The organism is Arthrobacter bambusae (genome assembly GCF_030812595.1).
In the GTDB taxonomy this organism is placed as follows: domain Bacteria; phylum Actinomycetota; class Actinomycetes; order Actinomycetales; family Micrococcaceae; genus Arthrobacter; species Arthrobacter bambusae_B.
Map to the genome: position 1 here is coordinate 1 of NZ_JAUSSZ010000011.1, position 55,122 is coordinate 55,122.

General features: G+C 64.0%; 57 protein-coding genes. 26 read left to right on the forward strand and 31 right to left on the reverse strand.

Annotation, left to right across the window (positions count from 1 at the left end; all coding sequences use genetic code 11):
• Positions 1 to 156: 156 nt before the first annotated feature.
• Together paaZ and J2S96_RS14785 are read right to left on the reverse strand one after the other, a co-directional pair.
• On the reverse strand, positions 157 to 2,259 hold the full coding sequence (paaZ, locus tag J2S96_RS14780; RefSeq protein ID WP_306865041.1) for a phenylacetic acid degradation bifunctional protein PaaZ: 2,103 nt from the start codon (positions 2,257 to 2,259) through the stop codon (positions 157 to 159).
• A 242-nt stretch (positions 2,260 to 2,501) separates the two neighbouring features.
• Positions 2,502 to 3,227, reverse strand: a complete 726-nt coding sequence (locus tag J2S96_RS14785; RefSeq protein WP_306865043.1) for a tyrosine-protein phosphatase — start codon at positions 3,225 to 3,227, stop codon at positions 2,502 to 2,504.
• A 201-nt stretch (positions 3,228 to 3,428) separates the two neighbouring features.
• Here J2S96_RS14785 and J2S96_RS14790 point away from each other — a divergent pair, with 201 nt between their 5' ends.
• From J2S96_RS14790 to J2S96_RS14820, 7 genes are all read left to right on the forward strand, one after another.
• The gene (locus tag J2S96_RS14790; RefSeq protein ID WP_306865045.1) at positions 3,429 to 4,442 is read left to right on the forward strand and encodes a LacI family DNA-binding transcriptional regulator; all 1,014 of its coding nucleotides are present in this window, start codon (positions 3,429 to 3,431) and stop codon (positions 4,440 to 4,442) included.
• 135 nt (positions 4,443 to 4,577) lie between these two features.
• Positions 4,578 to 5,813, forward strand: a complete 1,236-nt coding sequence (locus tag J2S96_RS14795) for a sugar ABC transporter substrate-binding protein (RefSeq protein WP_306865047.1) — start codon at positions 4,578 to 4,580, stop codon at positions 5,811 to 5,813.
• 10 nt (positions 5,814 to 5,823) lie between these two features.
• Positions 5,824 to 6,822, forward strand: coding sequence for a carbohydrate ABC transporter permease (locus J2S96_RS14800; RefSeq protein WP_306865050.1), 999 nt, complete (start codon positions 5,824 to 5,826; stop codon positions 6,820 to 6,822).
• Between the two features lie 169 nt (positions 6,823 to 6,991).
• Positions 6,992 to 7,744: a carbohydrate ABC transporter permease gene (locus tag J2S96_RS14805; RefSeq protein WP_306865330.1), complete on the forward strand. Its 753-nt coding sequence runs from the start codon at positions 6,992 to 6,994 to the stop codon at positions 7,742 to 7,744.
• Positions 7,745 to 7,778: 34 nt separating this feature from the next.
• Positions 7,779 to 8,552, forward strand: a complete 774-nt coding sequence (locus J2S96_RS14810; RefSeq protein WP_306865053.1) for a ThuA domain-containing protein — start codon at positions 7,779 to 7,781, stop codon at positions 8,550 to 8,552.
• Complete coding sequence (locus tag J2S96_RS14815) at positions 8,549 to 9,703, forward strand: Gfo/Idh/MocA family protein (RefSeq protein ID WP_306865055.1); 1,155 nt, start codon at positions 8,549 to 8,551, stop codon at positions 9,701 to 9,703. Before J2S96_RS14810 ends, J2S96_RS14815 begins: the two co-directional genes overlap by 4 nt.
• Positions 9,700 to 10,917: a Gfo/Idh/MocA family protein gene (locus J2S96_RS14820; protein WP_306865058.1), complete on the forward strand. Its 1,218-nt coding sequence runs from the start codon at positions 9,700 to 9,702 to the stop codon at positions 10,915 to 10,917. Before J2S96_RS14815 ends, J2S96_RS14820 begins: the two co-directional genes overlap by 4 nt.
• A 53-nt stretch (positions 10,918 to 10,970) precedes the next feature.
• Here the strand turns inward: J2S96_RS14820 and J2S96_RS14825 are convergent, their stop codons facing one another.
• Complete coding sequence (locus J2S96_RS14825; protein WP_306865059.1) at positions 10,971 to 11,564, reverse strand: GNAT family N-acetyltransferase; 594 nt, start codon at positions 11,562 to 11,564, stop codon at positions 10,971 to 10,973.
• Between the two features lie 107 nt (positions 11,565 to 11,671).
• On the opposite strand from J2S96_RS14825, the gene J2S96_RS14830 reads away from it, so the two are divergent.
• Positions 11,672 to 12,088 carry a hypothetical protein gene (locus J2S96_RS14830; RefSeq protein ID WP_306865060.1) on the forward strand — a complete coding sequence of 139 codons (417 nt, stop codon included), beginning with the start codon at positions 11,672 to 11,674 and terminating at the stop codon, positions 12,086 to 12,088.
• Positions 12,085 to 12,279: a helix-turn-helix transcriptional regulator gene (locus J2S96_RS14835; protein WP_234758296.1), complete on the forward strand. Its 195-nt coding sequence runs from the start codon at positions 12,085 to 12,087 to the stop codon at positions 12,277 to 12,279. The genes J2S96_RS14830 and J2S96_RS14835 overlap by 4 nt, the downstream gene beginning before the upstream one ends.
• Before the next feature lie 16 nt (positions 12,280 to 12,295).
• Here the strand turns inward: J2S96_RS14835 and J2S96_RS14840 are convergent, their stop codons facing one another.
• The 4 genes from J2S96_RS14840 to J2S96_RS14855 form a co-directional block, all read right to left on the reverse strand.
• Positions 12,296 to 13,159 carry a 3-hydroxyacyl-CoA dehydrogenase family protein gene (locus J2S96_RS14840; protein ID WP_306865064.1) on the reverse strand — a complete coding sequence of 288 codons (864 nt, stop codon included), beginning with the start codon at positions 13,157 to 13,159 and terminating at the stop codon, positions 12,296 to 12,298.
• Position 13,160: 1 nt separating this feature from the next.
• Positions 13,161 to 13,943: an enoyl-CoA hydratase/isomerase family protein gene (locus J2S96_RS14845; protein WP_306865065.1), complete on the reverse strand. Its 783-nt coding sequence runs from the start codon at positions 13,941 to 13,943 to the stop codon at positions 13,161 to 13,163.
• On the reverse strand, positions 13,943 to 15,166 hold the full coding sequence (locus J2S96_RS14850) for a thiolase family protein (protein WP_306865068.1): 1,224 nt from the start codon (positions 15,164 to 15,166) through the stop codon (positions 13,943 to 13,945). The genes J2S96_RS14845 and J2S96_RS14850 overlap by 1 nt, the downstream gene beginning before the upstream one ends.
• Positions 15,167 to 15,263: 97 nt before the next feature.
• Positions 15,264 to 15,923 carry a pentapeptide repeat-containing protein gene (locus tag J2S96_RS14855; protein WP_306865071.1) on the reverse strand — a complete coding sequence of 220 codons (660 nt, stop codon included), beginning with the start codon at positions 15,921 to 15,923 and terminating at the stop codon, positions 15,264 to 15,266.
• 73 nt (positions 15,924 to 15,996) lie between these two features.
• On the opposite strand from J2S96_RS14855, the gene J2S96_RS14860 reads away from it, so the two are divergent.
• Positions 15,997 to 16,722: a dienelactone hydrolase family protein gene (locus J2S96_RS14860; protein ID WP_306865074.1), complete on the forward strand. Its 726-nt coding sequence runs from the start codon at positions 15,997 to 15,999 to the stop codon at positions 16,720 to 16,722.
• Between the two features lie 76 nt (positions 16,723 to 16,798).
• Here J2S96_RS14860 and J2S96_RS14865 read toward each other — a convergent pair whose 3' ends face one another.
• Positions 16,799 to 18,277: an amino acid permease gene (locus J2S96_RS14865; RefSeq protein ID WP_306865075.1), complete on the reverse strand. Its 1,479-nt coding sequence runs from the start codon at positions 18,275 to 18,277 to the stop codon at positions 16,799 to 16,801.
• A gap of 201 nt (positions 18,278 to 18,478) precedes the next feature.
• Between J2S96_RS14865 and J2S96_RS14870 the strand changes: the two genes are divergently transcribed.
• From J2S96_RS14870 to J2S96_RS14890, 5 genes are all read left to right on the forward strand, one after another.
• Positions 18,479 to 19,207, forward strand: a complete 729-nt coding sequence (locus tag J2S96_RS14870; RefSeq protein ID WP_306865077.1) for a CPBP family intramembrane glutamic endopeptidase — start codon at positions 18,479 to 18,481, stop codon at positions 19,205 to 19,207.
• A gap of 67 nt (positions 19,208 to 19,274) precedes the next feature.
• Positions 19,275 to 19,712 carry a VOC family protein gene (locus J2S96_RS14875; RefSeq protein ID WP_306865078.1) on the forward strand — a complete coding sequence of 146 codons (438 nt, stop codon included), beginning with the start codon at positions 19,275 to 19,277 and terminating at the stop codon, positions 19,710 to 19,712.
• A 21-nt stretch (positions 19,713 to 19,733) separates the two neighbouring features.
• A complete protein-coding gene (locus J2S96_RS14880) occupies positions 19,734 to 20,702 on the forward strand; it encodes a 1,4-dihydroxy-2-naphthoyl-CoA synthase (RefSeq protein WP_306865079.1) in 969 nt (322 codons plus the stop codon).
• Positions 20,703 to 20,711: 9 nt separating this feature from the next.
• A complete protein-coding gene (locus tag J2S96_RS14885) occupies positions 20,712 to 21,845 on the forward strand; it encodes an AMP-binding protein (RefSeq protein WP_306865082.1) in 1,134 nt (377 codons plus the stop codon).
• A 61-nt stretch (positions 21,846 to 21,906) separates the two neighbouring features.
• Positions 21,907 to 22,788 carry a 1,4-dihydroxy-2-naphthoate polyprenyltransferase gene (locus J2S96_RS14890; RefSeq protein WP_306865084.1) on the forward strand — a complete coding sequence of 294 codons (882 nt, stop codon included), beginning with the start codon at positions 21,907 to 21,909 and terminating at the stop codon, positions 22,786 to 22,788.
• 124 nt (positions 22,789 to 22,912) lie between these two features.
• Here the strand turns inward: J2S96_RS14890 and J2S96_RS14895 are convergent, their stop codons facing one another.
• Positions 22,913 to 23,221 (reverse strand): DUF4229 domain-containing protein, encoded by a 309-nt coding sequence (locus tag J2S96_RS14895; RefSeq protein ID WP_306865086.1) that lies wholly within the window; start codon positions 23,219 to 23,221, stop codon positions 22,913 to 22,915.
• Positions 23,222 to 23,302: 81 nt separating this feature from the next.
• Here J2S96_RS14895 and J2S96_RS14900 point away from each other — a divergent pair, with 81 nt between their 5' ends.
• A complete protein-coding gene (locus J2S96_RS14900; protein ID WP_306865087.1) occupies positions 23,303 to 23,680 on the forward strand; it encodes a PLD nuclease N-terminal domain-containing protein in 378 nt (125 codons plus the stop codon).
• 153 nt (positions 23,681 to 23,833) lie between these two features.
• Here the strand turns inward: J2S96_RS14900 and ccsB are convergent, their stop codons facing one another.
• Genes ccsB through J2S96_RS14925 form a run of 5 tightly spaced genes read right to left on the reverse strand, consistent with a single transcriptional unit; the run spans position 23,834 to position 28,635 of the window.
• Positions 23,834 to 24,898, reverse strand: coding sequence for a c-type cytochrome biogenesis protein CcsB (gene ccsB, locus J2S96_RS14905; protein WP_306865090.1), 1,065 nt, complete (start codon positions 24,896 to 24,898; stop codon positions 23,834 to 23,836).
• Positions 24,898 to 26,562 (reverse strand): cytochrome c biogenesis protein ResB, encoded by a 1,665-nt coding sequence (gene resB / locus J2S96_RS14910; protein WP_306865092.1) that lies wholly within the window; start codon positions 26,560 to 26,562, stop codon positions 24,898 to 24,900. Before resB ends, ccsB begins: the two co-directional genes overlap by 1 nt.
• Positions 26,562 to 27,317, reverse strand: coding sequence for a cytochrome c biogenesis CcdA family protein (locus tag J2S96_RS14915; protein WP_306865094.1), 756 nt, complete (start codon positions 27,315 to 27,317; stop codon positions 26,562 to 26,564). The genes resB and J2S96_RS14915 overlap by 1 nt, the downstream gene beginning before the upstream one ends.
• Before the next feature lie 14 nt (positions 27,318 to 27,331).
• On the reverse strand, positions 27,332 to 27,976 hold the full coding sequence (locus J2S96_RS14920; protein WP_306865096.1) for a TlpA family protein disulfide reductase: 645 nt from the start codon (positions 27,974 to 27,976) through the stop codon (positions 27,332 to 27,334).
• On the reverse strand, positions 27,973 to 28,635 hold the full coding sequence (locus J2S96_RS14925) for a histidine phosphatase family protein (RefSeq protein WP_306865098.1): 663 nt from the start codon (positions 28,633 to 28,635) through the stop codon (positions 27,973 to 27,975). Before J2S96_RS14925 ends, J2S96_RS14920 begins: the two co-directional genes overlap by 4 nt.
• Before the next feature lie 203 nt (positions 28,636 to 28,838).
• Here J2S96_RS14925 and J2S96_RS14930 point away from each other — a divergent pair, with 203 nt between their 5' ends.
• The 3 genes from J2S96_RS14930 (at position 28,839) to J2S96_RS14940 (ending at position 31,335) form a co-directional block, all read left to right on the forward strand.
• Complete coding sequence (locus tag J2S96_RS14930; protein ID WP_306865100.1) at positions 28,839 to 29,387, forward strand: YceI family protein; 549 nt, start codon at positions 28,839 to 28,841, stop codon at positions 29,385 to 29,387.
• 187 nt (positions 29,388 to 29,574) lie between these two features.
• A complete protein-coding gene (locus J2S96_RS14935; RefSeq protein ID WP_306865102.1) occupies positions 29,575 to 30,228 on the forward strand; it encodes a hypothetical protein in 654 nt (217 codons plus the stop codon).
• Between the two features lie 234 nt (positions 30,229 to 30,462).
• Positions 30,463 to 31,335 carry a hypothetical protein gene (locus tag J2S96_RS14940; protein WP_306865105.1) on the forward strand — a complete coding sequence of 291 codons (873 nt, stop codon included), beginning with the start codon at positions 30,463 to 30,465 and terminating at the stop codon, positions 31,333 to 31,335.
• Positions 31,336 to 31,405: 70 nt separating this feature from the next.
• Here the strand turns inward: J2S96_RS14940 and J2S96_RS14945 are convergent, their stop codons facing one another.
• Entirely contained in the window at positions 31,406 to 32,113 is a 708-nt protein-coding gene (locus J2S96_RS14945) for a redox-sensing transcriptional repressor Rex (RefSeq protein ID WP_306865108.1), read from the reverse strand.
• Between the two features lie 51 nt (positions 32,114 to 32,164).
• Positions 32,165 to 32,419: a glutaredoxin family protein gene (locus tag J2S96_RS14950; protein WP_306865111.1), complete on the reverse strand. Its 255-nt coding sequence runs from the start codon at positions 32,417 to 32,419 to the stop codon at positions 32,165 to 32,167.
• 142 nt (positions 32,420 to 32,561) lie between these two features.
• On the opposite strand from J2S96_RS14950, the gene J2S96_RS14955 reads away from it, so the two are divergent.
• Complete coding sequence (locus J2S96_RS14955; protein WP_306865114.1) at positions 32,562 to 33,380, forward strand: HAD family hydrolase; 819 nt, start codon at positions 32,562 to 32,564, stop codon at positions 33,378 to 33,380.
• Positions 33,381 to 33,614: 234 nt separating this feature from the next.
• Here J2S96_RS14955 and J2S96_RS14960 read toward each other — a convergent pair whose 3' ends face one another.
• The 3 genes from J2S96_RS14960 to J2S96_RS14970 form a co-directional block, all read right to left on the reverse strand.
• Positions 33,615 to 33,713 carry a 30S ribosomal protein bS22 gene (locus tag J2S96_RS14960; RefSeq protein ID WP_003792170.1) on the reverse strand — a complete coding sequence of 33 codons (99 nt, stop codon included), beginning with the start codon at positions 33,711 to 33,713 and terminating at the stop codon, positions 33,615 to 33,617.
• Between the two features lie 172 nt (positions 33,714 to 33,885).
• Entirely contained in the window at positions 33,886 to 34,098 is a 213-nt protein-coding gene (locus tag J2S96_RS14965; protein ID WP_078107672.1) for a helix-turn-helix domain-containing protein, read from the reverse strand.
• A 158-nt stretch (positions 34,099 to 34,256) separates the two neighbouring features.
• Positions 34,257 to 35,411 carry a 3-deoxy-7-phosphoheptulonate synthase gene (locus tag J2S96_RS14970; RefSeq protein ID WP_306865120.1) on the reverse strand — a complete coding sequence of 385 codons (1,155 nt, stop codon included), beginning with the start codon at positions 35,409 to 35,411 and terminating at the stop codon, positions 34,257 to 34,259.
• A gap of 325 nt (positions 35,412 to 35,736) precedes the next feature.
• Between J2S96_RS14970 and J2S96_RS14975 the strand changes: the two genes are divergently transcribed.
• The gene (locus J2S96_RS14975) at positions 35,737 to 36,750 is read left to right on the forward strand and encodes a LacI family DNA-binding transcriptional regulator (RefSeq protein WP_306865122.1); all 1,014 of its coding nucleotides are present in this window, start codon (positions 35,737 to 35,739) and stop codon (positions 36,748 to 36,750) included.
• On the opposite strand, the gene J2S96_RS14980 is transcribed toward J2S96_RS14975, so the two are convergent.
• Entirely contained in the window at positions 36,747 to 37,475 is a 729-nt protein-coding gene (locus tag J2S96_RS14980; RefSeq protein ID WP_306865125.1) for a FadR/GntR family transcriptional regulator, read from the reverse strand. The genes J2S96_RS14975 and J2S96_RS14980 overlap by 4 nt on opposite strands.
• Positions 37,476 to 37,595: 120 nt before the next feature.
• Between J2S96_RS14980 and J2S96_RS14985 the strand changes: the two genes are divergently transcribed.
• Positions 37,596 to 38,858: an alpha-hydroxy acid oxidase gene (locus tag J2S96_RS14985; RefSeq protein ID WP_306865332.1), complete on the forward strand. Its 1,263-nt coding sequence runs from the start codon at positions 37,596 to 37,598 to the stop codon at positions 38,856 to 38,858.
• Positions 38,859 to 38,877: 19 nt separating this feature from the next.
• On the opposite strand, the gene J2S96_RS14990 is transcribed toward J2S96_RS14985, so the two are convergent.
• Both J2S96_RS14990 and J2S96_RS14995 read right to left on the reverse strand, forming a co-directional pair.
• Complete coding sequence (locus J2S96_RS14990) at positions 38,878 to 39,459, reverse strand: ArsR/SmtB family transcription factor (RefSeq protein ID WP_306865127.1); 582 nt, start codon at positions 39,457 to 39,459, stop codon at positions 38,878 to 38,880.
• 98 nt (positions 39,460 to 39,557) lie between these two features.
• Positions 39,558 to 40,769: an acetoin utilization protein AcuC gene (locus J2S96_RS14995; RefSeq protein ID WP_306865131.1), complete on the reverse strand. Its 1,212-nt coding sequence runs from the start codon at positions 40,767 to 40,769 to the stop codon at positions 39,558 to 39,560.
• Between the two features lie 112 nt (positions 40,770 to 40,881).
• Between J2S96_RS14995 and J2S96_RS15000 the strand changes: the two genes are divergently transcribed.
• Both J2S96_RS15000 and J2S96_RS15005 read left to right on the forward strand, forming a co-directional pair.
• Positions 40,882 to 42,315 carry a TrkH family potassium uptake protein gene (locus tag J2S96_RS15000; RefSeq protein ID WP_306865134.1) on the forward strand — a complete coding sequence of 478 codons (1,434 nt, stop codon included), beginning with the start codon at positions 40,882 to 40,884 and terminating at the stop codon, positions 42,313 to 42,315.
• A 40-nt stretch (positions 42,316 to 42,355) separates the two neighbouring features.
• A complete protein-coding gene (locus J2S96_RS15005; protein ID WP_171983496.1) occupies positions 42,356 to 42,994 on the forward strand; it encodes a potassium channel family protein in 639 nt (212 codons plus the stop codon).
• A 13-nt stretch (positions 42,995 to 43,007) separates the two neighbouring features.
• Here J2S96_RS15005 and proC read toward each other — a convergent pair whose 3' ends face one another.
• From proC to J2S96_RS15045, 8 genes are all read right to left on the reverse strand, one after another.
• Positions 43,008 to 43,838 (reverse strand): pyrroline-5-carboxylate reductase, encoded by an 831-nt coding sequence (gene proC / locus J2S96_RS15010; RefSeq protein WP_306865139.1) that lies wholly within the window; start codon positions 43,836 to 43,838, stop codon positions 43,008 to 43,010.
• 256 nt (positions 43,839 to 44,094) lie between these two features.
• Positions 44,095 to 44,931 (reverse strand): sugar phosphate isomerase/epimerase family protein, encoded by an 837-nt coding sequence (locus J2S96_RS15015; RefSeq protein ID WP_306865142.1) that lies wholly within the window; start codon positions 44,929 to 44,931, stop codon positions 44,095 to 44,097.
• Position 44,932: 1 nt separating this feature from the next.
• Positions 44,933 to 45,997, reverse strand: a complete 1,065-nt coding sequence (locus tag J2S96_RS15020; RefSeq protein ID WP_306865146.1) for a Ppx/GppA phosphatase family protein — start codon at positions 45,995 to 45,997, stop codon at positions 44,933 to 44,935.
• An 88-nt stretch (positions 45,998 to 46,085) separates the two neighbouring features.
• Complete coding sequence (locus tag J2S96_RS15025; protein ID WP_306865148.1) at positions 46,086 to 46,589, reverse strand: SseB family protein; 504 nt, start codon at positions 46,587 to 46,589, stop codon at positions 46,086 to 46,088.
• Positions 46,590 to 46,708: 119 nt separating this feature from the next.
• Complete coding sequence (locus tag J2S96_RS15030) at positions 46,709 to 47,596, reverse strand: hypothetical protein (protein WP_306865150.1); 888 nt, start codon at positions 47,594 to 47,596, stop codon at positions 46,709 to 46,711.
• A gap of 229 nt (positions 47,597 to 47,825) precedes the next feature.
• On the reverse strand, positions 47,826 to 50,552 hold the full coding sequence (gene topA, locus J2S96_RS15035; protein WP_306865153.1) for a type I DNA topoisomerase: 2,727 nt from the start codon (positions 50,550 to 50,552) through the stop codon (positions 47,826 to 47,828).
• Positions 50,553 to 50,683: 131 nt separating this feature from the next.
• Positions 50,684 to 51,325: an ArsR/SmtB family transcription factor gene (locus J2S96_RS15040; RefSeq protein ID WP_306865156.1), complete on the reverse strand. Its 642-nt coding sequence runs from the start codon at positions 51,323 to 51,325 to the stop codon at positions 50,684 to 50,686.
• A 37-nt stretch (positions 51,326 to 51,362) separates the two neighbouring features.
• Positions 51,363 to 53,066: a DUF7059 domain-containing protein gene (locus J2S96_RS15045; RefSeq protein ID WP_306865159.1), complete on the reverse strand. Its 1,704-nt coding sequence runs from the start codon at positions 53,064 to 53,066 to the stop codon at positions 51,363 to 51,365.
• A gap of 113 nt (positions 53,067 to 53,179) precedes the next feature.
• Here J2S96_RS15045 and J2S96_RS15050 point away from each other — a divergent pair, with 113 nt between their 5' ends.
• Positions 53,180 to 53,617 carry a hypothetical protein gene (locus J2S96_RS15050; RefSeq protein WP_306865162.1) on the forward strand — a complete coding sequence of 146 codons (438 nt, stop codon included), beginning with the start codon at positions 53,180 to 53,182 and terminating at the stop codon, positions 53,615 to 53,617.
• Positions 53,618 to 53,658: 41 nt separating this feature from the next.
• Positions 53,659 to 54,198 carry a hypothetical protein gene (locus tag J2S96_RS15055; RefSeq protein ID WP_306865165.1) on the forward strand — a complete coding sequence of 180 codons (540 nt, stop codon included), beginning with the start codon at positions 53,659 to 53,661 and terminating at the stop codon, positions 54,196 to 54,198.
• Positions 54,199 to 54,207: 9 nt separating this feature from the next.
• Here J2S96_RS15055 and trhO read toward each other — a convergent pair whose 3' ends face one another.
• Entirely contained in the window at positions 54,208 to 55,101 is an 894-nt protein-coding gene (gene trhO / locus J2S96_RS15060; RefSeq protein WP_306865168.1) for an oxygen-dependent tRNA uridine(34) hydroxylase TrhO, read from the reverse strand.
• Positions 55,102 to 55,122: the final 21 nt, after the last annotated feature.

Sequence of the window (55,122 nt, forward strand, 5' to 3'; positions counted from 1 at the left end):
GAAGGAAACCCGCCACACCTGACCGGGCGTCCGAAGGAAACCCGCCACACCTGACCGGGCGTCCGAAGGAAACCCGCCACACCTGACCGGGCGTCCGAAGGAAACCCGCCACACCTGACCGGGCGTCGGGAGGGAGGGAGGGAGCGAGGGAGGGGGCTACTTCTCCACGAGTGTCAGGACGTCGTAGGTGGCTACGATTTCGTCGTTCTGGTTGGTGAGCACGGCGTCCCAGGCCACTTCGCCATATTCGTCGGTCTCGCGCGGGGTGATCTTCTTGGCCGTGAGCGTGACGCGGATCGAATCCCCCGCGGCCACGGGGGTGATGAAGCGCAGGTTCTCCAAGCCGTAATTGGCCAGGACGGGCCCCGGCGCGGGTTCCACGAACAGCCCGGCAGCCCAGCTGAGCAGCAGGTACCCGTGCGCCACGATTCCCGGGAAGAACGGGTTGGCCTCGGCTGCTTCCTGGTTGGTGTGGGCGTAGAAGGTGTCGCCGGTGGAGTTGGCGAAGGCTGAGATGTCATCGAGGGCGACCTGCCGCAGTTCGGAACGCACGGCGTCGCCGATCCGCAACGAAGCCAGCGATTTCCGGAACGGATGGGTTCCCTCAGTCTCCAGCGTGAAGTTGCGGTCCGCACCAGTGTGCCAAACGCCGGTCACCGCAGTGAGCATGTTCGGCGAGCCCTGGATGGCGGTGCGCTGCATGTGGTGCATGACGGAGCGGATACCACCGAGCTCCTCTCCACCGCCGGCGCGGCCCGGTCCGCCGTGAACCAGGTGTGGCACGGGCGAACCGTGGCCGGTCGAGGACCGCGCGTCCTCGCGGTTGAGCATCAGGACCCGGCCATGGTGCGCCGCGATTCCGGTCACCAATTCCCGGGCAACAGCAGGGTCGTTCGTGCACACGGAAGCCACCAGCGAGCCGCCACCCCGGGCGGCGAGGCGGACGGCGTCGTCGAGGTCCGCGTACCCGATCACCGAAGACACCGGACCGAACGCCTCGAGCGAGTGGACCGCTTCGGCGTCGACATCGTTCCAGCTCAGGACGACCGGCGACATGAACGCTCCGCCCTCCACAACTCCTACCGTGCCGTCCAAAGAGGTGACCGACGGCGAATCGAGCGTTCCGTACGCGAGCTCGCCACCGGCGTCGAGCATAGACTGCACGGCGGCCCGGACGTCGGCGAGCTGTTCGAGGGACGCGAGGGCGCCCATCGTGACACCGTCTGCGCGGGGGTCGCCGAGCACGACGCGTTCGTCAACCCGCGCACCGATGGCGGATACGACGTCGGACACTAGCTCCTGCGGCACGATGGTGCGGCGGATGGAGGTGCACTTCTGGCCGGCCTTGACCGTCATTTCGGTGACGACCGACTTGATGAAAGCGTCGAACTCGGGGGTGCCGGGAACGGCGTCGGGTCCGAGGATCGCCGCGTTGAGCGAGTCGGTTTCGGAAGTGAAGCGGACGCCTCCCTGGACCACGTTCGGGTGGGACTTCAGCGAGTTGGCGGTCGACGCCGAGCCCGTGAACGCGAGCAGGTCCCGGTAGTCAAGGTGGTCCAGCAGGTTGCGGGCCGAGCCCGAGATGAGCTGCAGCGAGCCTTCCGGCAGGATGCCCGACTCGACGATTGCCTTGACCACGACGGCGGCGACGTAGCCCGTGGGGGTGGCGGGCTTGACGATCGTGGGGACGCCGGCGATGAACGCGGGCGCGAACTTCTCGAGCATGCCCCACACGGGGAAGTTGAAGGCGTTGATCTGCGCGGCGACGCCCGGGATGCGGGTGTAGATGTGCTCGCCGGCGAAGGACCCGTCCCTGGACAGGACTTCCATGGGGCCGTCCACCACAACCTGCGAGTTCGGCAGTTCGCGGCGGCCCTTGGAACCGAACGTGAAGAGCACGCCGATGCCGCCGTCGATGTCCACCATCGAGTCGATCTTGGTGGCACCGGTCTTGAAGGAGGAAGCGTAGAACTCCTCGCGGCGGCCATTGAGGTACTGGGCCAATTCCTTGAGCTTGAGGGCGCGCTGGTGGAACGTGAGCTTGCCGAGTTCCCGCTGGCCCACTGTGCGGCCATAGTTCACGACGCCGGCCAGGTCCAGTCCCTCGGTGTTGACCGTTGCGAGGATTTCACCGGTGCTGGCGTCGCGGACGGGCACGCCTGCGGAGGCGTCGGCGCGGGGGGTCCACCACTCGCCCTGGACGAAACTGGGCACGGTTTCAACGGTTGTGGCTTCCGGAGCGACAGCGGTACTGGTCATCGTCGACAGGTCCTTCCAAGGCACGGGCACGAAATGGACTGAACGGCCGCAAATTACTGACCGGCCGTTCGGTAATACAAACCAGAATACATGAGAGGCCCGATCTGCACACTAGATGCCTGCCTGGACTGCGTCCTTCCTGACCTTCTTTGACCCGTTGTGACGCCCGGAAGTTGCGACTCGCCGTGTCGTAAGCGCTTTCCCGATTCGAAGAAGGTCACGACGGCGCGTGCTCGCCCCCGCTAGTCCGCCCGGCACCCGAGTTTGGCACGGACGGCGGCAATTTCAGCCTCGGAGACGCCGTTCGCCCTGAGGAACGCGATCACGTCCAAGGAATGCGCGAATTCGAGCAGGCTCACTCTGCGTGACGCCAACATGGCTTCAAGTGCGTCTTCTTCCAGAAATGCATCATGGGCGTGCGGGGCTCGATGGTGTCGGTGTCGCTCGTTGATTCCCCGCATTCCCTGCTGGTAACCGCGCACGATCTCCTCGTCGCCGGCTCCGGCCAGGTTCTGCAGCATGACGGCGATGATCCCAGCCCGGTCGCGCCCGGCCGCGCAATGCACCACCACCCCGCCACGGGCTGCGGCGATTGCCTTGAAGACCGCGGCAAGGTTCTCTGAGAAGAGGCGCAGATAGTCGGCGTAGTGGGCAGGGTCTTTCAGGTACGGGCCAAAGAGCTCGGTGAACGCCTTGTTCTCCGGGTCCTCGGTGGGGCAATGGACAATGTCAAAGCGTGCCATCGCCTCCGCGGAAACCTCGGGATCGACCTCCCTCGGCTGCTGCTCGCGCAAGGTCCGCAGATCGATCACAGTGCGGATGCCGGCGTCGTACATTTGCTGCCACCCGGCATCGGTGAGCCATTCCCGCCGACCCATCCGATACACGACGCCGGCGATATGCCAGGCATTCACCGCACCGTCCCAGCGGACGCCCGACTGTGTGGAAGTGGTTGTGATCCCATCCATACCGGACAGCTAACCACACTTGCGCTCGGGATATGTGAGAGGGGGTCGGGGGAAAACGGGGAATATGTGATCGAGCGTTGGGTCTTGCGTGCTTTACGTGACCTATGTCATACTCTTTTTCGATACGCATCGACGATGCGTATCGACGGCATATAAAACCATCAGACCATCACCACTGGACCCGGCAAGGAGGCCTGGAACGTGCCCACCAGCAAGGATGTCGCCCAGGCTGCCGGCGTGGCCCAGAGCACCGTTTCCTATGTGCTGAGCGGGAAGCGTCCGATTTCCGAGAAGACCCGGAAAAAGGTGGAGGCCGCCATCGAGCAGCTCACCTACCAGCCCAACGCCGGCGCCCGTGCCTTGGCAGGGCGGCGGACCCATGTGATCGGCCTGGTCATCCCGTTCATCCCAGAGCTGGAAATGGGATCGATCATGGAATTCGTCTCGGTCATCGCGAGCACGGCCCGGCAATTCGACCACGACATTCTCCTCATCACAGACGACGAAGGTGCCGCCGGACTGCACCGGGTGGTCGGCCAGCAGATTTGCGACGGCCTGATCCTCATGCAGATTGAGGACGAGGACGAGCGCCTCCCTGTCGCCCGCAGCCTGAACGTCCCAGTGGTGCTGATCGGCATACCCCGGGACCCCTCCGGCTTGGTCTGCATCGACGCCGACTTCGAAATGGCCGGTGAGCATTGCGTCCGGGACCTTGCGGCGGCCGGCCACTCCGTGATTTCCGTCATTGACTGGCAGCCCGCAGTGACGGAGCGGCATGTGAACTACGTCGACCGGTTCATGCACGGCACGGATGTCGCGGCCCAAGCACTGGGCGTAACCGTGCTCCATCTTCCAGGCGGGACCGACCGCGACACCATTTCCGAATCGGTTGACAAAGCCCTCGCCAGCACCACCGGCAAGCCCGCATTCATCGCCCCCGATCGCACCATCCAAGACATTCTGCGCCGCGACTTGAGCAGCCGAGGCCTGACCCTGGGGCTGGACGTTTCCGTTATCGGAAGCGCCTCCCCCACGCTCGCCGAACTCCAACCCATACCGCTTTCCACCATCGACCTGCGGCCGGCCGAAGTTTCCCGCCAAGCAGTCAAAATCATGTGCCAGCTTCTCGAAGCCGACTCCCACGGACCACACGAATCCTTGGAGTTGGTGCCCACGGTCATCACGCACCGTTCCAGCACGCTCCGCCCAGAGTGAATCGCCACCCCTGATTCACCGCACCAACTCGTTTTTCGTTCCAGCCCCTCCTTTTCGTTTCAGCATCGTCGATACGCATCGATGATTCCCATCAACTATCCACCCATCCCCTCCTCCACAAGTAAGGAACAGACAATGAAGTCAGCTATCAGGACACGCCGCCCGCTCGCCTTGGCCGTCGCCGCGCTGCTCGGCCTACCGCTCGCGGTCTCCGGCTGCGGCACCACTGCCTCCGCCTCTTCCACGGAAGCCGTGAAGGAAATCTCCGTGATGGACTACTACAACAACGAGCCGGACAAGTCCTTCATCGGTGACGCCCTGACCTCCTGTGGCACCAAGGCCGGCGTCACCATCAAGCGTGAAACCGTACCGGGCAAGTCGTTGATTTCGAAGGTCCTCCAGCAGTCCTCGTCCAAGACGCTGCCGGACGTGCTCATGCTCGACAACCCGGACCTGCAGCAGATTGCCGCCACCGGAGCACTGGCCCCGTTGTCCGATTTCAACGTCAGCACCACAGACTTCGCCTCCGGCGTGCTGAGCGCAGGCACATACAAGGACAAGGTCTACGGGCTCGCCCCCACCGTGAACACGATCGCCCTCTTCTACAACAAGGACATCCTGGACAAGGCCGGCGTCACTCCGCCCACCACCTGGGATGAGCTGAAGGCAGCAGCCACCAAATTGACCTCGGGCGAGCAGTACGGGCTGGCATTCAACGCCAACCCCACCTATGAGGGCACCTGGCAGTTCCTTCCGGTCATGTGGTCCAACGGCGGCGACGAGAAGAACATCGACACCCCGCAGACCGCCCAGGCCCTTCAGCTCTGGACCGACCTGGTCAAGGACGGATCCGTGTCCTCCTCCGCGCTGAACTGGACGCAGGCAGACGTCAAAGACCAGTTCATGGCCGGCAAGGCCGCAATGATGGTTAATGGCCCGTGGCAGATCCCGGCCCTCGACAAGAACACGGCGCTGCACTACGGCGTTGTGAAGATCCCGGTACGCGACTCCAGCCAGACGGCCGTTGCCCCGCTTGGCGGCGAGGTGTGGACCGTTCCGCAAACAGGGAACAAGGCCCGCCAAGCCAAGGCCGCTGAAGTGGTCGCTTGCATGAACAGCGACGAAAACCAGCTCGCCATGGCCAAGTCCCGGAACACGATCCCGTCCAAGACCTCGCTTGCCGCGAAGTTCGCCAGCGAGAACCCTAAGCTCGCCACCTTCACGGATCTGATCAAGACGGCCCGGGCCCGGACCGGCGAGCTTGGCGAGGGATGGCCGGCACAAGCGACCAAGATCTACACCGCCATCCAGACTGCACTGACGGGCAAGGCTTCCCCCGCCGACGCCCTGAAGCAAGCCCAAGGCCAGTAAGCAGTTGGACATGTCCCTCACAACGGATGTGTCGCGGGCGAAATCCCGGCCCGGGTCTGAAAGGACCCGGGGCGGGGAGGCCGGACAAGACCCCCAAGCAACCCCGACCCGGGGCAGGCGGAACCGCAAAACCCGCGAGCGCGTCTTCCAGTGGCTGTTCCTGGTTCCTGCGGTGATCTACATGGCCCTGTTCTTCGGCTACCCGGTGGTGAAGAACGTCGTGATGAGCTTCCAGGACTACACGACGGCCACGTTCTTCACCGGCGAGGCCCCCTGGGTGGGGTTGGCGAACTACGCGAAGGTGCTGTCGTCGTCGTTGTTTTCAACGTCCTTGCTCAACACGGCACTCTTCACGATCGGCTCAATAGCAGGCCAGTTCGTGATCGGCTTGGCGCTGGCGGTCTTCTTCAGGCGTAGGTTTCCGCTCAACGGAATCCTCCGCTCTCTGCTCCTGCTCCCCTGGCTGCTGCCGCTCATCGTGTCGAGCGCGGTATGGCGGTGGATCCTGGACAAGGACAGCGGCGCGTTGAACCGGTTCCTGGGGCAGTTGCACATCGTGGACACAGGCATTCCGTGGCTGACCAGCACGTCACTGGCGCTGATCGCGGTGGTCGGGGTGAACATCTGGATCGGCATCCCGTTCAACCTGACCATCCTCTACGGCGGCCTCCAGGAAATCCCCGACGAGCTCTACGAAGCCGGTTCCCTGGACGGCGCCACCGGCTGGAAGTCCTTCCGGCACATCACGTGGCCGATGTTGCGGCCGGTGGTGAACGTGGTCCTGGTGCTCGGCGTCGTATACACCCTGAAGGTGCTGGACATCATCCTCGGCCTGACCAACGGCGGCCCCGCGAATTCGACCCAGACCATCGCCACCCAGTCCTACCGGCTCTCCTTCCAGGAATTCAAGTTTGGCGAAGGCGCCGCGCTGGGCGACGTCCTGGTGATCATTTCCCTGGTCTTCGCGGTCCTGTACCTGCGTGCCAGCCGCCGGTCCATTGATGAATGAGTCGATGAGTGAGGAAACCATGACGACGACGAAAATCACCAGCCGCCGTTCGGCGCCCGGGAGTTCCGCACCGGCGAGCGCCGGGAGCGCTCCCCACAACGCGAAACCAAGCCCCTCGGAAAAGAAGAAATGGGGCTACACCGTCCTGGCCATCTTCTTCCTAGCGGTGATGCTGTTTCCCGTGTACTGGATGATCAACGCTTCGCTGCAGCCCAACGGCACCACGCTGGAAACCTCGTGGCTGCCCCTGAAGCCGAATTTTTCAGGCTATGCGACGGCGATCAGCGAGCAGGGCGGGAACCTCGGAACCAGCCTGATCATCTCGCTGGGAAGCGTAGCGCTCAGCCTGGCCATCGCGGCACCGGCGGCCTATGCCTTGGCCTATTTCAAGGTCCGGGGCGCCGGCGTGGTCCTCTTCGCGATCCTGATCAGCCAAATGATCCCGGGAATCGTGGTGGCCAACGCCCTATACACCGCCTACAACGACCTCGGCCTCCTCAACTCGATCCCGGGGCTGATCTTGGCCGACTCCTCACATGGCATCCCCTTCGCGATCCTCATCATCAGGGCGTTCATGAACGGTATGCCGTCGTCGGTCATCGAGGCGGCAAGGGTGGACGGGGCCGGGCATGTGAGGGCCTTCTGGTCCATCGTGGTGCCGCTGAGCAGGAACTCGCTCATTACCGCTGGCCTCTTCACCTTCCTGTTCACGTGGAGCGACTTCCTCTTCGCCTTGACCCTGACAACCACCGAGGCCGTGCGGCCGGTGACCCTGGGAATCTTCCAGTACATCGGCGCCTACGTGAACGACTGGAGCTCTGTCATGGCCACCGCAGTCCTGGCGTCCATCCCGGCCATCATCCTGCTGGTCGCCGCACAGAAGTACATCGCCGCGGGCACCACCGGCGGCGCGGTCAAATAGACCGCCCTAACCACCAACCTGCCAAGGAGCAATCATGACTGACAGCAAGCCCATCCGCGTCACTGTGTGGAGCGAAAACCGGCACGAAAAGCGTGACGAACTGGTCGCCCGCCTCTACCCCCAGGGGATGCACGGCGCGGTGAAGGCCGGAATCGAGGAGAATCTCGGCGCCGCCGTCGAGGTCCGCACTGCAACCCTCGACGAGCCCGAGCATGGCCTCACCGAAGAAGTCCTCGCAAACACGGATGTCCTGACCTGGTGGGGGCACATGTCCCACGCCGACGTCGACGACAAGATCGTAGAGCGCGTGCACCGGCACGTCCTGTCCGGAATGGGCTTGATCGTGCTGCACTCCGGGCACTGGTCCAAAATCTTCACCAAGCTCATGGGTACTTCCTGCACGCTGCGGTGGCGCTCCGAGCAGGACCGCGAACTGGTCTGGACCGTCGACCCGACCCACCCCATCGCCAAGGGCGTCCCGCACCCCATCGTGATCGACTCGCAGGAAATGTACGGCGAATTCTTCGACATCCCGACCCCCGAGGAACTCGTATTCATCAGTTCCTTCAGCGGCGGCGAAGTGTTCCGTTCCGGATGCACCTTCCGCCGCGGCCACGGCAAGATCTTCTTCTTCAGCCCCGGCGACCAGGACTACCCCGTGTACCACCACAAAGACGTTCGGCGGGTGATCTCGAACGCCGTCGAATGGGCCGTCACCGACCGGCCGGAACGCGCGTACCCGGAACTCCTCCGCTACGAGACCAACGATTTCTTCAACGGCAAGAGCTACCAGGGAGCCAACGCATGACTACCCCTTTCGCTACTATTCCCGACGACGGCACTCCCCTTCGGGTCGTCGTCGTCGGCGCCGGGGGCATGGGCCGCGCCTGGCTCCGGACCGTGCAGGAGTCGCCGCTCGTGGAGCTTGCGGGCATCGTGGACCTGGACCTGGAAGCCGCGCGCGTCGGTGCGGCGTCGATTGGGCGTCCTGAGCTGCCGGTGGGGACCGGGACCGCCCGGTTGGCGTCCGACGTCGGAGCCCAGGCAGTCATCAACGTCACCGTTCCGGTGGCCCACCACCCTGTGACCACCGAGGCGCTGGCGGCAGGCCTGCCCGTATTGGGCGAGAAGCCCGTGGCCTCCACCGCCGCGCAAGGGCTCTCGCTGGCCGCTGCGTCGGAACTGAGTGGCCAGTTGTTCATGGTCAGCCAGTCGCGCAGGTACAACAGCCATTTGTTCGAGGCAAAGCGGCTTGCTTCCAGGCTGGGTTCACTGGGCATCGTGTCAGCCGAGTTCTTCAAGGCGCCACGTTTTGGGGGCTTCCGGGACGCGATGGACCACCCCCTGCTACTGGACATGTCCATTCATCAATTCGACATGGCCCGGTTCCTCCTCGACGCCGATCCCGTCTCGGTATTCTGCGAAGAATACAACCCGTCCTGGAGCTGGTACCGCGGCGACGCCGGAGCGACCGCCGTGTTCGAGATGACCGGTGGCCAGCGTTTCGCGTTCACCGGGAGCTGGTGCAGCCCGGGCCAGGAGACGTCGTGGAACGCGGCATGGCGTATCAGCGGCGAACACGGAACTGTCCTGTGGGACGGCGACGGGGCGCCTTTGTCCTCGCTGGGCGGAGATTTGGGCGCAGCCCCGGACGGAGATTTGGGTGCAGACACCGAAGATCCCGGGCAGGAGATCGCCGGTTCGCTGCGCGATTTCGTGCGGGCCCTGCGCACGGGAAGGACCCCCATGGGCCAGGTGCACCGGAACATCATGAGCCTGGCCATGGTGGAAGCGGCCGTACTCAGCGCCTCCACCGGCATGCGCGTTTCCATAGACGCCCTGCTCGAGGAATCGTACGCCCAGGCCGTCCTGACGGAACGCGCCCCGGGCGTGCTGGAGGTCCTCAAGTCCTGGACGTCGGTCCGCAGCGCCTTGGCCGGCGAAAGCGTGCCGCTATGACAGGGACCCTCAAAGTCGGGCTGGTGGGCTACTCCTTCATGGGGGCCGCCCACTCGCAGGCTTGGCGGACCGCCCCTCGGTTCTTCGACCTTCCGCTCGCCCCGCAGCTGACGGCGTTGGCCGGGCGGAGTGAGTCGGCCGCACGGGCCGCCGCCACGAAACTTGGCTGGGAGTCCGTGCACACGGACTGGCGGGAGCTGATCGAACGGGACGATATCGACGTCGTCGACATTTGCTCTCCGGGAAATACGCACGCCGAAATCGCGATCGCCGCCCTCGAAGCCGGGAAGCACGTGCTGTGCGAAAAGCCGCTGGCCAACACCGTGGCGGAAGCCGAACAGATGACCGAAGTTGCATCCGACGCCGCGGCCCGTGGCGTGTATTCGATGTGCGGCTTCACCTATCGACGCACCCCGGCGCTCGCCCTCGCCAAGCGGATGGTCGACGACGGCCGCCTCGGCTCCATCCGGCACGTCAGGGCCCAATACCTGCAGGACTGGCTAAGCGACGAGAACGCGCCCATGACCTGGCGGCTCGACAAGTCCGCCTCCGGTTCGGGATCCCTCGGCGACATCGGCGCGCACAGCATCGATGCAGCCCAGTGGATCACGGGACGGACCATCAGCGGCGTCTCGGCCATCCTCGAAACATTCGTGAAGGAACGGCCCATCGGCGGCGAGCTGGTCGGCTTGGGCGGGCACGGCGCCATCGGGGATGACGTGCCCCGCGGGAAGGTGACCGTGGACGACGCGGCGATCTTCACCGCGCGCTTCGGCAGCGCGCACGACGGCGGGACTCGCGACGGCGGTGCGGCTCCCGACGGCGGGCCGATCGGCGTGTTCGAAGCCACCCGTTTCGCGCTGGGACGCAAGAACGCCATGCGCCTCGAGCTGAACGGAACCCTCGGTTCGGTGGCGTTCGACTTCGAAGACATGAACGTGCTGCAGTATTACGGCGCGGCGGATGGCCCGGACGCCGGCTTCCGCCGGATCATGGTCACGGAACCGTCCCATCCTTACGTGGGAAACTGGTGGCCCACCGGGCATGGCCTCGGCTACGAGCACGGTTTCACCCATCAAGTGGTGGATTTCGTGTCAGCGATCGCCGAAGGCCGGCAGCCTGAACCTTCCTTCGCCGACGCGCTCCAGGTCCAGAAAGTGCTTGCCGCCGTCGAAGCCAGCGCGGCTGCCGAAAGCCGTTGGCAGAGCGTATGAGCTGAAGGCGAGGCCCGGTCGAAACTCCTTCGACCCGGGCCTCGCCGTCTGAGCTACAGGCGCTTCGCGAGCCGGAATTCGAGGCCGGTACGCACCGCCGGCCATTCGTGTTCGAGGATGGAGAAGACCACGGTGTCGCGGAGCACGCCGTCGGACGTGCGCGAGTGGTTCCGGAGCACGCCGTCCTGCTTGGCGCCCAAGCGGGCGATCGCCTCGCGCGATTGATGGTTGAGCCAATGGGTACGGAATTCGACGGCGGGGCAGCCGAGGGTTTCGAAAGCGTGCCGGAGGAGCAGCAGCTTGGAATCGGGATTGCTGCCGCTGCCGTGTACCGAGGCGGCGTTCCATGTGGAGCCGATCTCCACGCGCGGGGTGGCGGCGTCGATGTTCATGTACGTGGTCATGCCGATGATCTTGCCGTTCGCCTTCAAGCGGGTGGCGAACGGGAGCATGGACCCTTGCTCCTGCAGCCCTAGCCGGCGATCGATTTCCTCCGCCATGCCCTCCGGTGTCGGGACCGAGGTGTACCAAAGCTTCCACAACTCGCCGTCCTTGGCGGCATCCACGAGGCCATCGTGGTGTTCGGGGCTCAATGGTTCGAGGGTTACGAAGCGGCCATCCAGGGTCACAGGTGCGATGCGGGTCATCCCGCCAGCGTAACTGGGCGACTCACTCCCGATCAGAACGACTTGGCCAAGCCGACCCATACAATTTTTTTATTGCATAAGTGGAATGTAAAGTGTACTTTACATTCATGAAGAGCTCCCCCTTGGCCCTGAAATACCTGGCCGTCATCGTCGTCGCTCTTGCGCTTATCGCCGTGCTGGCCGCGTGGAGTGCTTCCGTTCAGGACGGGCCATGGAATGTTGTCCCCCGGGTATTGATGGTTTGTGTAGTTATCTTCACAGGCCCCGCGGTGATGGTCGCCAAGAAACAGAATGCGATGATGGTCCGTTCGGACTCCGCAGAGGGGATCGAACGTGAAGTGGCACTCAGGGCTTCATCGGCTGTCTTTTATGACGCCCTCGTCCTCATCACCGCCTTCGGAGCGTCCTACCTGATCTTTGGTAACTACGCGCACCCGGCATTCATGACGATTGTCCTTTTGGTGACGCTGATCGTGATGTATTTCATCCGGCACGCAGTCATCTTGAACAAGCTCGCTCAATGAAGAACCGGGTAGCCGAACTCCGGTCTTCGAAGAATCTCTCGCAGGAAGAACTCGCCCAGGCAGTGGGCATCTCACGGCAATCAGTCATTGCGATCGAAAAGGGCAGGTTCAATCCGAGCCTTCCCTTGGGCCTGCGCCTGGGCAAGTTCTTCGAGGTCAGCGTCGAAGACATTTTTGAACTGGACGACTAGACGCAGGAACTAAACACTAGTCAGCCCAGTCGAAGAATCCCTTGCCGGTCTTCCGTCCGAGCTCGCCGCGGGCCACTTTGTCGCGCAGGATCTGCGGCGGGGCGAAGCGCTCCCCCAAGGTCGACTGCAGGTACTCGGCAATGCCAAGGCGCACATCAAGGCCCACGATGTCCGTGGTCCTGAGCGGTCCGGTCGGGTGCTTGTAGCCCAGGACCATGGCCGCGTCGATGTCCTCGGCCGAGGCCACGCCTTCCTCCACCATCCGCATCGCTTCAAGCGCGATCGCAACTCCCAGCCGTGACGATGCAAAGCCGGGCGCATCGTTGACGACGACGGCGGTCTTGCCGAGTGCCTCGGTCCAGCTTTTCGCCGAGGCGGCGAGTTCGGGCGAAGTCTCCTTGGCCAGGACCACCTCGATGAGCGTTGAAGCCGGGACAGGGTTGAAGAAGTGCAGGCCCACGAAATTGGCGGGCCTGCGGAGCTGTGAAGCGAGGCCGGTCACGGAGAGCGAGGAGGTGTTCGAGGCTAGGAAGGCGTCGGCGGACAAGTGCTCCTCCACAGCCTTGAGGGCCGAAACCTTGAGCTCATAGTCCTCAGGCACGGCTTCGACGACGAGTCCGCAGTGGACGAAAGAACCATAGTCGGTGGAGGTGCTGAACCTTGCCATCGCCTCTTCCGCCGTCCCGCCCAGGGTGCCCCGGGCAGCGGATTTGGCCACGGCATCGGCAACGCGACCCTGGGCGCCGGCCGCGGATTCGTGGTCCCGTTCGACGACGATCACGGTGGCGCCCTTGATCAGGAAAGCGTGGGCGATTCCGGCGCCCATGCGGCCACCGCCGAGGACACCGACAACATGCGGAATAGCTGGCGTTGTTGTCATTTCAGGTCCTGTCTGGGTTGTTGCTGGATTGCTTGGCGCTCTTCTTGTCCAGGAATGCCTGCATGCGGTCGAACTTGGCTTGCGATTCGAAGAGCATTCCCTGGGCCAGGGTGTCGATCACGGGATGCGCCTCGGCCGGAGCGTGGAACACAGACTTGGTGATCCGTACGGCCAGGGGATCCTGCCGGCTGATCCGGTCGGCGAGGTTGTGCGCCGCTTCCATCAGCACGGGGGCTTCATGGATCTGGGTGATGAGGTTGATGCGCAGGGCTTCTTCCGCGCGGAGCACCGCGCCGGCCAAGAGGATTTCCTTGGCGATCGGCTCCCCCACGAGTTCCTTGAGGCGCCACGTGGCCCCTGCGGCGGCCATGATGCCCAGTCCGGTTTCCGGGTTTCCGATCCGCAGGCTCGGCGTACCGATGCGGAAGTCCGCGGCATAGGCGAGTTCGGCCCCGCCGCCCAGGCAATAACCGTCCAGGGCCGCGATGACGGGCATGGGCAGCTTTGCGATCCGCACGAAGATGGTGGAGTTGATGCCGCGCAAGGCATCGTCGCGGCGGCGTTCCCTCAGCTGAGCGATATCGGCGCCTGACGCAAAGACGCCGTCGACGCCGGCAATGATCAGGATCTTGGGCTCGCGTTCGAGGTAGTCGCACACCCGGTGAAGTTCATCCACCATCTGCTGGTCGATCGCGTTGCGGACCTCGGGCCGGTTCAAGAGGACCGTGACGCGGTCATCCCGCTCCTCGATAAGGAGCGTGGTGAAGTCGCCGTTCAGTGACATCAGACGCCTTCCAGGAGGAGGGCCGCGCCCTGCCCGACGCCGATGCACATGGTCGCGAGGCCGATCTTCCGGTCGGCGGCGCCGAGCTCGCGCTCCATGCGGCCGAGCAGGGTGATCGCAATACGCGAGCCGCTGGAACCCAGCGGGTGCCCCAGGGAGATCGCACCGCCGTCGAGGTTCACGATGTCCGGATCCAGGCCCAAGCGGCGCATGCTCGCGAGCGATTGCGTGGCGAAAGCTTCATTGAGTTCGACGGCGCCAAGGTCACCCACTGTGATGCCGGACCGGCCCAGGATCTTCTGGGAAGCCGGGACGGGGCCGATGCCCATGATTTCCGGTTCGCAGCCGGCCGAACCACCGTCGATGATCCGGGCCCGCGGAGTGAGGCCGAACTTTTCGATGGCTGCCTCCGAAGCGACAATGATGGCGGACGCGCCGTCGTTGAGCGAGGAGGAGTTGCCCGCAGTGACGACGGAGCCCCCGGGAACGACGGGACGGAGCCCGGCGAGGACCTCCATGGTGGTTCCCTCGCGCGGGCCTTCGTCGGTGTCTACCACCGTTTCGCCCTTGCGGGTCTTCACAGTCACCGGCACGATCTCTTCCTTGAAGCGACCGCCCGCGATGGCGGCAAGCGCGCGTTCGTGGGAGCGGACGGCGAAGGCGTCGGCGTCTTCCCGGGAAATGGCGTCCACGCGGGCGACTTCCTCGGCAGTTTCCGGCATGGAATACGTCATCTTGCCGCCGCGGGACAGCTCTCCCTTGCTGAAAAGGGGGTTGGCGAAGCGCCAGCCGATGGAGGTGTCGAAGATCTGGCCAGGCTTGGCGAAGGCCGTGGAGGGCTTCTCCTGCACCCAGGGGGCACGACTCATGGACTCGACGCCGCCCGCCACCACGATGTCCGCTGCTCCGGCCTTGATCATGTGGCTGGCCATGATGATGGCGCTCATTCCGGAGGCGCAGAGGCGATTGACCGTGATGCCGGGGATGTGGAGGGGAAGTCCGGCGAGAAGGGTGGCCATGCGGGCGACATTGCGGTTTTCCTCGCCGGCCCCGTTGGCGTTGCCCAGGATGACTTCATCGATCGAGTCGGGGTCGACGCCGGCGCGGGCCACGGCTTCACGGACCACGAGGGCTGCCAAGTCATCCGGCCGGACCGAAGAAAGCGCGCCGCCGTACCGGCCTACAGGGGTGCGGGCACCGCCAACAAGAAAAGCCTCGACCATGGGAACATCCTTCACGAAGGGAGCGGGGCCGGTGAATAATTTACCGACCGTTCGTTCTATAAAGATTACACGGCGCCGCCCGGTGGTCAACCGGCACTCAGACCACCCGGATACCCAAGTGTCCGGCCAGAAGAGGCGCCAGCAGGCTGAGCTGGTAATCATCGATGACCACGCCGGACAGTCCGCCCATTCCGTTGATCGTCCGGAAGTCCGAGCCCCGCAGGTCCACATCCTTCAGCTTGGCCCCCGTGACATCCAGCGTCCCGATGGTGCAATCCCTGAGTACCATCCGCGTCGCGGTACAGGCCCCGAGGTCGAGTTCGTTGATGATGCAGCCCGTGATCACCACGTCCGTGAGCTTGGATCCACGCAGGTTCAGGAAGTCCAGCTTCCCGCCGTCGATCTTTACCGAATGCCAGGTACCCTCGTACATTTCCGCCGAACCCCAACGCGGGTTGCTGATCTCCACTTCACGCCACGAGGTGCGTGCAGCGGTGAACACCGGCGCGTAAGGCTCATTCAGGATGCAGTCCCGGAAGGTTGCGCCACGCAGCTGTGCCTCGTTCAGGGAAACTTGGTTGAATTCGCAGTCAATGAAGTCCGCTCCACTCAGCTCCGCTCCGTCAGCCACAGCACGGGTGAGGCGCACGCCGTCGTACCGTTCCCCGCGCTGGAAATCCGGGGCCGGGTCGTCGCGGAGCTCGTCAAGCCTGATCGGTGAAATCCGGGGCTGGTTGGGCTTGGTGCTGTGTTCCATGCATCGAGCCTAGCTGCGACCGCTGACAAAGACAGCCGACAAAGACACTTGCGTGCTCTGGCAGGATTGCACCATGGCGCACATCGACTTGAGCACGGAAAGCGCGGCAGCGGGAGGCTCCCGCACCCTGCGGGGTTACTTGGCCGAGCCCGACGGCGAAGGCCCCTTTCCCGGCGTCGTACTTATCCATGAAGCCTTTGGGCTTGACGACGTGATGCGCCGCCACGCGGATCGCCTCGCGGCGGCAGGTTACTTGACGCTCGCCGTCGACCTCTACAGCGACGGGGGCGCGAGGCGCTGCCTCGTGGCGACGATGCGGTCCATCATGTCTGGCACCGGCCGGGCCTTCACGGATATCGCGACGGCGCGGTCCTGGCTCCGCGGCGATGCCCGGTGCTCAGGGAAGGTGGGGGTCATCGGTTTCTGCATGGGAGGCGCCTTCGCCCTGCTTACGGCCAACGACGATTTCGATGCCGCTTCCGTGAACTACGGCCAGTTGCCGCGGGATCTGGAGCACGCTTTGGAAGGGGCATGTCCAGTGGTCGCCAACTACGGCGCCAAGGACCGGACGCTGCGGGGAGCTGCCGCGAAGCTGGACGCCGCGCTGACGAACCTGGGGATCGAGCACGACGTCAAGGAATTCCCGATGGCGGGCCACGCCTTCATGAACGACGTTCCGGTTGGGCCGCGGCCGCTGCGGCCGTTGATGCGGGTGATGGGCATCAAACCCGATCCGGCTGCCGCTCCGGAAGCGTGGCAGCGGATCGAGGACCACTTCGCGAAGTATTTGAGGGACTAGACCGGATTAAAGTGCGACGGCGGCCGCCCCGCTAAGGAGGCGACCGCCGTCGTCGGCCTGCTCAGGAACCGGACGCTTAGCTAAACAGCTCGCTCTTCGGCTCGTTGTTCTTGACCTTCTGCCAGCCAAGCCACAGCACCAGGGCGAAGAACGGAATGGTGGCCAGGGTCCAGAGGCCCAGGAGGAACACCTCGCCCGTGGCCTTGTCCGTCATGGTGTCCATGCCGATCAGCACAGTGATGGCCAGGAGCGCCACGAGGCCCACCCAGCTGGTCCACGGCGAACCCGGCATGGGGAGGCTGGAGACATTGCCCTTCTTCTTGCGCAGCGCGATCTGGCTGGCGAAGATCGAACCCCACGTGAAAATGACGCCGATCGAGGCTGTGTTCAGCGCGAGGTCGAACGCGTGCGAACCGCCCAACCAGATGTTGAGCAGGATGCCCACGAGGTACACGGCGCCGATTGCCAGGATGGCCGCGTACGGCACGTGGCGGGTGGACATCTTGGTGAGCCACTGAGGAGCATGTCCATTGTTGGCCATGGTGCGGAAGATTCGGCCGATCGAGTACAGGCCTGAGTTGCATGAGGACAGCGCAGCGGTGATGACGATCATGTTCATGACGTCGCCCATCCACGGCAGCCCCATCTGGCCGAAGACCGTGACGAACGGGGAGGTGCCTGCGTGGTACTGGTCCGAGGGCAGGAGCATCGCCAGCAGGGTGACGGAGCCAACGTAGAAAACCACGATGCGGATCACGACGGCGCGGATTGCCTTGGGCACTTCGCGCTCCGGGTTCTGCATCTCACCAGCGGTAATGCCGACGAGCTCGATGGCGTTGTAGGCGAAGATCACGGCGTTGAGCACCAGGATCATCACCAAGCCGCCCTTGGGGAACATGCCGCCTTCGGCAGCGAAGAGGTTGGCCGGCGAAGCGTGTCCGGCGCCGACCTGCGCGTTCGTGACCACCATGAAGGTGCCCACGGCGAGAAAGATCAGGATCGCGGCGACCTTGAGGCAGGACGCCCAGAATTCGAACTCACCGAAGGCCTTGACGCTGAACAGGTTCACAGCCACCAGCAGCACCAGCGCGGCGATGGCGGACAGCTCAACGGGGACGTTCGGGAAGAAGAACTGGAAGTAGAGCCCGATGGCAATGAGTTCGGCGATGCCCGTCATGGCCCAGTTGATGAAATACATCCAACCGGAGAGGTAGGCGCCCTTTTTGCCGAACATTTCGCCGGCGTAGCTGACGAACGAGCCGGAGGTCTGGCGGTACATGATCAGTTCGCCGAGGGCCCGCATCAGCAGGTAGGCGATGACGCCGGCGATGGCGTAGGAGAAAATCAGGGCCGGGCCGGTGGAGGCCAGGCGTCCGCCCGCGCCCATGAAGAGTCCGACGCCGATCGCGCCACCCATCGCGATCATCGTGACGTGGCGGCGGCTCAGGGTCTTCTTGTAGCCCTCGGCGCTGAGGTTTTCGGAAGTTGTAGCGATACTCGGCGCAGCCAGGGTTCCCGGCTCACGCTGAAGGTCGGTTGTGGTGTTTTGAGGCACAGCTGTTCCTTGTGGGTTGAGTAGATGCCGGCCCCGGCTTCGCGCGCATTGGCACAGAACAATTCGAGGTTTCGACCAGTGGACGAGTCGAATCAGTGGCGAAAACGCGGAAGCGTCGAAGGTAAATCCGGCAGAACCATCGTACCCGGTGATTTCCACCGAGCGTGACGCGGGCAACAAACGGGGCGCTACGCTGGACACATGGGCACCATTCCGCCAGCCGGCAGGCTATACCGTTTCACGGGCTTGGACGCCGCGGCTTTCGGACTCTATGTGTCATTGGCAGTTGTCCTGAGCCTCGCCACCGCTCCGGTGACAATTTTCGTTCAACACGTCTTCCCCGACCCCGCCACCGCGGTCTTCGCCATCAACCTCGCTTTCTACGCTTCCGTCGGCCTGTTCGCGGTTGCGGCTGCGCGGCGCGTGATAACCCGCGACCTCCTGATCCTGGCCACCCGTCCGTGGTTCACGCTCGCCATGATTCCGCTATCCATCGTGGCGATGCTGGTGATCACCGCCATCCTGGTCACGGTTACCGGCATGGCCAAGCAGTCGCAGAACCAACTCAGCCTCCAGTCCCTGGTCCTGCAACTGCCGCCGTGGTTCGTGGTGCCGTTGCTGGTGGTGTTGGGCCCATTCGTGGAGGAATACCTGTTCCGGCACCTGCTCATCGGCAAACTGTCCCGTCACGTCAATATTTGGCTCTGTTGCACCCTGTCCGTGCTTTGCTTCGCGGCCATCCATGTGGTGGGTCGGGAGGGCCTGGTGGTGCCCGCGTTGGCCCCGTACTTGGGAATGGGCGTTGTCCTGGTGGCCGTGTACGTCTGGACAGGCAAGAACGTGATGTTTTCCTACTTCGTCCACGCCGCCAAGAACCTGTTGGCGGTGGTGCTGATCTACGCGATCCCGCCTCAACTGCTGGGCGGCTAGGAAACCCGGACCGGAACTGTCCGCCAGGCACTTCCCCGGCCACGCGCCGTCGTCGTAGTTTCAGTCCATGGCACTGAACATCCAGATAGTGATCGCCTGCAAGGATCCGCATGCCCTGGCCGATTGGTGGGCCCAGACGCTCGAGTGGATCGTGGAACCCCAGGACGAGGCCTTCATCCGGTCCATGATCGACCAAGGCTTTGCCACCGAGGACCAGACCACCACCCACAACGGCAAGCTGGTGTGGAAGGACGGCGCGGCCATTGGCCCGGAAGAAGACCCGGACAAGAACACCCGCCGCCGCTTCCTGTTCCAGACCGCCCCGGAGGACAAGACCGTCAAGAACCGCGTCCACTGGGATGTGCGCCTCGACGGACAGGACAAGGACGAGGTCCGCGCCGCGTTGGAGGCCCGGGGCGCGAAATACCTGTGGACGGCCAAGCAAGGGCCGCACGAATGGCACACCATGGCGGATCCAGAAGGCAACGAGTTCTGCATCAGCTGAGTGGATTACTAGACTCTGAGGGTGAGCAACGACTTCCCCGCCAAGGTATCCGACGTCTTTGACCCGTCCCGCTGGCGTACAGTGTCCGGTTTCGACGACTTCCAGGACATGACCTACCACCGGCAGGTCGAGCGCGACGCCGGCGGGAAGGTGACGAGGGACCTTCCCACGGTCCGGATCGCCTTCAACCGACCCGAGGTCCGCAACGCCTTCCGCCCGGGCACTGTCGACGAGCTCTACCGCGCCATGGACCACGCCCGGATGACCCCCGACGTCGCCACGGTGCTGCTCACCGGAAACGGCCCCTCCCCCAAGGACGGCGGCCATTCCTTCTGCTCCGGCGGCGACCAGCGGATCCGCGGCCGCGACGGCTACCGGTACGTGGTCCAAGACACCGCCGACGGCGGGACGCAGGAGAAGATCGACCCCGCCCGGGCCGGACGCCTGCACATCCTGGAAGTCCAGCGGCTCATGAGGACCATGCCCAAGGTGGTCATCGCCGTCGTGAACGGCTGGGCTGCCGGTGGCGGGCACTCGCTTCACGTTGTCAGTGACCTCACCATCGCCTCCCGCGAACACGGCAAGTTCAAGCAGACCGACGCCACAGTGGGTAGTTTCGACGCCGGCTACGGCTCGGCACTGCTCGCCCGCCAGATCGGGCAGAAAGCCGCCCGCGAGATCTTTTTCCTGGCCCGCGAATATTCCGCGGAGGACATGGTGCGCATGGGCGCCGTCAACGAAGCCGTGGACCATGAGCGCCTCGAGGAAGTCGCCCTGGAGTATGCCGCGGACATCGCACGCCAGTCCCCACAGGCCATCCGCATGCTCAAGTTCGCCTTCAACCTCGCCGACGACGGCCTGGCCGGCCAGCAGGTCTTTGCCGGAGAGGCCACACGCCTGGCGTACATGACGGACGAAGCGGTGGAGGGCAAGGAAGCCTTCCTCGAGAAGCGCGATCCGGACTGGTCCAACTTTCCTTACTACTTCTAGGACTGGCCCGTGAACATCGATCCTGTCCTCAAGGCCCTGGCCGCCACCCTCCACGACGAGGGACCCGCCGTCGAAATCATCGTCACGGAGGACGGCACCCCCGTGGCGGTTCCGGTTGAAACACCCGGTTTCGAGGACGCGGCGGTAGTTGTCCGCACCTCGGGTTCCACCGGCACGCCCAAGGCCACGGTACTCACGGTCGATGAGCTCGCTGCTTCTTCCATGGCCACGGCCATCGCCCTGCGGGGAGAGGGACAGTGGCTCCTGGCCCTGCCGCTGCAATACGTTGCCGGAGTCCAGGTGCTGGTGCGCTCGCTCTTCGCCGGCACGCGTCCGTGGGTCATGGACCTCTCGAACGGTTTCACTCCAGAGGCCTTCACTGCCGCCGCCGAGGAATTGACCGACACTATCCGTTTCACCTCGTTGGTGCCGACGCAGCTGCAGCGGCTCCTGGACTCGCCGTCGCCGCAGACCCTCGCAGCCCTGCGCCGTTTCAACGCCATCCTCCTGGGCGGCGCTCCCACGCCCGGCCCCCTGCTGGACGCCGCCAGGGAGGCCGGGCTGAAGGTCGTGACTACCTATGGCTCCGCAGAGACGTGCGGCGGTTGCGTGTACGACGGAACACCCCTTGAAGGCGTCCGGGTCATGCTCGACGACGAAGGCCGGGTCCTCCTCGGCGGCGACACTGTGGCGTCCGGTTACCTCGACGCACCCGGGGCGACGACGGAGGCGTTCTTCGAAGCGGAGGGCACCCGCTGGTACCGCACCAACGATCTCGGCGAGCTCGCCGCCGACGGCACGCTCACCGTGCTGGGACGAGCCGACGACGTCATCATCACCGGCGGCATTAAAGCCTCCGCCGCGTTCATCCAGGCAGAGCTTGAAAAGTTCGACGGCGTCACGGCGGCTTTCGTGGCCGGGGTGCCTTCCCGTGAGTGGGGCCAGGCGGTGGCGGCGTATGTCGCCGTCGAGGACAGCTCCCCGGAAAGCATCGCGGACTATAGGGCCCGCTGCCAGGAATTGCTGGGCACCCTCGCTCCCAAAACAGTGCTCACTACGGATGGACTCATCATGCTCCCCAATGGAAAGCCGGACCGGTTGGCCATGATCGAGCTGCTGACCGAGGTGCATCAGGGAGAATAGACAAGTCCTCCCTGACCGTCATTTGCCTTCTCCCAACGCGAAACAACACGAGGTACTGAACGTGGCAACAGCTGCACAATGGATTCAAGGCGCCCGCCTTCGCACCCTGCCGGCCGCGATCGCGCCGGTTCTGATCGGCACGGCGGCGGCCTACGAGCTGCAATCTTTCCGGCCTTTGAATGCCATCCTTGCCGCCCTCGTGGCAGTGCTGCTGCAGATCGGGGTGAACTACGCCAACGACTACTCGGACGGCATCCGTGGGACCGACGAGGACCGTGTGGGACCGCTCCGGCTGGTCGGTTCCGGCGCCGCGCGCCCGGCCCACGTCAAGTGGGCTGCCTTCGGCGCGTTCGGCGTGGCCATGATTTTCGGCTTGGTCCTGGTGATCATCACGCAGAGCTGGTGGCTGATCCTGGTGGGCCTCGGCTGCGTGCTCGCTGCCTGGGGGTACACGGGCGGCAAGAACCCCTACGGCTACATGGGCCTGGGCGATCTGTTCGTGTTTGTCTTCTTCGGCCTCGTTGCAACGCTGGGCACCACCTACACGCAGGCCGGGCAAGTGAGCCTTCCGGCCGTAATCGGCTCCATTGGCACCGGTTTGATCGCGTGCGCCCTGCTGATGGCCAACAATGTGCGGGACATCCCCACGGACATGGCGGCGGGCAAGCGGACCCTGGCAGTGCGCCTGGGCGACCGTCACGCCCGCGAGAGCTACGTCCTGATGCTGGCCCTTGCCATCCTGTTGGTGGTGATACTGGCACCCACGAGGCCGTGGATGTTGATCGTCCTGCTGCTGGTCCCGGCCTGCCTTATGCCGGCTTGGCTCATGGTCAACGGCCGGAAGCGCAAGAGCCTCATCCCCGTGCTCAAGCAGACTGGATTGATCAACCTTGGCTACAGCGTGCTCTTCGCGCTGGGCCTCGTGCTGAGCCACGGATTCTGACCCCCGATCACATCCGGGCCGTTTTTCGAAAACCCTCGGTCACATGATCTGACCGGGCGTCCGCAGGAACCCCACGTGACGTGACCGGGCGTCCTTTGCCCGACGCTCGCTCACATATGAGCGTCTAGGATTCCTTGGGGCGCCGGTCGTTCTCGACCGTTACTGCGGGGTTTTGGTCCACCAGCCGGTCCTCAATCGCGGCATCTTCGATCTCCAAGGCAGAACGGATGGGCTTGGCCTTCCCGGAGAACCGTTCGCGCATCGATGCCGTGGCGGCGTCGCGCTGCTTCCTGAAAAACAGGTAGCTGAGGGCGAACGCGATAAGGCCCGCGAAAATCGCCGACAGCAACAAACCCATCTGCAACAAGGCGAAGAGGACAAAGAGCGGCACGAAGAGCGCCAGGCGGATCAGGGAGTATTTGAGGAAAGCCACGGATCAAGTTTAGCGTCACAGCCTGATTGCACTCTGTGCCCGCAGCTTTCACGGGACCGGGCGGAGACTAGACTTGACGTTATGCTCCGCGTTGTTGCAGTTGTGGCTGTCCTGCTTGTGTTCGTCTATGGGCTGGTGGATGTCATTCGCACCGACCGCCGCTCTACGCGGGGAATTTCCAAAACCGCGTGGATTGTGGTGATGATCCTGTTGCCGGTTCTCGGCGCGGTTCTCTGGTTCCTCATCGGCCGCCCCTACAACATCCGCCCCACCCCGCAGCCCGCGAGCCACCCCACCGCTCCTGACGACGACCCGGACTTTCTCCGCAACCTGGAGGTCCGCCGTCGTAACCAGGCCGAAGCCGAACGGCTAAGGAAGCTCAAGGCCGAGCTCGAAGCCAAGGAACGAAAGCTCAAGGGCGAGTCCAAGGCCGACGACAGCGGCGATCTCAACAACTGACGGCACCCGGCTGGACCGTTGGCACAACCAGGCGCTCCTTCCTGACCTCCTTTAAACAAAGAACGACGGCGACACGCCCGCAAGTGCGGAGTGTCGCCGTCGTCGTTAACTCAAACAGGGTCAGGACGGCGAGGCGCCCATCGGGCGGAAGCCTTACTGCGGGAGCCCCGAGTACGAGTGCAGGCCGTTGAAGAACACGTTGACCACTGTGAAGTTGAAGATCACGCACAGGTAGCCCGCAATCGACAACCAGGCCGCGCGGGTTCCCGTCCAGCCGCGGGTGGCGCGCGCGTGCAGGTAGCCGGCGTAAACCACCCAGATCACGAAGGTCCAGACTTCCTTGGTGTCCCAGCCCCAGAAGCGGCCCCACGCCTTCTCCGCCCAGATCGCGCCGAACATGAGTGTGAAGGTCCAGCCCACGAACCCCACGGTGTTGATGCGGTAGGACAGGTTTTCCAGGCTCAGCGCGTTCGGCACGAGGCGCATGAAGCCCAGCTTGTCGACCCCGCCGGCCGCCAAGGTCCTCTGCCGGTGCGATTGCAGCAGCTGCAGGGCCGACATGGCGAACGTCAACGTGAACAAGGACGCGGACATCACTGCGATGGAGACGTGGATGACCAGCCAGTAGCTCTGGAGTGCCGGAACCAGATGGCCTACCGGGGTCCAGTACGTCACGGACGCCGCAACCATCATGATCACGGCGAGGCCCAGAACGAAGGTGCCCAGGAAGCGCAGGTCGCGGCGGATGAGCGAAAGCAGGAAGACTGCCACTACCAGGAAAGCACCGGTGGTCAGGAACTCGTACATATTGCCCCACGGCACGCGGCCTGCGCCGAACGCACGGGTGATGACCCCGGCACCGTGGACCACCACGCCAATGATCGCCACTGCCACCGCCACCCGGGCCGGAACGCGGCGCTTGGCGGCGTACTTCATGTCACCGCCGGCGGTCTGGCTGACGGAGGTGATCGCCGACGTCGGGCGCTCGGCGCGGCCGGCAGGACCCCCGACGTCGTTTCCACCGGCACGGCCGGCGGCGACCGGAACCTTGACCTCGGCTGCCGCCGCAGACGCCGCTTTCAGGTCCACTGCCTTCAGCATTTTGCTGCTCTTGGCCAGGTCCCACGCGAAAGCGATGAACGCCACCGTGTAGGTGCCGGCCGCGAGCAGCATGAAAAGCTCGCTGTATTGGCCCATGGTTTCGTTGATGGGGAGCATTACTGGTCCTTCGAGGTAGAGGAAGAAACGGTGTCGGTCGGCTGTTCCTTGGTGAGCAGCCATTCTCGTTGCAGCAGTTCGCGGATCGCGGCAGCTTCGCCGGCCAGCCTGTGGTCCTCTCCGCGGGCAAGGAGACCATACTCCACCATTGTGCGCCCGTCGTCGTGGGTTCCGGTGCGGACCCAGACGCGTCGACGGTTCAGGTAGAGCGAGAGAATCAGTCCGGCGACTGCCAGCAGGGCGAACACGAGCGCGCTGGCCTGGCCCGGATTGTGGTGGATGTCGACGCCGACGTACTTCTTGACGCCGTCGAACGTGATGCTGCCCTTGCCGTTCGGAAGCGTGTACGTGCCTCCGGGGGCGATCGCGATCGCCTTGTTGGCCATGCCGCGGCCATTGAGCGGGGTCAGCTTGGCAACGTCGAGCTCGAAGACGTTCTGCGGGGCGCCCTTGTTCAGTCCGAGGTCACCATAGTACGAGTTGAGGTTCAACTGCGGGTTGATGAGTTCGGGATCGCCGCTGTAGGCGACGCCCTTGTCCGTCACCATTGCCGTGGGCAGGAAGAACCCGGCGAAGCCGAGCTGATCGGGCTTGGCATCGGGAACCTTGATGACCACTGAGGAGTAGTAGTTGTCCCCTTGCAGCTTGGCCACGACAGGTCCCTGCATGGCGACGTTGCCGGCGCCGTCCCGGACGGTGACCACGGGAGCATAGCCGTTGCCCGTCAGGTAAATGCTGGTATCGCCGAGCGACACCGGATCGTTGACCTTGAGGACCTGCTTCTTGGCAGGCGCGTCCGGGTTGTCTTTGGTGGTGACGTCAGCTGTGAAGTCGATCGGCTGGCCGAAGTGCGATGGCGATTCCCGGTCGAACTGGACGTCGAACTTGTTCAACTGGATCGAGTACGGCTGCAACCAGCTGCTCTGGAAGTTGGTGCCCGGGCTGAATTGGTCGTAGCCCACCAAGGTGTTCACGAAGGTATCGCCCTCCACCAGGATGCGCTGCCCGCTGTAGCCAAACAGGCCGCCGACCGCCACTGAAATCAACACACCGATCAGCGAAGCGTGGAACACCAGGTTGCCCACTTCCTTGAGGAAGCCGCGTTCGGCACCCAAGGAAGGCATGGCGCCGTCGACGTCGCGCACTTCCACACGGTAGCCGCGCTTCTTCAGCACCGCCGCGGCATCCGAGATAGCCTTCGACGCCGGGATCCCCGCGTCGGCGGGCAGCACCAGCGTGCCGTACTCCGGGAGGCGGGAGAGACGCTTCGGGGTCCGCGGCGGCTGGGAGCGCATTGCCTTGTAGTGGGCTATGGCCCGGGGCGTCACACAGCCGATCAGGGAGATGAACAGAAGAATGTAGATCGCCGAGAACCAGGCAGAGGAGTACACGTCGTAAAGCTGGACGGAGTCCAGGAGCTTGCCGTAGTCCGGGTGGTCGCTGATGTACTGGGTCACGATCGCAGGGTTCGCCGGGCGCTGCGGGAACAGCGAGCCGGGAACCGCGGCGACGGCCAGGAGCAACAGCAGGAACAGCGCTGTGCGCATGCTGGTCAGCTGGGTCCAGGCCCAGCGCAGCATGCCAATGATCCCCAGGACCGGCAGGGCCGCCTCGGCTTTAGCGGATTTATTGGACTTCTTTTTACCTTGCACGGGCTCGCTCATCAGATCGGCAACTTCACATCGGTTTGGAACCAGTACTGCAGCCCGGTCACCCAGGCGCCCCACACTCCCGTGGCCATCAGGAGTCCCAAGAGGATCAGGATGCCCCCGCCCAACCGCTGGATGGCCAGGCGGTGCTTACGGAAGAAGGACATCACGCCCATCCCCCGGCGGACCGCGAGGGCTATCAACAGGAAGGGGATCCCAAGGCCAAGGCTATAGACAAACGCCAGGAGGGCCCCCTTCGCCGCGGACGATCCCCCGGAAAGGCTCAGCAACTGGACTGCGGAATAGGTGGGGCCGATACAGGGCGCCCACCCGAGTCCGAACGTGATGCCCAACAAAGGCGCACCCCACAGCCCGGCGGGCGGTTTCGCATGGATTTTGGCGTCACGCTGCAGCCACCCGAACCCGCCCAGGAAGACGACGCCCATGATGATCACCAGTACGCCCAGCAATTGAGTGATCCAGGCGTTCTGCGGGCCGGTAATGAGGGTTCCCAATTGGCCGAAGGCACCACCCAGCAGGACAAAAATCACGGAGAATCCGAGGACGAACAGACCGATTCCCGCGAGCATGCGTCCGCGTCTTTGCTTCCGGAGGTCGACGCCGGTCAGCCCGGTCACGTAGCCAAGGTAGCCAGGTACCAAAGGCAGGACGCAAGGGGACAGGAATGACACGAGTCCGGCCAGCAAGGCCACGGGGATGGCCAGCAGCAAGGAACCGCTCAGGATGGTCTCGGCAAAAGGGCTGTTCACGCTGTCGGAGCCACCTACTCGGCAACCGCGGTGGTGATGAGTGCCTTGAGCGTGCTCTTGTCGATCTCACCCAGGACGCGGGCAGCCACCTTGCCCTCTTTGTCCAGGACCAGCGTGGTTGGCACCGCACCGGGAGGCACGATGCCGGAGACAGAGAGCAGCACGGCGCCGTCTTTATCGTCGAAGCTTGGGTAGGTGAGGTTGAACGTCTTGTCGAACGCATCGGCCGTGGCCTTCTCGTCCCGGAGGTTCACACCGTAGAACTGGACACCTTTGCTCTTGAACTCCTGGTGCAGTTCTTCAAGAATCGGCGCTTCGATCCGGCACGGCGCACACGCGGCAAACCAGAAGTTGAGGACGGTGACCTTGCCTAGCAGATCCTGCGGGGTCACGGCAGTTCCATCGAACAAAGTGCCTTTGATCCCGACGGCGGCCTTACGGTCCGCTTTGGCGAATTCGGTCACCGAGCCGTCCCCGGCCACGTAGTTCTTGTTATCGCCGGCTTTGGCCTGCTGGGCCAGGGCATCTTGCTGGGCACAGGCGGACAAGCCAAGGGTCAATGCCGAGATGGCTACTCCCCCTACAGCCAGGAAGCTGCGGCGCGAGGTCAAGGGCGCGTTGCCCCTCTGGCCGCTGGTGGTGTTCCGTTCCATGCTCATGCTCCGGGGGTCCTCGCCGCTCCCGGCAGCAGCACGGCAGCTGGTTCGCTGTATTCCACCCGCGCAACCTTGCCGTCGTCGAACACCAAGGACGTCAGCGACGTCAGCGTGCACTGGCGTTTGCGCGGATCGTGCCACAGGGGGCGGCCCTCCGCGCTGAGGCGCGTGGCGTAGATCGGAAGCTGGTGGCTGACGAGGATGGCTTCCGCGCCATCTCCGCCGATTTCAATTGCCTTCAGCCGTGCGTCCTCGACGGCGGCACGCATGCGGGCGACCTGGTCTTCGTAAGGCTCGCCCCAGGACGGGCGCAGCGGATTGCGGTACTCGAACCAATGCTTGGGCTTGATGAACTCGGCGACGTTGGCCCGGAGCCCTTCAAAATGGTTCTCGGCCTCGATGATCCGCGGGTCCGTATGGATCTGGAGGTCCAAGGCCTGGGACGTAGGGAGGGCGGTTTCCTGCGCGCGGGTCAAAGGCGAGGAGACGAGGTGGACGATGTTCGCCCCCTGGGAGGCGCGGGCCGCGAAGTGGTCCGCGAGCATCTTGGCCATCTCGCGGCCACGTTCGGAGAGGTGGAATTCGGGCAGCCTGCCGTACAGGATGCCGTCGGGATTGTAGACCTCGCCATGGCGGAGCAGATGGACAGTTGCTTGGGGCATGTTTACCAGTTTCTCAAAGAAGGCGGGCGATCCGAAATCTTCTACGTTTCGTAGAACTGAAAGTTTCCTCAGAATGTTCCCTGAAGGTGGAATAAAAGATGCATTTGCATGTTTATACTTGACACAAGGTTCGGTTGACACTTCAACTAAGTTAGGCCGAACGCCCGATGAAGCTACGATCACACCTTCCCAAGGAGAACCCCATGAACCTTCCCGCTAACGTCACCACCGGCGTCTGGACCCTCGACAACTCCCACAGCGAGATCGGCTTTACCGTCCGCCACGCAGGCATCAGCAAGGTCCGCGGCCAGTTCACCGAGGCCGAGGCCACTCTGGAACTCGGCGACAGCCTGGCCGACTCCAAGGTCAACGCCACCATCAAGACCCCCAGCTTCGACTCGGGCGATGTCAACCGCGACGGCCACGTCAAGGGCGAGGACTTCTTCGATGTGGAGAAGTTCCCGGAAATCACCTTCGTTTCCCGCCACGTGCAGGCCAACGGCGACGGCTACGACCTCGTCGGCGATCTGACCATCAAGGGCGTCACCAAAGAGGTAACGATCGAAACCGAGTTCAACGGAGTGGCCGTTGATCCCTTCGGCAACACCCGCGCAGGCGTCTCCGGCGAAACCACCATCAGCCGCAAGGACTTCGGCCTGACCTGGAACGCAGTGCTCGAAGCAGGCGGCGTGCTCGTCAGCGACAAGGTTGCCATCAACCTCGAACTGGCCTTCATCGCACCTGCCGCCTAGTTCACAACCGGACTCCCGGACTGAACGGCGCCTCCTGGGCTGCACGCGATCGCGTGCGCTGCCCAGGAGGCGCCTTTTCGTTGCTTGCGGTGTCACCCGCCTATTGTTCAGCTGGAAGCCGATACTTACCGGCGAATTAGCCAACAATTTCCTATGAATCCTTAAACCTCAGGTCTAAAGTGATGCCATGAGTAACCCAAACGAAGCTCCTCAGCCTCAGCAGCCCGGAGCCCAGCCTCCGCAGCCCGGCAACGTCCCTCCTGCGGGTTACCAGCCTCCGCAGGGATACCCTTCCTACCAAGCACCTCCCGCCTACCAACAGCCCGCCGCCGGATATCAGCAGGGCCTGCCCGCATACGGGGAGGCCACTCTCGGCGCAAACAACGCACCGCCCGCTGGACTTGGCTACGCCGCCCCGGCGCGGAACACCTTTGGCCTTAACTTCAACAACATTGCCCAGCGCTTCCGGGATACCACAGGGGTGCCGCAACAGCTGACCATTTCGTACTGGCTCTGGGTTGCAGCAGCCGCCCTTGGCATCGTGCTCGGCATCGTCAACGTAGCCGTCATCGGGAGCCAGCTTGGCGCGATCTTCGTCGGCGCAGCAATCACGGGCCTGATCATTGGCATCATCTTTTCCGCGTTCTACATTTTTTGCGCCATCCGCCTCAAGGAAGGCGCACGCTGGGCCAGGATTGTCCTGACCGTGCTGGGCGCTTTGGCCTTGATCGGTCTCTTCGCCCAGTTGGCTACAGGGAACCTCAGCTTCATCGGATCGGCAGTAGCCGTCGCGGCGACGGTCCTGATGTGGCTTCCGGAGTCCAGGAAGCACTTCGTTTAGCAACAAACACGGCACCACGGCTGAAGGCCGCGGCAGGTCCCGGGAGGACCCCGCGGCCTTCGCTTTGCCCGGTTCCCTTTCCGCGAGATCCGCTGAACCTTGTTTAGCCAGAATTCTTCCCGTGAATCCGCACCAGCACTGTGCCGTCAGGGTACGGTGGAATTAAGCCGAGCTGGGGGCAGGGGCATGTTGCACCCGGCAGCCGTATCTGCAGTCGACACGCAAAGGAATGCCATGAGCACCCCTCCGTCCCCGCCGTCCACTCCGGGCGAAAATCCGACCCCTGAGCAGCCGAAATACGGGCAGCAGACCCCGCAGCAGGATCAGCAGGCGGGTCAGCAGCCGCAGTACGGCCAGCAGGCTCCGCAGTACGGGCAGCCCTCCGCTCCCCAGTACGGACAGCAGGCTCCCCAGTACGGGCAGCAGGCCCCGCAGTACGGCCAGCCCTCCGCTCCCCAGTACGGACAGCAGGCTCCCCAGTACGGCCAGCAGGCGCCGCAGTACGGCCAGCCCTCCGCTCCCCAGTACGGACAGCAAGCTCCGCAGTACGGACAGCAGGCCCAGCAGTATGGCCAGCCCTCCGCTCCCCAGTACGGCCAGGGCGGCCCGACCACCTGGCCGAGCCAGCAGCCCGCCGCAACGTCCAGAGTCCCGCAGTTGGTCAACATCTCCTTCTGGCTCATGCTTGCAGCCGGTTTTCTGACCTTGCTCGGCATTCCCTTCACTATTGCTACGCTGAACTCCCCCGCGGGCAAGAACATGCTCGAACAGGCGTTGACGGCGCAAGGAAGCAACGCGTCCGGCATAGACGTCAACAGCTTCATCAGCATTTTGATCACCGCCTTGGTTATTTTCTCGGTGATCTTTGCCGGACTCTACGCTCTGGTTGCGTTCAAGGTCCGCCAGGGCAAAAACTGGGCCCGGATCCTGGGCACGGTATTTGCCGCCATTTCCCTGCTGGGCCTGACCCAGATCGGCATGGGCACCATCACAATCCTCCTTGGCATCGCCGCGATCGTGCTGCTTTACCTGCCGGCCTCGGCGCCGTATTTCCGGAGGACCCAACCGTTCGCCAATCCTTACGGCCAGACGCCGTATGGCCGTTGAGCCTAAGGCCGTACGGCCGCTAGGACTGTAGCGGGGAAGAAAGCAACAACGGGCGCACACCCGGTTGGGCCTAAATGGCCTGGCCCGGGGTCTGCGCCCGTTGTGCGTGATACGCCAGGATCTGAAGCTCAGTGGCCATGTCCACCTTGCGCAGATTTACATACGGCGGAACCTGAAGGAGTACCGGAGCAAAGCTGAGGATACTGCGAATACCCGCGCTGATCACGCGGTCGCAGACGTCCTGTGCTACCGCGGCGGGAAGGGCCAGGACAACCATGTTGGTGCCGGTCCGCTTAAGGACCGTTTCAAGATTCGCGGCGTCGCTGACCCTTAGCCAGCCGACTTCGTTCCCGATGACCATTGGATCGGCGTCGAGGATCGCCACGACGTCGAAACCGCGCGACTCGAAGCCACCGTACCGTGCCAAGGCTTTGCCAAGGTTTCCGGCGCCCACAATGGCCACTTTCCAGTCGTGGGTCAGACCGAGGGCCGCCGCGATGTGCCGGCTCAGATACTGGACTTCGTATCCCACGCCACGCGTTCCATACGAGCCGACGTACGAGAGGTCCTTGCGCAAGGTGGACGAACTGACTCCCGACGCCTCGGCCAGCGCCTCCGAGGACACGCGTTCCACGCCTTCGCCCAGGAGGGAGTTGAGAGCGCGCAGGTAAAGCGTCATCCGGGCCACCGCAGCGGGTGGTATCTGCTTCGCGGCAAATTCCTTGTCCCCGGGTATGGCATCGGCGGACGGTTCCAGCGCAGTCACGTTCTTCTCCATTGCGTCGCTTTGTTTTCCCACTCTATTGCCAACAAAGCGCTGCACGCATGTTCAGGCAGCGATCGCCTTCTTCAGGACGCGTGCCAATCGTGCCTCGTCGATTTTCCAGAAATCCCGCTGTATTCCATCCACGAATACCACCGGGATCTCTTCGGCGTAGCGCTCGCGCAGTACCGCGTCCGTGTCAATCGATTGTTCCGTCCACGTGAGCCCAAGGCCGGAGGTCACGCGTTCGACGGCGTCACGCGCCGCGGCGCAAAGGTGGCAGTCAGCTTTGGTGAGGAGTACGACGTCGGGATTTGGCATGGTTCCACGGTATCGCTTAAGCGCCCATACAGCGGGAAAGCAGCTGCCGGGCCGACGCGGAAGCAGTCGAAGAACCGTCGGGCGGTAACGCGCTCGCACTTCCGCGAACGGCAGGGGACCGGCGATTGGCTAGACTCAAGGCATGCCCGTCGAGAAGAACGCCATTGTGGCCACCGCGCCGGCGGCAACGCAGCAACGCAGCGAAGCCGCATTCTTCGACGTCGACAACACCCTCATGAAGGGTGCGAGCCTCTTCCACGTCGCCCGGAAGATGTATGAACGCAAGGCTTTCACCCTCTCCCAGGCCGCGGGCTTTGCCTGGAAGCAGTTCAAGTTCGTACTGCGGGGCGAAACAATGGAGGACGTGCACTCCGTCCGGGATTCCGCCCTGATCCTGGCAGCCGGTATCAAAGTGTCCGATATCAAGGAGCTGGGCGAAGAGGTCTACGACGAGATGATCGAGTCGCGGATCTGGCCCGGTACCAAGGCTTTGGCAGAACAGCACCTGCGTGTCGGCCGGATGGTCTGGCTCGTGACCGCCACTCCCATCGAAGTTGCCACCGTCATTTCCACGCGCCTCGGCCTGACCGGCGCCCTGGGTACCGTGGGAGAGGTTGAAGATGGTGCCTACACTGGCCGGCTTGTGGGCGAAATCCTCCATGGGTCAGCCAAAGCCGTGGCAGTGCAGCGCGTAGCGGACGAACAAGGCCTGGACCTCAAACGCTGCTGGGCCTACAGCGATTCACATAACGATATCCCCCTGCTCACTTTGGTGGGCCATCCGGTGTGCATCAACCCCGACGCCAGGCTGCGCCGCCATGCGCGGGAGAACAATTGGCCCGTTTACGACTTCCGTTCCGGCCGTCGGGCAGCCACTCTCGGCCTCAAGGCCGCGACTGTCGGAGGCGCCATCTACGGTTTGTGGCGGGGTTTCGCCAAGTTCCGCAGCCCGAGGGGCTAACCCAGCAACGCTCGCTCACATATAACCCAAAAATCGACAACCATCCTGCACTCCAGGTGAAGGACGGCTCCGCCATCGGGCCGTATACGTGAGCGCGCGTCTCGAAAAAGACATCCATACGTGAGCGCGCGTCTCGGAAAAGACATCCATACGTGAGCGAGCGTCTCCGGGAGTGGACGCAAAAATGCCCGCCGCCTCGGGAGGCAACGGGCATTCACGCTGTAGGAAGTATCTCTACTTCTTATTGCGACGCTGGTGGCGGGTCTTGCGAAGCAGTTTGCGGTGCTTCTTCTTGGCCATACGCTTGCGGCGCTTCTTAATAACTGAACCCACGTAAGTTCCTTACCAAACTAGATTGAGATTCTGTCTGCTGGGTGAGGTCCTTGAGCTGAGCAACAGACTTTACAACTGACAGATTTTTACAATGACGTAAAACGTTCCTTAACAGGGTACCGCCTATCGGAGGCACCCAATGACCGCCGGTCCGTGCGGGGACACGCAAAGCTCAAGCGGTCTCCGAGTGTCCGTCGACGACCGCGCCCTTGAGGTACTGGCTCACAGCTTCTTCGGGGACACGGAATGATCGTCCAAATCGGACGGCCGGCAATTCTCCCGAGTGAACTAGGCGGTACACGGTCATTTTGGAAACCCGGAGGACTTCGGCAACTTCAGCCACGGTCATGAAACGCGCATTCGAGAAGTTAGTCTCTGCGGACATTTCTCCATATTCCTTTGCTCTCAGCGGTTAGCGGCGAACCCCAGCATTCATTACCTGGTGTGCCGATGCTGAGCCATCAAACAACCATGTGCTAGATACTCTAGAGGCTGCTGGTACCAAAGTGAAAGTGTTTCGGCCAAGTGGGGACCAGGTTTCGCTCAGTCGGAAGCAGCCGTCCGACGCTTCCGGGCCGAGGCCGCCAGCTGGTCCAGGACGGACACCGTGACGTCCCATTCCATGCAGGCGTCGGTGACGCTCTGTCCGTACACCAACTCTTGTCCGCCAGCCGGCTGCCGCTCCACATCCAGGCTCTGCGCCCCGCCAACAAGGAAGCTCTCGAGCATGACGCCGGCGATCGGCGAAGCAACGTTGTCTTCCAGCTGCGCACCGATCTCCAAGGCGACTTCGGCCTGGCGATGGTGGCTCTTGCCACTGTTGGCGTGGCTCGCGTCCACGATCAGCCGGGGATTCAATCCCTTGGCCGAGAGCTTCTCCGAGGCGGCGGCGACGTCGCCGGCGGAGTAGTTCGGCCCTTTGCGGCCACCGCGCAGGATCACATGCGTGTCCGGGTTGCCCGAAGTCGCCACGAGGGCGGCGCGGCCATCGCCGTCGATCCCCAGGAACGCCTGCGGGGCGGCAGAGGCGCCGCAAGCGTCGATCGCCACCTGGAGGTCGCCGTCGGTCCCGTTCTTGAAGCCGATCGGCATCGACAGCCCGGAGGCGAGTTGGCGGTGGATCTGGCTCTCGGTGGTTCGCGCACCAATGGCGCCCCACGCCACCAAGTCGGCCATGTATTGCGGGCTGATGGGTTCCAGGAACTCGGTGGCCGTCGGCAGACCCAGGGCCGTGACCTGCTGGAGGAAGCCACGCGCCGCACGGAGTCCGGCCGCGATGTCGTGGCTGCCGTCGAGGTGTGGATCGTTGATGAGGCCCTTCCAGCCCACCGTGGTGCGCGGCTTCTCGAAGTATGCCCGCATGACGACCAGAAGGTCTTCCTTGTGCTTCTCGGCCTGGCTCACCAGCCTGCGTGCGTATTCCAGGCCGGCTTTCGGATCGTGGATGGAGCACGGGCCCACGATCACCAGGAGTCGATCGTCCACGCCGTCCATGATGGCGCGGACTGCGTCGCGTCCACGTTCGACGACGGCGGACGCCCGCGCATCAAGGGGCAGTTCCGTGCTGATTTCCTGCGGTGTGGGGAGCGGTTCGAAGCGGCTGACGCGCAGGTTCGACGTCGGCTGGGCAGCGGCATCCTGGACGGTGGAATCTAGTGACGCGTCACGAGTGGTGGGCTCTGCGGCGATGCTGGTCATGAAAGGGGTCCTGTTCCGGAAGAGGTGCGGACCCTGCGCAGAGCCCGCCTGGAAATGGCGAAGGGCAGAGAATAATCTCTGCCCTGTTGGCTCTGAAGGAAAGTTGGATGCGTGTCAGTTAGACGCGGGCCCCTCCAGAGCCAACGAAAAATACGCATACCAACGGTTAGTCATAGTCAGACCATAGCGCCCGGCTCCAGACGCCTGCAAATCGAAATGCGACGACATCAAGGGAAACCGTTTCCCCGCGCAATATAAACTTCATCTCAGAACCAGCGTCCCAGCCGCGCGAGAGCCGGGCTGCAGCCGTTCCAGGAAGGAAACCATGCCAGGCAGAAGGAACACCCGGCGGGTGGGCATCGCAGATGTCGCATCCATGGCCGGCGTTTCGCATGCCACGGTTTCCCGCGTCATGAACGGAAACACCACCGTGGACGCGAACATTGCCGCTCGCGTGCGCGCAGCCGCCTCCGAGCTGAAATACAAACCCAATCCGGTGGGCCGGAGTTTGGCCCTAGGCAAAACGGACACCATCGGAATCGTGGTGCCGGACCTGTCCAACCCCACCTTCCAGGCCATTCTCCGCGGGCTGAGTATTGCCGCTGCCCGCGACGGGTACCGCGTTTTGATCGCCGATTCGTCCGAGGTCCGGAGCGAAGAGGCAATCCTCGCCGGGGAAGCCCGGCGCCGTTGCGACGGCGTGGTTCTTTGCGCCCCGCGCATGAGCGACGAGGAGCTTGAAGAGCTCGCCCCCACGCTCCATCCGCTCGTCCTCATCAACCGGACTACCGAGTCGGTGCCGACTCCCAGCCTTGTGGTGGATTACGGCCAAGGCATCCAGGAACTGGCCGCCCATCTGGTGCAGCTGGGCCATCGCAAACTGGCTTACTTGACGGGCCCGGACCGCAGCGCGTCCAACGTGCAGCGCCTGCGCGGACTCGAGAAGTTCAAAGCCGAATACCCGGACATCGAATTGCAGTACCTTCCTGGCGGAAATACCTACGACGCCGGATTCGAGTCGAGCGATGCCGTGGCCTCATGCGGTGCCACCGGAATCCTCGTCTTCAATGATGTCGCGGCGATGGGCCTCTTGAGCGGACTGAGCGAGCGCGGGATCCGCGTGCCCGAAGACTTGTCGCTCACCGGTTTCGATGACATGCCGTTCGCCCGCTACACCATGCCTCCCCTCACCACCGCCGCCGTGCCGATCTCGGACCTCGGGGACCTTGCGTGGCGCCACATGCGGGAGCAGATCCAGACCAACGACGCCGTCTCCCCCACCAACTACTTCCCGCCGCGGATCGAGCTCAGGGGCAGCACCGGGCCCGTCAAGGCCTAGGTTCGGCAAGGCTTAGGTTCGGCAGGGCTCCGCCCCAGCCCGGCCTGCTCCAATCCCGCCTCCCGGTAGTAGCCCTCGATGTGCGCGGCCACCAGCGTCGCTGCCCGGCCGCCGTCGCCGTCGTTCACTGCCGCCAGAATGGCGCGGTGCTCGGACCGCAGGCGATGGGCCGTGCTGTCCCAATCCGGCAGGTTTGCCGTGAGCGCGGCCGCGTATCCCTCAATTGCCTCACGGAGCGAGCCCATGATGGTGCTCACCACGGCGTTGCCCGCGGCTTCCGCGAGCGCCAGGTGGAAGGCGACGTCCAGTGCGAGGAAGTCGTCGACGGCGGTACTCGCATCCATTTCGTCCACCAGCCTCGCAGCTTCCGCAAGCTCGGGGGCATCGGCCTTGGCACGGGACACCGCCCATGACTCAAGCAGGACCCGCGTCTCCACGATGTCGGCGACGGGCAAATGCTGCGTGGCCACGTGGAGGCGGAGCGCTGAGCCGAGGGCCGTGGCTGGTTCCGCGATGACCACCGTCCCGGCATCCTTGCCGGAGCCGACACCTGCCCGCACGACGCCCATGGCTTCCAGGATCCGGATGGCTTCGCGGACAGAGGTCCTTGAAACCTCCAGCTGCTCGGCCAGGGCCCGCTCAGCAGGAAGCCGTCCGCCGATCTTCAAGTGCCCGTCGGACAGCTGTTTTTCGATCCAACGGAGGACGAGCTCGTGCGTTCGCATGGATAAATAGTAGTTGATGTGGTTAGACCACATGACATAGAGTGTGGTCTAACCACACGACACCTTGGAGACAGCACTATGACGCAGACCGTCCAGCCGAGCAACTCCCCTTCTTCCGGGATGTCCGCGAACGTCCCCGCCGCCGTCGGGCGCCCCGCGGCACTCAAGCGCCGGGTTCCCAAATATGCCGACCTGGCGCCGCTCATGAAGTTCAAGAAGCCGGAGTTCCGCAACGCCGCGAAGCTGCGCCGCGCATCCACCATCTGGGAATTGCGTGACATGGCCAAGCGACGCACTCCCCAAGCACCGTTCGACTACACGGACGGTGCGGCGGAGGCGGAGATCACCCTTCGCCGGGCCCGCCAGGCGTTCCAGGACATCGAGTTCCGGCCGGGAATCCTGCGCGACGTTTCCAGCATCGACCTCAGGACCGAGATCCTCGGCAAGGAATCCCGGCTTCCGTTCGGGATCGCGCCCACTGGATTCACTCGCATGATGCAGTCCGAGGGTGAGTACGCGGGCTCGCAGGCGGCCGAAGCGGCTGGCATTCCTTACACCCTCTCCACGATGGGCACAGCTTCCATCGAGGACGTGGCCGCAGCGGCTCCGAACGGCCGCAATTGGTTCCAGCTGTACCTCTGGACGGATCGGGACCGCTCCTTGGAACTGATCGAGCGCGCCGCCAAGGCCGGGAACGACACCCTCATGGTCACGGTGGACACCGCCGTCGCCGGCGCCCGGTTGCGGGATGTGCGCAACGGCATGACCATACCGCCGGCGCTAACGGTGAAGACCGTCCTGGATGCTTCCTACCGGCCCTCTTGGTGGTTCAACTTCCTCACGCACGAGCCACTGACTTTCGCTTCGCTCTCCCGCTACACGGGAACCGTGGCCGAGCTCATCAACTCCATGTTCGACCCCACCCTCACTTTCGACGACCTCGCCTGGCTGCGCGAAACATGGAAGGGCAAGCTGGTGGTCAAGGGCATCCAGACGGTGGAAGACGCCCGCAAGGTGGTGGACCACGGCGCTGACGGCGTCGTAATCTCCAACCATGGCGGACGCCAATTGGACCGGGCACCGATACCGCTGCACCTGGTTCCGGAGGTCGCCACCGCGCTGAAGGCGGAGAACAGCGATGCGGCCATCATCCTGGACACCGGCATCATGAGCGGTGCCGACATCGTGGCGGCCTTGGCGCTCGGCGCAGACTTCACGTTGATCGGCCGCGCCTATCTCTACGGGCTCATGGCCGGCGGCCGCGCGGGAGTGGACCGCACCATCCACATCCTGGAGAAGGACATGGCCCGCACCATGGCCCTGCTCGGAGTCACCAGGATCTCGGAACTCAACCCTGACCACGTGCGCCTGCTACGGGCGTAGGCTCCCGCTGAGCCAGCTGTTACTTCTTGCGCCCGAACTTCGGCAGGTTGGGCAGGTTCGGCAGGTTCGCCAAGAGGTCCGCAGCCTTGGTGGCGGCACGGCCAACCGTGCGGCCGATCTGCTGCGGCCGGGTGTCGTCAATCCCCGCGACGGAAGCAGCAGCTCCGGAGGCGGGAACGGTTTCAGGCGAGCGCTCGACGTCGGTGCTCGCCGGAGACGTGCCGAGCGGCTCTCCGTCGGGCTGGGTGAGCTGCTCCTTCGCGGCGCCTGCGCCCTGGCCTGCCGCACGGGGGCGTGGGCCACGGGCAGGCGTGGCGGCTTCGGCCGCGTCCTTGGCGGTGCCGACGTCGAACGTCTCCAGCCAGCTGGCGACCCCGGCCAGCGGCTTCGGATTCAAGGCGTAATAGCGTTTCTGCCCCTGTGCGCGCATGCTGACGAGATCCGCCTCGCGGAGGACCTTCAAATGCTTTGAGATGGTGGGCTGGCTCGCTGCGAGCTCCTCCACCAGTTCCCCCACAGCCTTATCCCCAGAGCGGAGGGAAACCAGAATGTCACGCCGGGTTGCCTCAGCAATGACGGCAAATACGTCGTCAGTCACCATGCCTCCCACCCTAGCGACATATACGCCAAAAGGCATCAACTATTTCCCATATGCGCGTGGCGCTGGTTCCGGCACTGCGCCCGTTAGCCGCACACCCGCTAATCGAACCAGGGATCCAGTCCATAGAGCGGGAAGATTTCCTTGCGCGTGGCGATGATAGTGCGGTCCACGGCATCGGCGGGGTCATACCCGACTTCCCAAGAACGCCACCACGTGTCGACGCCGTCGCCCATGAGCTCGGGCACCGACTCCCCGTATTTTTCCCTGACATAGCTTCGGAAAGCCTCCGGGACCGGAGCCGTGAGCTGGACGGGACGTTGGGCCACGATGCCGATCAGATGGCTCCACGTGCGCGGCACCACTCCCGTGATGTCGTAGCCTCCTCCCCCGGTCGCGATCCAACGGTTTTCGCAGAACCTGGCGGCAAGGCCCGCGACGGCGGCGGCCGCCTCCCGTTGGCCGTCCACGCTCAGGTTGAGGTGGGTGAGGGGATCGAGTTTGTGGGAGTCACAGCCATGCTGGCTCACGATCACTTCCGGTTCAAAAGCCTGCACGAGTTGCGGTACCACGGCGTGGAAGGCGCGCAACCACCCGGCGTCCCCCGTCCACGCGGGCAGCGCCACATTGACGGCCGCGCCAAGGGCGTCCTGGCCGCCGATCTCATTGGCGAATCCCGTTCCGGGGAACAACGAGAGGCCGCTTTCATGGAGGGAAATCGTCAGGACCCTCGGGTCGTTCCAGAAGATGCTCTGGGTGCCGTCGCCGTGATGGGCATCAACGTCGATGTAAGCGACCCGCCTGACGCCGCCGTCGAGCAGCCTCTGCACGGCGAGTGCGGCGTCGTTGTAAATACAGAAGCCGCTGGCACGCTCACGGGAAGCGTGATGCATGCCGCCGCCGAAGTTGACGGCCCGGACCGCGGTCTCGGAGAGGATCGCCTCGGCTGCGAGCAACGAACCCCCGGCAAGCCGAGCGCTCGCTTCGTGCATCCCCGCAAAAGCGGGATCATCTTCGGTGCCGAGCCCGCGTTCCGGGTCGGGCGTCGTCGGGTCTTCGCTGGCACGCCGCACGGCTGCGACATATTCGGCACTGTGCACTGCCAGAAGTTCGACGTCGGACGCAAGCTCGGGCGCTTGCACTGACACATGCTCCAAGTTGAAGAGTCCGAGCGCTGCGGCGAGCCTGGCCGTCAGTTCAAGTCGCTCGGGAGCCATCGGATGGGATGGACCGAAATTGTATGCGGTCATGGCGGGATCCCACGCCACCGTCGTTGGCAGCGCAGACGGACGGAGGCCTGCCCAGGAAGTCATCAATGACAGGCTACCCGAGCGGCGGGAACGCAGCTGCCCCGTTACTCCGGGCGATTAGTGGTTTACTACTCAAGAAAGCAGAATCAATCGACCAGAAGCGAACAGCACTGCCATGACTCAGAGCCAGTCGGGGTCCCGAGACCCGGCCAGCTGGCAATCCGTCCAGCCGGAGCGGGGAGGCCTGTGGATTTTCACGGGCCTCCGCGACTTCATCGACAACATTGCCAACACCTCGCCGGCGCGATTGGCGCTGAGCGCTTACGGCTTCGCGATTCTCTTGTTCACCGGTCTGCTGTCCCTGCCGGCGGCCTCGGCCGACGGTGCGGTCACTCCCCTCTACCAGGCATTGTTCACTGCTGTCTCGAGTGTTTGCGTGACCGGCCTGACCGTCGTGTCGACGGCGACCCACTGGACCTTTTTCGGCCAGCTCGTCATTCTCCTCGGCATTTTCGTGGGCGGCTTGGGAGCCCTGACGCTCGCTTCCCTCCTGGCGCTCATGGTCAGCAAACGGTTGGGCGTGAGGGGCAAGCTCATCGCCCAGGAGGCCCTGAACAACGCAGGACGCTTCGGCGAAGTGGGTAGCTTGCTGCGGATCGTCATCTCGACGTCCGTGACCATCGAGGCCGTACTCGCCATTGCCATGGTTCCCCGGTTCCTTACACTCGGAGAGGACTTCTGGCAGGCCGTCTGGCACGGGGTCTTCTACTCGGTTTCTTCCTTCAACAATGCCGGTTTCACGCCCCATTCCGACGGTATTGTGCCGTACGAAGCGGACCTGTGGATTCTGGTGCCGCTCATGCTTGGCGTGTTCCTCGGCAGCCTGGGCTTCCCTGTGATGCTGGTGCTCCGCAAGCACGGCCTCAATTGGAAGAAGTGGAGCCTCCACACCAAGCTGACCATCCAGGTTTCGCTGATCCTCCTCATTGCCGGAGCGTTCCTCTGGGGCCTGATGGAGTGGAACAACACCAACACCATTGCCAACATGAGCGTCGGGGACAAGGTCACGCATTCCATTTTCGCCTCGGTCATGACGCGCTCCGGAGGCTTCAACCTCGTTGACCAGAGCCACGTGGATTCCACCACCAGGCTGCTGTCCGACGCGCTCATGTTCGCCGGCGGTGGTTCGGCGTCGACGGCGGGCGGCATCAAGGTGACCACCATCGCCGTCATGTTCCTCGCCATCATCGCGGAAGCGCGGGGCGATGCCGACGTCAAGGTCTACGGCCGCACCATCCCCGAGGGCACCATGCGCGTGGCCATCTCCGTGATCGTTGCTGGTGCCACGTTGGTGTGCGTGGCCGCCTTCCTGCTGCTGTCCATCAGCGGCGCCAGCCTGGACCGGGTACTCTTCGAAACCATTTCGGCCTTCGCCACCGTGGGCCTCAGCACGAACCTCAGTGCCGAGCTGCCGCCGTCGGGGGTCTACATCCTTGCCGCCCTCATGTTCGCCGGCCGCATCGGTACCATTACCCTTGCCTCCGCCCTGGCCCTCCGCCAGCGCAGGCAGCTATTCCATTACCCGGAAGAGAGGCCGATCATTGGCTAGTTCATCAGGCGCCCCCAACCGTCCGGCGCACAACGCACCCGTGCTGGTCATCGGCCTCGGCCGCTTCGGCGCTGCCACCGCCGAACAACTCGTCAAGCAGGGACGCGAAGTCCTCGCCATCGAACGGGACCGTACGCTCGTGCAGAATTGGGCCTCCGTACTGACGCACGTCGTGGAGGCCGACGCCACAAACATCGACGCCCTCCGCCAGCTCGGAGCGCAGGAATTCAGCTCCGCCGTGGTGGGGGTGGGGACGTCGATCGAGTCCTCGGTGCTCATCACGGTGAACCTGGTGGACCTCGGCATCGAACACCTCTGGGTGAAGGCCATCACCGCCTCCCACGGCAAGATCCTCACCCGCATCGGCGCCAACCACGTCATCTACCCCGAGGCCGACGCCGGGGTCCGCGCAGCACACCTGGTCTCCGGGCGCATGCTGGACTTCATCGAGTTCGACGACGATTTCGCCATCGTGAAAATGTACCCGCCCAAGGAAACCGTGGGCTTCACGCTGGATGAGTCGAAGGTCCGCTCCAAGTACGGCGTGACCATTGTCGGCGTGAAGTCACCGGGCGAGGACTTCACCTATGCCCGTCCGGACACGAAGGTTTCCGGGCGCGACATGCTGATTGTGTCCGGGCACGTCGACCTGCTGGAGCGCTTCGCGGCACGTCCGTAGGCAGCGTCCGACGCTACCCCAGTTGCCGGGTGATTTCCGCGGCCCGTGCCGCAGCGGCACGGGCTCCGTCCGCGATGATCGCGGGTATCCCGCCGTCGTTGAACGCCGCGATGGCGCGCTCCGTGGTTCCGTTAGGGCTGGTCACCGCGGTGCGAAGCGCGGTGGGGTCCGCTCCCGGCTCGGCGAGCATGAAACCCGCGCCTGCCACGGTCTCGCGGGAAATCATGAGCGAAAGATCGGGATCCAGGCCAAGCTCGACGCCGGCGGCAGCCATGGCCTCGGCAAGATAGAACACATAGGCGGGGCCCGAGCCGCTGACAGCCGAGAGGGCGTCAACCTGCTCCTCGGGGATTTCCACCACCGTGCCGGCGGCGGCGAGGAGGTCTTTGGCTTGTTGGAGCTGCCCGGGGGTGCAATTGGTTCCGGGCGAAACAGAAACCACCCCGCGGCCGAGCTTGGCGGGCGTGTTCGGCATGGTGCGGATGACCGGCTGACCCGCGGGAAGGGCTGCTTCCAGCTGGGCGATGGATACGGCAGCCGCAACACTGATCACGATCGTGTTCTTGGACAGCGCGGGCGAGATTTCCCGGGCAAGATCGGCGATGCCCACGGGCTTCACGCCCAGGATGACTACCGAAGCGCCCTTGGTGGCCAGCTTGTTGTTATCGGGTTCCTCGGCTCCGGCGATGGTCATGACGTGGTGGCGCCCAGCCAGTTCGGCGGCGCGTTCTGCGCGACGTACAGTGGCGACGATGTCCGACGGATCCGTTCCGGAAGCCAGCAGGCCACCCAGGATGGCCTCGTTCATGGACCCACAGCCAAGGAATGCGATTCGGTTGCTCATGGCTCCATGATGCCAGTTCAGCTACGGCGCTGCCGAACCAGTTGCAGGACTCAGCAGAGGAGCCAGGATTCCCAGCTGGCTCACAAGCTTATTGCAGGCTGCACCCAACATCGCTCCGTAACTTTGTAGTTACCTCATTGAGGGTGCGAGTGATGAGGCGGGCATGGGGATGTCCGCCACAAGCACCGGTGGTCGAGCGGGTTTCCCCCCATTTTCCCGTGGCGACCGCCGGTGCTTTCTCATTTAAGCGGAAACCCTAGATCTCGAAGGCTCCCACAAGAGGCGCCCCCAAGTGCTGGCGCGCGAAGCGCAGCGTTTCGGCGAGCCATTCCTCGCGTTCACCGGCAAACTTGGCCTTGCGCGTGGAGATCTCCGCAACCACTGCGCCTTCGAATCCACTGGATGCGAGATACTGGAGGGCCTCTGCGCACCGTTGGGTGCCGTAGCCGGGGATCAGGTGTTCGTCCTTGCCAGAGCCTGAACCGTCCGTCAGGTGGACGTGGCGCAGCTTGCTCCCAAGGACCTGGATCGCCTCAAGGCTGTTTGCACCCGCTGTGGCGGCGTGCGAGAAATCCCAGGTGACGTCGTCGTAGTCCTGTCCCAGCGGATCCCAGTGCGGAAGGTAAGCGAGGGCCTCGCGGCCGCGCACACGCCACGGATACATGTTCTCCACCGCGATGTGCACTTGGTACATCGCCGCGATCTCGCGCACACCGGCGGCGAAGTTCTCCGCATAGTTCGACTGCCAGCGGAACGGCGGATGGACCACCACGGTGTTGCAGCCGACTTCGCGCGCCATCTGGCAGGACATCTCGATCTTGTTCCACGCCGGACCCCAAACCTGCTGCGTCAGCAGCAATGTGGGGGCATGGATGGAGACGATCTGCTGGTCATAGCGATGGCTTAGCTGGATGAGGGCATCCGGGTTCTGGCTGGTGGCATTGTTGGTCACCATCACCTCCACCCCGTCGTATCCGAGGTCTTGGGCCACGGCAAACGCGTCATGAACGCTGAGCGGGTACACCGAAGCGCTGGATAGCGCCACCGGGATCCTTGGCGTGTCTTCTTCGGAGTGCTCGACGTCGGTACTCATGTTAGTTGGCCTGCCTCCCGGCGACGGGGATTGGTATCGGTGCTGCCGCGGACGCGGCCTTTCCGGTGTTGGCGCCCCGGCGTGGCACCGGTGCCGCGCCCCCGAGTCCGACATGCGGGGCCGGGGCCAGCGGGCCATCGAAGATCAGCTGGTCGAGCCTGCGCAGGATCAATCCCTCGCGCAGCGCCCAAGGGCAGATCTCCATGCTGGGAAACTCGAACATTTCCAGTGCGGCCTCGGCAACGAGGGCACCAGCAAGGATCTGCGCCGCCCGTGCATCCGAGACACCCGGGAGGTACAGGCGGTCCTCAACGGTCATCGCCGAGATCCGCTGCGCCCAGAGTCCCAGGTCCGTGGCATGGAGTTCGCGCTTGACGTAAGGGCCGGCGCCGCTGGGGGCCGCACCTGCGATGCGGGCAAGCGATCGGAAGGTCTTGGAGGTGCCGGCGACAAGGTTGGCCCTGCCCAATTGCTTGAACTCACGCACCACGGGCTTGAGGGTGTGGCGGATGTACTTGCGCAGCTCTTTGACGCTCTTGGCCGTGGGCGGATCGTTGTGGAGCCAGTCCCGGGTCAGGCGGCTGGCGCCAAGCGGCACTGACACCGCCAGCTCGGGCAATTCGTCCTGGCCGAACGCCATTTCGAAGGAGCCTCCGCCGATGTCCAAGTCCAGGATGGGGCCAGCCCCCCAGCCGTACCAGCGTCGAACCGCGAAGAACGTCATGGAGGCTTCTTCGCTGCCGGTGAGTTCCTGCAGGGTCACCGTGGTCTCATGCTTTACCCGGGCCAGGACCTCGATGCCGTTGGTGGCTTCGCGGATGGCCGAGGTACAAAAAGCCAGGAGGTCTTCGGCCTTGTGGCGGGCTGCGAACTCCCAGGCTTCGAGCACGAACTCAATCAACTCGTGCTGCCCGGCGTCGTTGATGTTCCCGTCGGCGTCCAGGAACTGAACCAGCGAAAGTGGCCGCTTGTGGGAAGCAAATGCGACCGGGCGTGCACCCGGATGCGCGTCCACCAAAAGCAAATGGACGGTGTTGGAACCGATGTCTAGGACGCCAAGACGCATTCTGCCATTATTCCCCGATTCGAAGCGTGTGAAGCAAGTTCCACTGCCGATTCATGCCGCCGGTTAGTCAATTAGTGCCGGGGTCCGCCTAGTCGCGGGGTCCGTCGGTATCCGCTTCTTCGGCTGCGGCTTGGGTGGGGGCTTCGGCGGGGGCTTCGGGAGCCGCGGCTTCGGCGGCTTCGTCAACGCGAGTGAAGTCGCGGCGGACGTTGGCGATGCCTTCCGGGCCCATCTCGAAGCCGTGCTCACTGCCCGGGTTGATCACGAGGCCCAGCTCGTTACCGATGCTGTCCAGAATCGCGGCGCCGTGAGTGCCGAGGACGTTGGGTGCGGCCTCGAGGAAGTGCGATTCCACCCGGCTGGGGTGGCTGAATACGGCCAGGACAGGCTGTCCCTCGGAGTTGGCGAGGACCAGTGGCTCCACGGAGGCGTCAGGCTTATCCAAGGAGTCGGTGCTCAGGATGTAGACCTCGTTGTTCAGGAACGCCAGGATGACGTCCACCGGGTTCGCGTCGGGTTGCCCGGCCTTCGCGAGCTTCGCCTCAAGGTCGTTCAAAGGCTGGGATTCCGGGGCTGCAGGCTGATCTGTCATGGTTCCACTCGATCACGGTTCCCATGCTGAAGCAATTCGCCCACGGTCGCCCGTCGAGATCGTGGGTGTGGGCCCGGGGCTGCGTTCCGGAACGTAGCCCCTGGCCCATACCCACGATCTCAGCTCCGGAGGAGCCTGAGTAGGCGTATTTTCAGGTCGCGTTCGTCGAAGAGGTCTTTCCAACCGATGCGGAGAATCCGCCAGCCCTGCTCTGTCAGCAGCTTCTCCCTTTGCCGTTCTTCGAAGATCACTTCCGCAGTTGGCCTGTAGTCGAAGTACTTTGCCTTGCCGTCGAACTCCAAGGCCGCCCGAAGATGCGGCCACGCAAAGTCGAACCGGTAAGCGCCGCGAGGTGTTTGGACCCGCAACTGGAGCACGGGATCCGGGAATCCGAGCTTGGCGATCGCGTCCCGGGTCAAGCTCTCCCCTGGGGATTCGGACAGTGGGTCCGCGAAGGCCAGGGCTTTTCGGAAAGCGGCGACTCCCCTCGCACCGACCAGATTGGCGCAGGCTGATTCCAACCACTCACGATTGCATCCGCGCCTCAAACCGTGGTCCAGGAGAATCAGGGCCTGCCGATAATTCAATATTCGCGCGCAATCCAGAACGGTGCGGTCGAGTGTTGTCACTGGAAGTCCGTCAATCTCGATCCGCTGCCCGGGCAGGAGGAGGCCTGAATGGGCCCTGACGTCGGAAGCGTGGGAGCCGCGAGCCGCGCGGTACGGAATGATGACGTGGATCAACTGATCAGCCCTCCACAAATACAAGCGGTGCAGACGGGCGGCGGAAGTGTGGCTGAACGTCAGACCGTCCGCGGTAACACGGAGGGTCCGATGGCAATACGCCGCCAACCGGGCGCGCTCCCGGCCAGCACCCGAGAGTCCCTTCCAGACAGCGCCGCGGACCATGACACCCGTGCGGACCTTCACCAGTGAGCCGGAACTGAGGTATTCATTGATCCGGCGCTTGCTGAGTCCGAAGGAAAGTAGCTCCTCTGTCCGCCACATGTTCCCGGGCGGAAGCCAAACCCCCGCTAGAGGGTCAACCGGGACAAGCGGGCCAACATTTCCGTAGCTGTTCACTGCACCAGCATCTGCGAGCAGCGGAGTCCGCGGAACCAGCCAATCGAGCTATGTGGAAACCCATTACGTGGGTGTGGGCCGGGCGCTACGTATCTGAAACGCAGCCCCCGGCCCACACCCACGAATTCGGCAACTCGAGTCGCCGGGCGCCGCCCTACTTCTTCGCCGCGACCTTCTTCGCCGGCGACTTGCGGGCCGTAGTGGTCCGCTTGACCGGGCCTTTGGCGCGCTTCTCGGCAAGCAGCTCGATGGCCTGCTCCCGGGTCAGCTCCTCCAAGGATGTGGCGCGCGGAACGGTGATGTTGGTGACGCCGTCGGTGATGTACGGACCGAAACGGCCTTCCTTCACCACGATGTTCTTCTCCGAAACAGGGTCCGGACCGAACTCGGCCAGGGGCGGTACGGCTGCCCGTGCACCACGCTGTTTCGGCTGGGAGTAGATCTCAAGCGCCTGTTCCAGGGTGATGGTGAAGATCTCTTCCTCGGATCCGATGGACCGCGAATCCGTGCCCTTCTTCAAGTAGGGTCCAAAGCGGCCGTTCTGCACCGTGATGGGGTTGCCTTCGGCGTCCTCGCCGAGGACGCGGGGCAAACTCATGAGTTGCAGGGCTTCGTCGAGCGTGATCGAGTCAACGGTCATTGACTTGAACAGCGAGCCTGTGCGCGGCTTGGCCTTGACGGGCTTCTTCGGCGGCTTGGGTTTGCCGTTCTTGTAGTACTCCACGGGCTGGTTGGCCAGTTGCTCTTCGGTCATCTCCGGGATGATCTCGGTGACGTAGGCGCCGTAGCGGCCGTTCTTGGCAACCACAGTGTGGCCGGTGTGCGGGTCCGTCCCCAGGACGCGTTCCTCGGGGGCAGCCGTTTCCATGAGCTCCACGGCCTTGGCCGCAGTGAGCTCGTCCGGCGCCAGGTCCTCGGGGACGTTGGCGCGGGCCGACTCCACCACTTCGCCGGTCTTGGGGTCGACGGTGGGGACCGAACTTTCCAGGTACGGGCCGAACTTGCCAACGCGCAGAGTGATGCCCTCGGCAATCGGCACCGAGTTGATCTCGCGTGCGTCGATTTCACCGAGGTTGTTGACGATACTCAGGAGGCCGGGATCGGCGTCTTCACCGTAGTAGAAGTGCTTGAGCCAAGCGGCGCCAACTGCCTGCCCGTTGGCGATCTTGTCCAGGTCGCCTTCCATGTCGGCCGTGAATTCGTAGTCCACGTAATCGGTGAAGTGCTGCTCCAGCAAGCGGATCACGGAGAAGGCGATCCAGCTGGGAACCAGGGCAGACCCTTGCTTCCGGACGTAGCCGCGGTCCTGGATGGTGGAGATCGTGGACGCGTAGGTGGACGGGCGGCCGATCCCGCGCTTTTCCAACTCCGCGGTGAGCGATGCTTCCGTATACCGCGGCGGCGGGGAGGTCTCATGGCCAACTGCAACAATTTCCGATGCCGTGAGGGAATCGTCCTTGGCCACGTTGGGCAGGCGCCGGGCTTCGTCGGAGTCCTCGTCGCCGCGGCTCTCGTCCTTGCCTTCTTCGTAGGCGGCGAGGAAGCCAGGGAAGGTGATGACTGTGCCCGAGGCCGAGAACTCGGCGTCGCGCCCATCGTTAGCCACCGCGCCGAGGCGGATGGTGGCCGTGGACCCCTTGGCATCGCCCATCTGGGAGGCGATGGTGCGCTTCCAGATGAGTTCGTAGAGGCGGAAAGCGTCGCCGGTCAGTTGGTTGGCCACCTGGGCCGGGGTGCGGAAGGAGTCACCTGCGGGGCGGATGGCTTCGTGTGCTTCCTGCGCGTTTGCCGCTTTGTTCGCGTAGACGCGGGGAGACTGGGGCACGTACTCGGGACCGTACAGCTCAGCAGCCTGGCGGCGGGCAGCTGTGAGGGCCTCGTCGCTCAATGCCGACGAGTCCGTACGCATATAGGTGATGTAGCCGTTTTCGTACAGGCGCTGGGCGATCTGCATGGTGCTCTTGGAGGAGAAGCGCAGCTTGCGCCCGGCCTCCTGCTGGAGGGTCGACGTCGTAAACGGCGCGGCGGGACGGCGGGTGTAGGGCTTGGTGTCCACCGAGCGGACGCGGAAGTCCGCGTTTTCCAGCCCGGCCGCCAACGACGTCGCGAGTTCCTCGTTGAGGTGCACCGCGTTAGCGGAAATGAGGACGCCATCGTCGTTGAAGTCACGGCCGCTGGCCACCTTGGCGCCGTCAACGGCGGCGAGCTTCGCTTTGAAGGTCGCGGAGTCGGTACCGAACTGACCCGTCAGGTCCCAGTACGAGGCTGCTTTGAAGGCCATGCGTTCGCGTTCGCGGTCCACCACCATGCGGGTCACGACCGACTGCACGCGGCCGGCGGACAGGCCACGGGCAACCTTGCGCCACAGCACCGGGGAGATTTCGTAACCGTAGAGGCGGTCCAGGATGCGTCGGGTTTCCTGGGCGTCGACCAAGGCGCTGTCGACGTCGCGCAGGTTGTCCATGGCGCGGTGGATGGCTTCCTTGGTGATTTCGCCGAAGGTCATGCGGTAGACGGGAACCTTGGGTTTCAGGACCTCAAGGAGGTGCCACGCGATGGCCTCGCCCTCGCGGTCCCCATCGGTTGCGAGATAGAGCGCGTCAGCGTCTTTCAGCTGGGCCTTGAGTTCGGCAACCTTTTTCTTCTTGTCCGGCGACACGACGTAGTACGGCTTGAAGTCGTTTTCGATGTCGACGGCGAACTTGCCTACCGAGGTCTTCTTCAGTTCTGCAGGAAGGTCCGAGGGCTGCGGCAGGTCGCGGATGTGGCCGATCGAGGCCTCGACAACGAAGCCTTCGCCCAAGTACTTGGCGATGGTCTTGCTCTTGGCCGGAGACTCCACGATCACGAGTTTCTTGCCGGTTTTTGCCTTGCTGGGCACGGTTCTCCTACAGAAAAATGAATTGCTTGGGCTCGTGCCCATATTGGCCTAGTTCACCATATTTTGCAGAATCGTGCGTTTTCCGCGTGGGTTCCCTGGCCTTGCCTGCGAGGCTAGGGTGGCGGTGGGGACTAGCTTGAGGACGGGGTCCGGTCGTCCGGGATCATTGACCACATCGTAGCGATTCGCACCGCACCTTCGGGAATCTGTGTAGGATCTTCGAGCTCATATGACCTGATGAGGTTTTGGAATTTGGCCTTGAGGTCCGCCCGCTGATCCGGAGTCAAATACAACAGATCGCTGGACAGAACCATGGCGGCTGCCTCGTTCGCGACCTCGCCGCGCTGGCGCCGCTCACCGCGGGCGCGGGTGAAGGCGGTCGCCCGACGCCGGAAGGCGTCCAGTTCGAGCTCGACGACGGCGATCTCCGGGCTCGGAGCGTTGCCTCCGGACTTGATGGTGAAGTCCGAACCTGCGGCCTTCCAACGACGTTCGCGCGCATCGCCCTCGTTGTCAGCAGCAGTCACAATCCCCCATTTCTGGAGGGCCCTCAGGTGGTAGCTCATGGCACTGGGCGTGAGCCCGGTCTGTGCGGCGAGCTCGGTGGCCGTGCGGCTCAGCTGAGTGGAATACAGCTCCGAGATGACCTCAAGCCGGGCGGCGTGGGCAAGCGCACGGATCGCTTTAGGGTCGGTGATCTCCACCGTCTTCCCGGGCCGTTTCCGGCGTTTCGGAGATGCGAGCCCGGTTGATACCCCATTGTCTTCATTCACCGCAACAGTTTATCCGCCGGTGCAGCCCGCAATCGTCCTATGCGTCCGCGTTGTATGCCGCGGGAAGCAGGAAGCCATCGCGGACCAGGTTCCCGACATCGGAGAGCAATCCGGCGCGGAAAGCGTCGTCGTCGAAGTCGTCCCCGCCACCCAGCAGGGCGGCCAAGGCGCCGATCAGCTGGCGCACGGTCAATTCCCCGTCACACGCCGACACGAAACCGGCCAACTCGGTGCTCAACAGATTCGTCCGGCGCAGCCCCGCGCCCTGGCGCAACAAGATGACGCCGGGGTGCTCGGCGCCGGGCCGCTGGTGGCGTTCCTCTGTCACATCCTCGGCCACCAGCAGGTGGGCGTCCGAGAGCTCATGGGTGCCCAGCCAGTCGGCGCGTTCAACCGCCGCCGCAAGGTGCGGACCAATCGGTTGCTCGATAGGGTACGTGATTTCTTCGAAGCGGGTAGGCGCGGCTCCCCCGGTCTGCGTAATTTCGGTCCCTGCGGGCCTCCGCAGCCAGATCATTCCGAAGCCGATGGCCTCCACGTTGCGTGAAGCGAAATCCTCCAGGTAGGCCGCGTAGGCAGCACGGTAAAGTTCACGGTCACGCCCCTCGGAGGCGTCCTGCAGCCAGGTCTCCGCGTACAGTTCGGGACTCACCTGTTCCCTCTGGATAAACCACGCCTCCGTGCCGGAGCCAGCCAGCCACGACGCCGGCCGTTCGCTCCAGGCAGTGCCCGCCGGGATCTCCCAGTTGCCGAGCATCTGCGCCGTGCCGCCGGGCGCCAGGACGTCGGGCAGCGTGCGGACGAGGTTGGCGACGATGTCGTCGCCCGGCAGGCCGCCGTCGCGGTAGGTGAACTGATCCGAAGAAAGCTCGCCGGCGCGCCGCGGGGTAATGACGAACGGCGGGTTGGACACTACCAGATCGAAAGTCTCCCCCGCCACGGGTTCCAGGAGCGAGCCAAGCCGCAAGCTCACCCGGGACTCGAGGTCGGCCGGATCAAGGTGCAGTGCCTCGGCATTGAGCATCAGATTAAAACGGGTGAATGCGAGGGCCCGCCCGGAGATGTCGGTGGCTGTGACGTGCTCGCTGTGGTGCAGGAGGTGGAAAGTCTGGATTCCGCAGCCCGTTCCGAGGTCCAAAGCTCGTTTCGAGTGCCTGCGGATGGTGGTCTGGACAAGCGTTGTGGAGGCCTGCCCGATGCCCAGCACATGGTCGTGCCGGAGCACTCCGGGCTGCTGGTGGGCGGCGAGATCGCTGGCAACCCACAGTTCGGCGCCGCCGCCGTTGTCTGCTCCGGACTCACCTTCCCAGCCGTACGGGCGCAAATCCACTTTGGCGGCGACAGCACCGCCGTCGTTCTTCTCCACCAGGCCAAGCTCCGTTAGGCCCGAGGTGCGGATGCGCGGCAGTGCGGCGTCGATGTCGTCTTCAGTTTGGGGGACAGCGAGAAGCCACAAGCGCACGACGACGGCGAGCGCGGCTTTCGCGCGGTCCGCCGGCGAGCCTCCGGTGAAGGCCGCGGGATCGGTGACGATGAGTGCCGGGATAAGTTGGTCCCGGGCGAGGGCCGCGTGGGCGGACTCTCCCAGGAGGCCGGCCACTCCGTCCACGGTGTAGCCAACGCTTCGCAGGTCGTCGGCGAGCGCTGTGAGCAACTCGGGAAGGTCGCTGCGGGGAGCATCGTGGGAGGCGGGGGTATCCGGGGTGGTCCCCAAGGTGGCGGGCGTCGCGGGATCAGTCACCGTGCAAGTCTATTGGGGCCGGTGGCCGGGCTCTGTTGGGGCCGGTGGCGTGGCTCTGTTGGGGCCGGCGGCCGGCGTCGGCCGGGAGCCGTTCGAGCAGGTAGCGTTGAATCATGGCAGTTCTCCCCTCTACTTGGCGTCGCGCAGCACTTCTGGTCATTGGCGCAGGCACCTTGGCGGTGACGGCGTGTTCCTCAGGGGGGTCCGTCTCAAACGCCGACATCCCCGCGTGGAAGGCGACAACCATGCCCTCGGCGGCCGGGATCGTCGTGGAGGACTCCGGGAAGATCCCGAACCGGGACCACTTGGTCAAGAGCTTCCCCGGCGTCGCAGCGGGAAGCTACGTCTTGACGGTTGCCTGCGACGGCGGTGGCAAGGCATTCTTCGACGTTTCTTCGGCTGGTACGCAAATCACCGAGGCTGGGGCGGCATGCAATGGCAGCCGCGAAACGTCCCGCATCAAGATTCCCTCCACCGGCCCGTTGAGCATCAGCGCAAGCAGTGTGGATGCGCCCGTGATCTACGCATACCAATTGGTGCCGGCGTCGTAACTGGCCTCGTTCGGGATGACCGCCGGGCGTAGAGTCGGGTTATGGGGTGGGCACGCGCCCTGACGGTATTGACGACGCGGTCGGCGATTCCCGCCGTCGTGCTTTGCGGTGTGCTCGCCTCCGGCACAATGTCCTCGTGCGAGTACACCTATGAAGACGGCAGGGCCCCGGTGAGCAGTCCGCCGTCAGCGGTCGTTGTTGAACCGGCGCTGCCCCGCGATCCGCCGTTGAGCCAGACCGTCACGGGCGATGCACTGAAGGCTTGGGCACAGGACGTGCTTCCGGACCTGAACGGGCTGTCGTTCCATAGCAGCTTTGGCCTGTTGTCCGCCGGAAAGCCCCGCGACGAAGAGACAACCCAGCTTCCGGGGGGAACGTATGCGGTGACAATGGCGTGCCGTGGCGGGGCCACCAGCGCGGAATTCACGGTGCGGGAAGGGGGCGAAGTGCGCGTCGAAGTGATGCTGCGGTGCGGCAGCACGCGGGTCAAGGTCCTGCAGCTGAAGACGGACGCCGTACTGGGCATCACGATCACCGCCAATGCCCCGGCGAACTTCGCGTACCGGGTGAGCCGGATCTAACGACCGGACCTAGGCTGCGCAACCCTCCGGACAACGCAACGTTTCCGGGCTCGAGGCACATTCGGTGCAATACAGTGTGAGGTTGCGGCAGCTCAGGTTGGAGCAATTTTCAAACTTGTTGGTGGGCGCCTGGCAGCGGACGCATTGGCCGATCGTCTTGGCGTCTTCACTGAATTCCATATGCATGCGCTTGTCGAAGACGTACAGGGAGCCCTCCCACAGGCCCTGGTCCTTATAGGTTTCGCCGTAGCGGACAATCCCGCCGTCAAGTTGATAGACCTCTTTGAAACCGCGGTTCACCATGAGGCTGGAAAGGACTTCGCAACGTATTCCGCCTGTGCAGTACGTGACCACAGGCTTGTCTTTGAGATCGTCGTATTTTCCCGAGTCGAGTTCCTTGATGAAGTCGTGGGTAGTGGCGACGTCGGGAACAATTGCGTCCTTGAACTTGCCGATCTCGGCTTCGAAGGCGTTCCGACCGTCGAAGAACTTCACGTCCTGCCCGGCCGCCTTCTTTTCCTCCAGGAGTGCGTGGAGCTCTTCGGGCTGGAGGTGGGTGCCGCCACCGACAACGCCGTTCTCATCGACCTTCAGTTCGCCGGGGGCCCCGAAGGACACGATCTCATCGCGAACCTTGACGCTGAGCCTCGGAAAGTCCGCGGCTCCGCCTTCGGACCACTTGAAGTCGATCCCGTGGAAACCCCGGTATTCCTTGGTGGTCTTCACATACTGCTTGACGTTGTTCAGTTCCCCGCCGACGGTGGCATTGATGCCGTCTTTGGAAATGAGGATGCGCCCGGTCAGGCCGAGCTTCTCGCACAGGGCGCGTTGCCACAGCCGGACGGCGTCCGGGTCAGCGATCGGGGTAAAGCCATAGAAAAGCACAATTCTGTTCAAAGCCACGTGTTTAAGGGTACTTGGTGG

Excerpts from the sequence above, each read along its gene's own strand:
- paaZ (WP_306865041.1), bottom strand. The coding sequence starts at position 2,259 with ATGACCAGTACCGCTGTCGCTCCGGAAGCCACAACCGTTGAAACCGTG.
- J2S96_RS14785 (WP_306865043.1), bottom strand. The coding sequence starts at position 3,227 with ATGGATGGGATCACAACCACTTCCACACAGTCGGGCGTCCGCTGGGAC.
- J2S96_RS14795 (WP_306865047.1), top strand. The coding sequence starts at position 4,578 with ATGAAGTCAGCTATCAGGACACGCCGCCCGCTCGCCTTGGCCGTCGCC.
- J2S96_RS14800 (WP_306865050.1), top strand. The coding sequence starts at position 5,824 with ATGTCCCTCACAACGGATGTGTCGCGGGCGAAATCCCGGCCCGGGTCT.
- J2S96_RS14805 (WP_306865330.1), top strand. The coding sequence starts at position 6,992 with ATGCTGTTTCCCGTGTACTGGATGATCAACGCTTCGCTGCAGCCCAAC.
- J2S96_RS14810 (WP_306865053.1), top strand. The coding sequence starts at position 7,779 with ATGACTGACAGCAAGCCCATCCGCGTCACTGTGTGGAGCGAAAACCGG.
- J2S96_RS14815 (WP_306865055.1), top strand. The coding sequence starts at position 8,549 with ATGACTACCCCTTTCGCTACTATTCCCGACGACGGCACTCCCCTTCGG.
- J2S96_RS14820 (WP_306865058.1), top strand. The coding sequence starts at position 9,700 with ATGACAGGGACCCTCAAAGTCGGGCTGGTGGGCTACTCCTTCATGGGG.
- J2S96_RS14825 (WP_306865059.1), bottom strand. The coding sequence starts at position 11,564 with ATGACCCGCATCGCACCTGTGACCCTGGATGGCCGCTTCGTAACCCTC.
- J2S96_RS14830 (WP_306865060.1), top strand. The coding sequence starts at position 11,672 with ATGAAGAGCTCCCCCTTGGCCCTGAAATACCTGGCCGTCATCGTCGTC.
- J2S96_RS14835 (WP_234758296.1), top strand. The coding sequence starts at position 12,085 with ATGAAGAACCGGGTAGCCGAACTCCGGTCTTCGAAGAATCTCTCGCAG.
- J2S96_RS14840 (WP_306865064.1), bottom strand. The coding sequence starts at position 13,159 with ATGACAACAACGCCAGCTATTCCGCATGTTGTCGGTGTCCTCGGCGGT.
- J2S96_RS14845 (WP_306865065.1), bottom strand. The coding sequence starts at position 13,943 with ATGTCACTGAACGGCGACTTCACCACGCTCCTTATCGAGGAGCGGGAT.
- J2S96_RS14850 (WP_306865068.1), bottom strand. The coding sequence starts at position 15,166 with ATGGTCGAGGCTTTTCTTGTTGGCGGTGCCCGCACCCCTGTAGGCCGG.
- J2S96_RS14855 (WP_306865071.1), bottom strand. The coding sequence starts at position 15,923 with ATGGAACACAGCACCAAGCCCAACCAGCCCCGGATTTCACCGATCAGG.
- J2S96_RS14860 (WP_306865074.1), top strand. The coding sequence starts at position 15,997 with ATGGCGCACATCGACTTGAGCACGGAAAGCGCGGCAGCGGGAGGCTCC.
- J2S96_RS14870 (WP_306865077.1), top strand. The coding sequence starts at position 18,479 with ATGGGCACCATTCCGCCAGCCGGCAGGCTATACCGTTTCACGGGCTTG.
- J2S96_RS14875 (WP_306865078.1), top strand. The coding sequence starts at position 19,275 with ATGGCACTGAACATCCAGATAGTGATCGCCTGCAAGGATCCGCATGCC.
- J2S96_RS14900 (WP_306865087.1), top strand. The coding sequence starts at position 23,303 with ATGCTCCGCGTTGTTGCAGTTGTGGCTGTCCTGCTTGTGTTCGTCTAT.
- ccsB (WP_306865090.1), bottom strand. The coding sequence starts at position 24,898 with ATGCTCCCCATCAACGAAACCATGGGCCAATACAGCGAGCTTTTCATG.
- resB (WP_306865092.1), bottom strand. The coding sequence starts at position 26,562 with ATGAGCGAGCCCGTGCAAGGTAAAAAGAAGTCCAATAAATCCGCTAAA.
- J2S96_RS14920 (WP_306865096.1), bottom strand. The coding sequence starts at position 27,976 with ATGAGCATGGAACGGAACACCACCAGCGGCCAGAGGGGCAACGCGCCC.
- J2S96_RS14925 (WP_306865098.1), bottom strand. The coding sequence starts at position 28,635 with ATGCCCCAAGCAACTGTCCATCTGCTCCGCCATGGCGAGGTCTACAAT.
- J2S96_RS14930 (WP_306865100.1), top strand. The coding sequence starts at position 28,839 with ATGAACCTTCCCGCTAACGTCACCACCGGCGTCTGGACCCTCGACAAC.
- J2S96_RS14935 (WP_306865102.1), top strand. The coding sequence starts at position 29,575 with ATGAGTAACCCAAACGAAGCTCCTCAGCCTCAGCAGCCCGGAGCCCAG.
- J2S96_RS14940 (WP_306865105.1), top strand. The coding sequence starts at position 30,463 with ATGAGCACCCCTCCGTCCCCGCCGTCCACTCCGGGCGAAAATCCGACC.
- J2S96_RS14945 (WP_306865108.1), bottom strand. The coding sequence starts at position 32,113 with ATGGAGAAGAACGTGACTGCGCTGGAACCGTCCGCCGATGCCATACCC.
- J2S96_RS14950 (WP_306865111.1), bottom strand. The coding sequence starts at position 32,419 with ATGCCAAATCCCGACGTCGTACTCCTCACCAAAGCTGACTGCCACCTT.
- J2S96_RS14955 (WP_306865114.1), top strand. The coding sequence starts at position 32,562 with ATGCCCGTCGAGAAGAACGCCATTGTGGCCACCGCGCCGGCGGCAACG.
- J2S96_RS14965 (WP_078107672.1), bottom strand. The coding sequence starts at position 34,098 with ATGTCCGCAGAGACTAACTTCTCGAATGCGCGTTTCATGACCGTGGCT.
- J2S96_RS14970 (WP_306865120.1), bottom strand. The coding sequence starts at position 35,411 with ATGACCAGCATCGCCGCAGAGCCCACCACTCGTGACGCGTCACTAGAT.
- J2S96_RS14975 (WP_306865122.1), top strand. The coding sequence starts at position 35,737 with ATGCCAGGCAGAAGGAACACCCGGCGGGTGGGCATCGCAGATGTCGCA.
- J2S96_RS14980 (WP_306865125.1), bottom strand. The coding sequence starts at position 37,475 with ATGCGAACGCACGAGCTCGTCCTCCGTTGGATCGAAAAACAGCTGTCC.
- J2S96_RS14985 (WP_306865332.1), top strand. The coding sequence starts at position 37,596 with ATGTCCGCGAACGTCCCCGCCGCCGTCGGGCGCCCCGCGGCACTCAAG.
- J2S96_RS14990 (WP_306865127.1), bottom strand. The coding sequence starts at position 39,459 with ATGGTGACTGACGACGTATTTGCCGTCATTGCTGAGGCAACCCGGCGT.
- J2S96_RS14995 (WP_306865131.1), bottom strand. The coding sequence starts at position 40,769 with ATGACTTCCTGGGCAGGCCTCCGTCCGTCTGCGCTGCCAACGACGGTG.
- J2S96_RS15000 (WP_306865134.1), top strand. The coding sequence starts at position 40,882 with ATGACTCAGAGCCAGTCGGGGTCCCGAGACCCGGCCAGCTGGCAATCC.
- proC (WP_306865139.1), bottom strand. The coding sequence starts at position 43,838 with ATGAGCAACCGAATCGCATTCCTTGGCTGTGGGTCCATGAACGAGGCC.
- J2S96_RS15015 (WP_306865142.1), bottom strand. The coding sequence starts at position 44,931 with ATGAGTACCGACGTCGAGCACTCCGAAGAAGACACGCCAAGGATCCCG.
- J2S96_RS15020 (WP_306865146.1), bottom strand. The coding sequence starts at position 45,997 with ATGCGTCTTGGCGTCCTAGACATCGGTTCCAACACCGTCCATTTGCTT.
- J2S96_RS15025 (WP_306865148.1), bottom strand. The coding sequence starts at position 46,589 with ATGACAGATCAGCCTGCAGCCCCGGAATCCCAGCCTTTGAACGACCTT.
- J2S96_RS15030 (WP_306865150.1), bottom strand. The coding sequence starts at position 47,596 with ATGTGGCGGACAGAGGAGCTACTTTCCTTCGGACTCAGCAAGCGCCGG.
- J2S96_RS15050 (WP_306865162.1), top strand. The coding sequence starts at position 53,180 with ATGGCAGTTCTCCCCTCTACTTGGCGTCGCGCAGCACTTCTGGTCATT.
- J2S96_RS15055 (WP_306865165.1), top strand. The coding sequence starts at position 53,659 with ATGGGGTGGGCACGCGCCCTGACGGTATTGACGACGCGGTCGGCGATT.